Genomic DNA, 57,671 nt, shown 5'->3' on the forward strand with positions numbered 1-57,671 from the left:
ACGAAGATACAGATGGAGATGGTGTGCTTGATGGCGATGAAGTTTCAGATGATACAGATCCAAACGATCCTTGTGATTTTAATGTTAATAATCAAGATTTATCAATAGTTAGTGATGCGTGGTTGTCGTTAGATTGTGATGGAGATACAATTATTAACGGTGATGAACTTGGTGACGAAAATAGTAATGGCATTCCAGACTATCTTGAAGCTTTTGTCAATGACATAAAAGTATACGATATAATGACCCCTAATGGAGATGGTGTTAATGATGTATTTAGTATTGCCGGCATAGAAAACTTTCCAAATAATACAGTAGAAATTTATAACAGATGGGGAGTAAAAGTGTATGATACTAAAGGCTATGGAACGGCAGGGAACTTCTTTAGAGGAATTTCTAATGGACGAGTAACAGTTCAAAAAGAAGAAGAATTGCCTGTCGGAACCTATTATTACATAATCATTTATGTAGATAATAATGGTGAGACCCAAAAATTAGCAGGACCATTATACATAAACAGAAGATAAAAAAGCATATAAAAAATACCTATCAGGTGTAACACCTGATAGGTTAAACAAACTTACTTATGAAAAATTTTAACTTTCAACTGTTAACCATATTGATCTTAGGGTTGGTTGTGCAAACATCTTATTCACAACAAGACGCTCAATATACCCAATATATGTACAACACTTTAAGTATAAACCCTGCTTATGCAGGTTCAAGAGATGTATTTAGTTTTGTTGGCCTATACAGAAGCCAATGGGTAGGTCTAGATGGTGCCCCCACAACTTATACTGCATCCATGCACACACCTAGTGGAAAGCGAGTAGGACTTGGATTAAATATTGTAAGAGATGAAATATTTATTTCAGAAGAAACATATATAGATGTCGATTTTAGCTATACACTAGATGTTTCAGAAAAAGGGAAATTAGCATTAGGATTAAAAGGTGGGGCACATTTATTAGATGTAAATAGTAATAAGGCTAATACCGGTGCTGAAAATGGATCTGATTCTGAAGCTGAAATATTTATTGATAATAAGTTTTCTCCTCAAGTGGGGATAGGAGCTTATTATTATACCGATAAATTTTATCTTGGTTTAAGCGCCCCTAATATTCTTGAAACAGAACATTTTGATGAATCTAACAACAGTAATATCTCTAGCTCTACAGCAAAAGAGAAAATAAATTTCTATTTAATTACAGGCTATGCATTTGATTTAAATGATGATTTAAAATTTAAACCAGCTTTATTAACCAAACTGGTAGAAGGAGCTCCTTTGCAAGTAGATATTTCAGCAAATTTTTTAATTAAGGAAAAGGTCACATTGGGTGCTGCTTATCGATGGAGTGCAGCGTTTAGTGGTTTAATAGGGTTTCAATTAAGTGACCAGCTTATGTTAGGTTTTGCTTATGATAGAGAAACCACCGAGTTGCAGCAATACAACGATGGTTCTTTTGAGGTGTTTTTAAGGTTCGAACTGTTTAATAAAAACAATCAAATGGTATCTCCAAGATTCTTCTAATTTTATAAAAACGACTTATTATGAAACTACATATAACAATACTATTTACGCTATTTCTTTGTATTAACGTGGGTGTTAAGGCACAGAATAAAGCAATAAAAAAAGGAGATGAAAATTATAAGAATCTTTCTTATGTTAATGCAACTGAGAACTATCTCAAGGTTGCTAAAAATGAAAAAGAGCTTTCTGCGGAATCGCTTAAAAAGCTAGGTGATTCTTATTACGTCATTGCGGATTATGAAAATGCGGCAAAGTGGTATGCAAAACTATTTGAAGAATTCGAAATTTCAGAAGCGGATTATCTGTACAGATATGCTCAGTCTTTAAAAAGTACAGAACAATATGATTTGTCTAATAAAATCATGAAAAAATTAGAAGATTTAAATAAGTCCGATATTAGGGCAAACCTGTTTATCGATAATCAAAACTATGTTGAAGAAATTGAAAAAAACTCAGGAAGATTTCAAATAGAAGTTGCATCGTTTAATTCAAAAAGTTCAGATTTTGCCCCGTTTATGTATGGAGATACTTTGGTGTTTGCTTCAAACCGCTCAACAAGAGGTCCTGTAAAACGTATTAACGAATGGAATAATTCACCTTTCTTCAATTTATATTCTGTATCGTCTTCTTCAGAAAAACAAAATAAGTTTGATTCTGAAATAAATACGAAATACCACGAATCTACCGCTGTTTTTAGTCCAGACGGCAAAACAATGTATTTTACTAGAAGTAATTATACTAATAAAGAGTTTAGGAAAGATGCAACAGGGGTAAACCATTTAAAACTTTACCGCGCTCGTAAAAACAATGAAAAATGGAATGTAGAAGAATTACCTTTTAGTAGTGATGATTATTCTGTCGCACATCCGGCTTTAAGTCCTGATGGTAAAACACTTTATTTCTCTTCAGATATGCCTGGTGGAAAAGGTATGTCAGATCTTTACAAAGTAGCTATAAAAGCAGACGGTTTTGGGAATCCAGAGCTATTAAAAGGGGTTATTAATACCGAAGGAAGAGAGACTTTTCCTTTTGTAGCGAAAAACGGTAATTTATATTTTGCATCCGATGGGCACGTAGGCTTAGGAGGTCTTGATGTATTTGTAGCTTTTCCGAACGGTGAAAATGTGTTTACTGAAGTTCAAAATATTGGAGAGCCCATAAATAGTAATAAAGACGATTTTACTTTTATAATTGATGAGGAAAAGAAAACAGGCTACTTTGCTTCAAATAGAGGGAAAAATAACAATGATGATATTTATAAGGTTACCCAGATTGAACCATTATTAACACCTTGTTTTCAGTCTATCAACGGAATGGTATATGATGAAAACACAAATACAATTTTACCGAATGTAAAAGTAGTATTGTACAATGCTACTAATGAAAAAGTAGAAGAACAAACTTCAGATAGTAAAGGAGCTTTTAATTTTATTAATGTAGAATGTTCAGCTACTTATACGTTGCGCTCTGAGAAAGATGAGTATATTACTTCAGAAAATAAAGTAACCACTACAGAAGAAAGTAACAAAATAATTGCTACCAAGGTAGTATTAGTTCCTAAAGATTTAAATAAAGATAAGGTTGGAGAAGATCTTTTTAAGTTGTTAGATTTAAAACCAATAAATTTTGATCTAAATAAAAGTGATATTCGCAAAGATGCAAAAATTGAACTACAAAAGATTATTGCTTACTTAAATAAATACCCAACAGTAAAAATTGATATAAGGTCTCATACCGACAGTAGAGGTAGTGACGTTTACAATGAAAAACTTTCTGATAGAAGAGCAAAATCAACATTAAACTATCTAGTTAAAGAAGGCGGAATAGATGCAGCTCGAATAACTGGAAAAGGTTACGGGGAAACTCAATTACTCAATAAATGTAAAAATGGCGTTTCATGCACAAACGAAGAACACGAGCGCAATCGTAGATCTGAGTTTATAATAGTCGAAAAGTAAAAAAAAATAAATTCATTAAAAAAGCCCTCTTTTAAAAGAGGGCTTTTTAATTATTGAAAAAAAACGAACAAATTACATATCGTCGTTTCCTTCCATTTCGTCTTCTACTTCATCAGCAGCGTTATCCATGGCTTCGCCAGTTTCTTCGGCTGCATTTTCCATTGCGTCGCCAGTATCTTCAGCAGCGTCTTCCATGTCGTCTGCCATTTGTTCCATATTGTCTTCAGCTTTTTCTTCATTTGTTTCTCTACAAGAATAAACAGAAGCAACTAAAGCTAATGCTGCAAAGGATAAAAATACTTTTTTCATAATGTGTGTGATTAGTGATTAATAATACCTCAAAAGTACTTATTTTTTTATTTGTGTTGGGGCATAGAAAAAATTATTTCAATATAATAAAATACATTATTTTAGTCTTTAGTCCATTTTTTATTGGATTTATTCCAAAAATAGTTTATTTTCGGATTATGGAAAAAAATATACCTATCGAAGCAAAGCGTTTTAAAAAAGTAAGAGAAGAGCAAAAATATACACAACACTCCTTTGCTGAATTATTACAAATTGGGACCACAACAGCAGATATAGAAAGAGGAAAAACAAAACTTTCGGGAAAGGCTGTGATGGAGTTACTACTTCAATTTGATATTAACCCATTATGGTTGTTTGGTAATAGTTTTAACCAATATCTAAATGTAAATAATGGCGATGTTAGTCCTCAGGTGATAACGATAGATAAAGAAGAGAACGAAACCATACTTTTAGTAAACCAAAAAGCTGCAGCGGGATATCCACACAATGTTCAAGATGTTGGTTGGTACGATACCTTGCCAGCATTTAATATTCCATTGCCAGAATACCGTAATGCCACATACAGAGGTTTTCAGGTAGAAGGTGATAGCATGTTGCCTAATATACGGCCTAACGAGTGGGTACTTGGTAAAGCTGTCTCTAATATTTCAGAAGCAAGTGATAGTCGTATTTATATAGTTGTGTTACACGATTCGGTACTGGTGAAAAAGCTTCAAAAAATTCCGAACGCCCCCAATAAAGTGCGTCTTATCTCACTTAATTCTGAATACTTACCCATAAATGTAGAAGTGAAAAATATACAAGAATTATGGCAAGTAAATAGTAAACTTAGTTTTGGAGTTGATGAACCTTCTGAAACTATTCTTTTTAAACAATTACAGCAATCTATGGAAGAGTTGAAAGGACAAATTAATAACCTGAAACAATAGGATAATCTTTTAATTAGCGTAGCTATCTTTATCTTAAAATTCTCTATAATAGTATGAATAGAAAACTCCTTTATCCTTTATTGGTGCTTTTAGTTACAGTATGCCTTTATTATGCTGAAAAATATATAGATAAACAAAATGAAGCATATCCAGATATGTCTGGAGAAACCACTAAAACCTATTCTGAATTTAGTGAAGACTATTTACCACAATCTACTTATAACACTATTGTAACCCATAAATATTATATCTTGTCTTATGCTGAATCGCATGAACAGGCTGAATGGGTAGCGTATGAACTTAGTAAAAATCAGATTGTAAATAATGACTTTAAACGTCCCTATTTTGTTGAAGATCGTGAAGTGAAAACTGGCTCGGCAGATTGGCGTAATTATAAAAATTCTGGATTTGATAGAGGGCATCTTGTTCCAGCTGCTGATCGGGAGTTTTCTGAAAATGCGTATCATGAAACTTTTTTGACTAGTAATATAAGTCCGCAAAATCACAAATTTAACGCAGGTATTTGGAACCGATTAGAACAGAAAACTCGCTATTGGGCGAAAAAGTATAACGGTATTTATGTGGTAACTGGGGGCGTTTTAAAAGATGGACTGCAAACAATTGGTGACGAGAACGTTTCGGTGCCTGAGGCTTTCTATAAAATTTTAGTAGATGTTTCAAAAGGGAAACATAAAGCAATTGCTTTTTTAATCCCTAATAAGGCAACGAGTGAGTCATTTTATGAATATGTGGTTTCCATTGATAAAATAGAAAAAGAGACAGGAATTGATTTTTTTCCAAAACTACATGATTCCATAGAGAATAGGTTAGAGGCTACTTCAAGTGCTATAGATTGGGGAAAACGGTAGTTGTTTTTCAGAAAAAACTAAATTCCGTAGTACGAATTTGCTCCATCGAGTCTAATGAAAATAAATAGAAGGATAGTAAAGCCCCATAATCCAGAGCCTCCGTAACTAAAGAAGGGCAATGGAATCCCTACAGTTGGAAATAGGCCTGTAACCATCCCCACATTTACAAAAAAGTGAAAAAACAAAATAGCGGCAACGCTATATCCATACACTCGGCTAAATGGGTTCTTTTGGCGTTCGGCTAAAAACAAAACTCGAACAATTAATCCAACAAATAGTAAAATAACCACCATACTCCCCAAAAAGCCCCATTCTTCGCCAACGGTGCTAAAAATGTAGTCTGTATGTTGTTCGGGCACAAATTTACCTTTGGTCTGTGTACCTTCCGTCCAGCCTTTGCCAAGCCATCTACCACTACCAATAGCAATTTCACTTTGGTTGGTGTTGTAGCCTATTCCTTTAGAGTCAATTTCCTTTCCTAATACAATATTAAAACGGTCTCTATGGCGTTGCTCAAAAAGATTGTTGAAAATATAGCTTACAGAAAAAGAAAAGCCAATACACGCAGCGACAATTACAATATACTTAAATAGATTAGGACGTTTTTTCAATTTTCTGAAAAACAGAAATCCAGCAATTAATACAACAGTTAAAACCACCCAGAACGTCCCAAAAGCTAAGGTTGAAATAAATAAAGCGGCGGCAAAAAAGCCTAATAAAAGATATACAAAATGCAACCCCTCTCTATACAAAGGGAAAACAAAGGCTGCATAAATGAGAGCACTCCCAGGGTCGGGCTGGGGAATTATTAAAATAGCTGGTAATGCAATAATTAAAAATGCTTTAAGTTGATCTTTAAATTGATGCATGTCCGTTTGTATATCGGTCAGGTACTTAGATAGAGCTAATGCTGTAGCTGCTTTTGCAAATTCACTGGGTTGAAGACTTATACCTCCAAAAGCATACCAAGAGGTAGCTCCAGAAATTGTTTTACCAAATAGAAAGAGTCCTATTAACGATAGTAAAGAGACTAAATAAATAACGCTGGAAAAGCGTTCATAAAATTTTGCTTCTATTGCTAAAATAAAAATGATGAGGATAATACTTAAAAATATCCAAAGTAGTTGCTTGGTATAGATTTGATTAAAATCCCAAAACGCCGTTGCGCTATCATCTAGTGAAGCTGAATAAATGTTTATCCAACCAATGGCAACCAATGCGAAATAGAAAAAAATAGTGAGCCAGTCTAACTTTACGAGTCCTTTGCTTACCGCCATTATCGATTAATTTTAAAAGGTTCGTCACTATATGGTTTAGCATATTCTTCTTCCAAACTACCATTTAACACGTAATTTTCCATGTCTTTTCGAGTGATTTCACCTTTTATATATTTTTCTATCATCAAGCCAGCAATTCTACCTGCCCATCTAGAACCCCAATATCCATTTTCAACAAAAACAGCTATGGCAATTTTTGGATCGTCTTTGGGTGCAAAAGCTACAAATATAGAGTGGTCTGTCAATTGCATGCGTTTGCCATCTACCCGGATAAAGTTTTCGGCTGTACCTGTTTTTCCACATATTTCAATATCTGGAATTCGTATATAGGAAGCTGTACCACGAGTGTATACTTCATGCATTCCTTCTACGATAGGTTCAAAATTTTGCGGGTCTATCGTTGTTTTATGTTTTTGGTTATATTCTTTTGGGATAGTATCTGTATCTCCTATACTTTTTATAACGTGTGGTGTATAATACCAGCCTCGATTAGCGATAGTTGCTGTAAAATTGGCCATTTGTATGGGTGTCATCAATACTTCACCTTGACCAATTGCATTTGAGATTGTAGCAGTAGCATACCAATTGTTTTCAGGATACATACTATTATATGTATGTGCATCGGGTATTTTTCCTGGTCGCCCGCTAGGTAAGTCGTACCCTAAATAATGACCTAAACCAAAACTCTCCAGATGGTTTTCCCAAGCATCCATCCCTTTTTGTGGTGTTGAGTATTTTTCAATAGTACGTCTGTAAACCGTACAAAAATATGCATTACACGAGTTTGCAATACCACCAACCATTGATAATGGACTAGCATGGTGGTGACACCCTAATTTTTTTCCTCTTCCGTAGTGGTAGCCACCGTGACACGAAATTCTTTCCTTGGTGTCAATTACATTTTCCTGCATTCCTATTAAAGCAGTAAGTGTTTTAAAAGGTGATCCAGGCGGATATTCTCCTTGTAATCCACGATCAAAAAGAGGTTTTGCAATAGTATCATACCATAGCCTTGTAAAATTTTCAGAACGTTCCCTTCCTACTAACAGGCCTGGGTCATAATTTGGTGCTGTGACCAAACTTAGAATCTCGCCAGTCTTTGGTTCAATCGCAACAATACCCCCACGTTTGTTTACCATCAATTCCTCTCCATATTTTTGGAGTTCAGAATCTATGGTTAACTGCAAGTCTTTTCCTTTTTTTGGAAGTGTATCAAAAACACCATTATTAAAGGGGCCAATATCTCTATTAAACCTGTCTTTCTGTATGTATTTTACACCTTTTACACCACGCAATAAATCTTCATACTGAAGTTCAACACCTTGTTTGCCTATAAGCTCTCCCATTTGGTAATAAGGATTTTCTTTTATAATGCGCTTATTAACTTCGGCAATGTAGCCTAAAACGTTTGCAGAATGTTTTACTTGGTAATCCCGTAAGGATCTTTTCTGAATATAAAACCCTTCGTACTTATACATTTTTTCTGAAAGGAAAGCATATTCAGCTTTTGTTAACTGCGGAATTACTACCGAGGGTAATCTAGGGGAATAGACACGTGCTTTATTTAAAATGGTATCAAACCTACCTTCGCTAATTTTTAATAGTTTACAGAATTCTGTTGTGTCTAGTGGTTTTACCTCTCTAGGGATGACCATCACATCGTAAGAAGGTTGGTTAGAGACGAGTAGTTTCCCATCACGATCAAATACATAACCCCGTTGAGGATAATCGTACAGTACTTTTACAGCGTTGTTTTGTGATAATTGTTGAAAGGAAGTGTCGTATACTTGTAAATAGAATAACCGTCCGGCAAAAACTACTCCAGTAATCAGTACAACAACAAGTAATAAGATTTTACGCATGTAGGGGATGCTTATTTTAAGTTTAAATTTTAAAAAATCCGGCTATAGTGGTTTGTTAGTTTTTTCGACTGAATAAGATTAAAATACTCATTAATAGTATTATACTAAATATTCCTGAAAATAACGTGGATTTAAGGATTAAAAGTATGTGTGAAAGGTTAAAAATTTCAAGAGTGAATAGGATAATATGATGCAAAAAAACCATCGCTACAATATAGGTGAATTGTTGTGCTAACGAGGTTTTATATAATTTTATATTATTATGCTCATAACTAATACCAAAAGAGAATTTAAGTATCCACGGTCGTATGTATGCAATAAAAACCGAGGCAGCTGCATGAACCCCTCCAGAATCCCCAAATATATCGATTGAGAAACCTAACAGAAAACTTAAAAATATTAATAATCCTTTATTTCCGCTAAGCGGGTATAATAGAATAAAAAGGATGTAAATATAAGGGTTAATATACCCCAAAAAGTTAATGTGATTTAGAAGTAACACTTGTAAAAAAACAAGTAGTACAAACCGTAAAGCATTTATTAAAATTGCATTATTCTGCATCTTCTACTTCATTTTCCAATTGCAATATTTCTTCTTTATTTGTATTCTCAATTAGATATACATGCTTTAAGCTTGTCATATCATTAAATAACTTAATTTGGAGGTCGTAATAATTAGCATCTCCATGTAAATTAAATTCTTCAATAGTTCCTATTAAAATACCTTCTGGAAAGATGGTTGATTTTCCACCAGTGATAATAGTGTCACCAATTTTAACCGGAGCTAATCTCGGAATATCTACTAATTGAACCCTATTTGGATCTTTTGTATCCCATTTCAAAGTTCCGAAATGATTCGATTCTTTCAACCGAGCATTTATCTGACTATTGGTGTTTAAAATAGATTGTACAGTTGAAAAATTTTCTGAGGTAGCATTAATAATACCTATAATTCCTTTGGAAGAAATTACACCCATATCAATCTTGACGCTATCTTTCTTTCCTTTTCTTAACGTTAAATAGTTTTTCGATTTTGAATACGTATTGTTTATAATACGAGCATTTCTAAAAATATATCCCGATGGAAGCACAGTGCTATCCAAAGTTGATGGGTTCGCGATACTTTTTAAATTTTCCAGTTGAGTTCTCAAGTGGATGTTCTCTTCTATTAAGCGTTTGTTTTCGTTTTCAAGCCCAAAATAACCAGTAACATTGCTTTTGGCGCTAAAAACATTTCCGCTTAGAAAGTTAGCTGAACTTACATACTTCCCGTTGTGATATGAATGGGTTTGTATTGTGAGAAAAATTGAAATAAGGAACAAAAGACCAAACAACAGGAAATTTTTATTCCGTATAAAGAAAAAGATAATCTGTTGCATGACGAGTTAATTCCTATTTTATCAATACACTTTTATATTTGTTTAGGTTTTTTAAACAAATACCGGTACCTCTAACGACAGCCCTTAATGGATCTTCAGCAATATAAACAGGAAGATCTGTTTTTTGAGACAACCGCTTGTCAAGCCCTCGAAGCATAGAACCACCACCAGCTAGATAGATACCTGTGTTGTATATATCGGCAGCTAATTCTGGAGGGGTTTGCGATAATGTTTCCATTACAGCATCTTCAATACGAAGAATAGATTTATCCAGTGCTTTTGCTATTTCTCTAAAAGATGTTTGCACTTGCTTTGGTTTTCCAGTAAGAAGGTCACGTCCTTGAACTGACATTTCTTCTGGTGGCAACTCAAGATCTTCAGTAGCAGCTCCTATTTGGATTTTAATTTTTTCAGCAGTGCGTTCCCCTACGTATAAATTGTGTTGGGTTCGCATGTAATAGATAATATCGTTGGTAAAAACATCACCAGCAATTTTTATAGATTTATCGCAAACAATTCCACCTAGAGCAATTACGGCGATTTCGGTAGTACCACCTCCTATATCGACCACCATATTTCCTTTTGGTTGCATAATATCCACACCAATACCAATCGCTGCTGCCATAGGCTCGTGAATAAGATATACCTCTTTTCCATTTACCCGTTCGGCGCTTTCTTTCACCGCTCGCATTTCCACTTCTGTAATCCCACTTGGGATACAAATTACCATTCGCAGTGAAGGCGTAAGCCACTTCTTTTTTAATGCCGGAATGTCTTTAATGAACATATTGATCATTTTTTCACTGGCATCAAAATCGGCAATTACACCATCTTTAAGTGGGCGTATTGTTTTAATGTTTTCGTGCGTTTTACCTTGCATCATACTGGCTTCACGCCCAACGGCAATAATCTTTCCGGTAGAACGGTCGCGTGCAACAATGGAAGGCGCATCTACAACAACCTTGTCGTTGTGAATGATCAGGGTGTTTGCGGTCCCTAAATCGATGGCTATTTCTTCCGTTAAGAAATCAAAAAATCCCATATTTTATTTTGGTGGTATTGAAATTATACGTGATAAGCTACTGCTATTCACAAATGTAACATTTTTAGTGTTTAAAATGACGTGTGCCGGTAAATACCATGGACATTTCATTTTCATTGCAATAATCAATGCTAAGCTCGTCTTTTATAGAGCCTCCCGGTTGAATTACGCTTGTTATTCCGGCATTGTCTGCTATTTCTACACAATCTGGAAACGGGAAAAAAGCATCACTGGCCATAACAGCTCCATCTAAATTAAATTTAAAGTTGTTGGCTTTTTCAATAGCTTGGCGTAACGCATCTACACGAGACGTTTGTCCTGTTCCGCTAGCACACAACTGTTTATTTTTGGCTAAAACAATCGTGTTACTCTTGGTGTGTTTGCATATTTTTGAAGCAAACATCAAGTCTTCTAACTCACTATTGGATGGTTTATTGTTGGTTTTGTAGGTTAATTCTTCTTTAGAATCTGTTTTGTTGTCCTTATCTTGAACTAAAAAACCATTAAGACTAGTTCTCACTTGTGTTGAAGGAAGTTTTGTTTCTTTCTGAACTAATAAAATTCGATTCTTTTTTCCTTTCAGAATTTCTAACGCTTTTTCTGAAAAAGAAGGTGCGATAACTACTTCACAAAATAGTTTATGAACTTCTTCTGCAGTCGCTTCGTCAATTTCAGTATTACTGATTAAAATTCCTCCAAATGCTGAAACTGGATCACCGGCCAAGGCATCTAGATATGCTTCTTTCACAGTGTCTCGTTGTGCAATCCCGCAGGCGTTGTTGTGCTTTAATACAGCAAAGGTTGGTGCATCATTTGTAAATTCAGCCATTAAATTAACAGCAGCATCTACATCTAATAAGTTATTGTAACTTAATTCTTTTCCGTGCAATTTGTCAAAAATGGCATCAAAATCACCAAAGAAAAAGCCTTTTTGATGTGGGTTTTCGCCGTAGCGAAGTTCTTTACCTTCTGCTTCACTTATTTTTAAAGTTGGTGTTTTAGTTTCAGCATTAAAATAATTGAAGATTGCTGAATCGTAGTCCGATGAAATATTAAATGATTTGGTAGCGAACTTCTTTCGGTCTTGTAAAGAAACGGAACCTTCATTTTCTGAAATAATTTGCAATACTTCTTCGTAATCTTCCATAGAAGAAACACATAACGTATCCTTGAAGTTTTTAGCAGCTGCGCGAATTAAGGAAATGCCACCGATATCGATTTTTTCAACGATATCTTGTTCCGAAGCTCCAGAAGCGACAGTTTTTTCAAAAGGATATAAATCTACAATGACCAAATCCAACTGCGGAATGTTATATTCTTCCATTTCGGCTAGATCACTATCATTATCTTGACGGTTTAAAATACCGCCGAAAACTTTTGGGTGCAATGTTTTAACACGACCACCTAAAATTGAAGGGTAATCGGTCACTTCCTCAACAGGAATAACATCGATTCCTAAATCGTTAATAAATTTTTGTGTTCCTCCGGTAGAATAGATGGTAACTCCCAGTTTGTCAAGTTCTTTAACTATAGGTGCCAGCCCATCTTTATGAAATACCGAAATTAATGCAGAAGTGATTTTTTTTGTGTCGCCCATGGATTGAAATTTAAGGGGCAAAAGTACATAATTACATATAAAATTGTAACAATATGAACTAGAAACCGTCCTATGTTATTGAATATTTTTTTGAATTATTTTGATACCTTGTATTTTTTAAAATATTAGGGTTGTTTCTAGTACTAAATAGTGGTATTTGTTTGCCTTTTATTAATTAATTTCTGAAAAAGAATGCTGGTTTACTTACGTGTTTTAAAAGAAAGTTTTGCTTTTGCCGTCAATGCATTAAAAAATAATAAACTACGGACTTTTTTGTCATTAGTTGGTGTAACTATTGGAATATTCTCAATTATTGCAGTTTTAGCTGCAGTAGATTCTCTTAAAAAAGAAATTGAAGGTAATATCAGCTCACTAGATAAAAGCACGATAATCCTTGCCCATTTCTCTTTTGGGCCAAGTGATATTCCACGTTGGAAACGAGAACAGTTTCCTATGGTTTCTTTTGAAGAATACCAATATTTAGAAAGTAATGTACCTAACCTCGATTATGCCACGTATACCTTAAATGTACCAAATGAAAATATAAAATATGGTGATAACCAGATTAGTGATGTGCCAATTGGCGCCGTAACGGAAAGTTATTACTACATTGAAGCATTACAATTAGATTCTGGACGTTTTTTTAATGGAGCAGAATCTAATAGTGGTTCGCCGGTCTTGGTTATAGGGTATGAAATTGCAAAAAAACTCTTCAACGGAACCGACCGCGCTCTTGGTAAACAAATACGTATTTATGGTCGAAAATTTACGGTGATTGGGGTTCTGGAAAAAGAGGGAGCCGGATTGTTTGGTGGCTCAAAAGACACATCAATTTGGATGCCTGTGAATATTGTACGACGAATGTATGGTGATAATAATAAAAACACGTTTCCTCAAATTGTAATTAAACCTAAAAAAGACATAGATAACGAAGAGTTTATTGCTATTCTAGAGCAAAAATTACGCTTAAAAAGAGGACTGAGACCTGATGATGTAAGTACCTTCTTTGTAAACCAATTGCAAGGTTTTGCCGACATGATCGATAATATAACTGGACAAATGAATTTAATTGGATTAGTTATTAGTGGTTTCTCACTGTTAGTTGGTGGTTTTGGTATTGCCAATATTATGTTTGTGAGTGTTAAAGAACGAACCAATTTAATTGGGATTCAGAAATCATTGGGAGCGAAAAACCGATTTATCTTACTTCAATTCTTGTTCGAAGCTGTTATTTTAGCTGTAATAGGTGGTTTAATTGGTCTGTTCTTGGTCTTTATGGTCTCTCTCTTAGCATCACAATTTACGGGTGATTTTGAATTTGTATTGTCACCGTGGAATATGTTTGTTGGGACGGCTATTTCAGCAATAATCGGACTTATTTCAGGAATACTTCCAGCTATTTCTGCTTCAAAGTTAGACCCTGTGGAGGCAATTAGAACTGGGATGTAGTGATTTTTTAAAGCTAATTCCTTTTAATTTCTACTCTTCGGTTTAATGCTTTTCCAGTTTCGGTTTTATTACTTGCTATAGGGGCGTTTTCACCTTTTCCCAAGGCTTTGAGTCTCTTTGAGTCAATCCCTTCAGAAATTAATAGTCTAACAATAGATTTGGACCTTCTATTGGATAGATCTTGATTTGAGGATTTACTACCATCAGAATCTGTATGTCCTATAACAGATAATGATATTTCTGGGTTTTCATTTAGTAGTTTAATTAATGCATCTAAAGTAGGTTTAGATTCAGGTTTTGGTACATCTTTATTAGTATCGAAATAAATTCCATAGAGGTCCACAAATCCTTTTTTGTCAAGTTGTTCTTTCATAAAATTACCAGATTCCTTTTTCGTTTTCAGTATGATTTCAACCTTTTTTTTATCATCTTTATTTAATTCCACCATACTACTGGCCGATTCATACCCGTTTTTGCTGGCGTTGACGGCAATAAGCCCTACTGGGATATCCTGAAACTGAAAATTTCCATCCTTATCACTTAATGTTTCTGCAAATGCGTTTGTGTTTACTGATGCATTACTTATTGGGTTACGTTGTTCGTCCATGACCACACCATAGATAGTTCCAGTACATTTATAGTTGCCTTTGGGGTTGATGAGCAGGTTTACAAAGTCTATCGCAAAACCATCGCCTACGCCGGTTAAAGGATCATCAATGAGTATTTCAACTTTTCCATCGGCAAAAAGCTCTAGGTCTTCGGGTAGAATGCCGAGGTTTACCAATTTTCCGATAGGCCCCGTCTGTTTTAGGGAGTTGAGGATTTCTTCAACATAAGGAAGTCGTTTTCCGTCTACCGAAAATTGGAAAGATGATTTCCATACTGGTGCTTGAAAGTCATCTGCAAAAAGTTGGATCATCACATTTTTTATGGGAATTTCCACCTTTTTATATTCTATTTTAATTGGGGTTGGAGCATTATCTGGTCTTTTGGTTCTAGATGCATACCCATCTTTTCTGCCTGTGCCTTTGTAACTGCTTCCAAGGATTATCTTATCGGTCCCTGCCGGGTCTTTAGGGTCAATATCCCAAGGATATCGATGTCTGTTCGTGTTTTTGCCACAAAATGGGTCGAATCCCTCTGGCCAGCCAAAGCCAAGGTTATCAATGTCGCCGACTCTTATTTCAATATCAGCATTTTCACTATTAGTTGTGTAATGGTAATGTTTGCTGTAATTATTTTGAGCCAGACCGCTGAAGCCCATCAAAAGAATGCTAGTTAGTATTAAGGGGAATAGTTGTTGAGTGATTTTTAGAACTTTCATAATCCAATAAATTTAATGAGAATACAACCAGTTGATTGAGCTTTGTTATCTCTAATAAATATAAGAATAAATTATTAAAGTTCTGAAATTTAAATAGTTGTAAGTACTCTGGATAAGAAAATCACTACAAAACCTTTTTGAATAAATTGTGAAATGATTAAAATGTATGGCGTAGAAATGGAGCAAAATACTACTGAAGCCAACTTTTCACCCAAGAATAATTGGTATGAAATAAAAATAAGTGATTAAGACTTGCTAGAAAATGACTAGAAGCCAAATGTTGTAATTCTAGTTTTTGAATTTAAAGAATGTCAGCAACTTGTTGGTTTACCCATTCTAAAAACCGTTCGTCTTCTGGAGAAAAAGGGTCTGCTGTGTGTGAGTCTATGTCAATCTGGCCAATGTTTTTTCCGTCTTTAAAAAGTGGGATTACAATTTCAGCTTTTACATACATGCTACAAGCAATGTAATTGTTTTGTGCTTTTACATCGGCAACTACAAAATTCGAGTTCGATTCTGCTACTTGTCCACAAATGCCTTTTCCAAAAGGAATTACCACGTGGTCTGTAGCCTCACCGGCAAATGCTTCTAAATGCAATGTTTTTTGCTCGTGATTTGCAAAGTAGAAGCCAACCCAATCGTAATATCCTAATGAGGTTTGTAATAGTTCACAAACTTCAGTAAGGCGTTGTTTTACGAGTTCCTTGTCATTTGCTAAAATTGTGTTTACTTTGGGTTTTAAAGCATCAAAAGGCATAGTTGTTTATTTTAAGTAAAAGTATTTTAAAACGGAGACAAACGCCAAATACAAATGCTGTATTTTTGTTAAAATTTATAGATCATTTTTGAAAAATTTATTTGTAAAATATAAAGCTGTTGTACAGTTTGTACTCTTGTTTCTAGGTACATACCTACTTTTAACTTTTCTATATTCCTTATATTTAAAGTATTCTGAAGCTGGAGCCTACTATCCGGATTTTTTCACCAATTTGGTCGCAAAACAAAGTAACCAAGTAATACAAGCCTTTGGTTATAGTGGAGTAGTAAAACCAGACCCTGCAGGACCTTTTATGGGGTTGTATATCAATAATGTTTTTTTAGCTCGTGTTGTAGAAGGTTGTAATGCAATAAGTATTATTATTCTATTTGTAGCATTTATAGTTTCTTTTGCTCAAGGAATTAAAAAAACTACACTTTATATTTTTGGAGGTATAGCTCTAATTTATACTATCAATATTCTACGAATTGCTCTGTTGACCATTGCATTATACCATTACCCTGAATACACTGATTTTTTGCATCAGATTGTTTTTCCTGCCATAATCTACGGAATGGTCTTTTTATTGTGGTTGTTTTGGGTGCGAAACCTTAAGGTGAAACCTAAAAATACCAATGAATAAAACAGCAACCATACTGGTTATATTGATTGCAATATTTGCATTAGTAGGAGTGCGCTTTTTTGAGGAAAACCTTTTTTACGACCCACTGATTAGCTTTTTTAAATCAGACTATGCCGATAAAAGGCTTCCAAGTTTTGAAACCCCTGAATTAATAGCAAGTATAGGGTTTAGGTATATATTGAACACTCTTTTTTCTTTGGTAATAATTTGGTTGGTTTTTAGAAAGCGAGATATATTAAAACTGTCGGCTATTCTATACCTTATCCTATTTTGTGTTCTATTTACAGCTTATTTATTAGTATTAATTAACTATAAAGAAGGTAATTACTTAACCCTTTTTTATATACGTCGTTTTTTAATACAACCTTTGTTTTTATTGATTTTGCTCCCTGCATTCTATTTTCAGAAAAAAGCATAAAGCAATTTTGTATCTTTGAAAAAATTAATTTTTGAAGAAAACAGTTATGAAAAAATACACATTCCTTTCCATTTTATTGCTATCAATTACGCTTATCTCTTGTGCAGATAATAAGAAGAAAACCGAACCAGAAATTAAAACAGTTGACACAAAAGGTGAAAGTAAAACCTATGTAGCTGATAAAACCGATGCTGAGTTTAAAGATGAAAATACCGCCGGTGTGTTTACCCAATATGTACAATTAAAGACAGCATTAGTTAATACAGATGCTGAAAAAGCATCTCAAGAAGCATCAAATTTAATGACTGCTTTTGCTAATGCAGGAGTAGATAAAGTTGCACTACAAGCCGCACAAAATATTGTGGAAAGTGATGATATTAAAGAGCAACGAACTGCATTTGTAGCTGTTACTACCGAAGTTGAAAAAATGATGGAAGATGCTTTGTCTTCTGGAACAATATATAAACAATATTGCCCAATGGCATTTAATAATAAAGGAGCGTATTGGCTAAGTGAAAGCAAAGATATTATGAATCCTTATTTTGGTGATAAAATGCTAAAATGTGGACGTGTTGATGCTGAAATACAATAGCATCTGTATTTGCTCAATATCTTTTTGAATTCTTTAATATTTTAAAACAATAGCTTTTTCTATGAGAAAAATTAGCGCAATAATACTTATAGCAATCCTTTTAATAGCGTGTTCAGATCCCAAAAAAGAGACGAAAGAGGAATGGCAAGTTAAAAAAACAGTTAAATTAGAAGGGGTGAGCCCCATGGGAATTACAGAGATAAGCAATACATTGTGGGTAAGCGATGGGGTTGGTAACCGGATTGTATCGATTGCTGAAAATAACGATTCGATACGAATTTTAGATTCCTTTAAACGTCCTATGCACATAGCGACAGACGGTAAATATTTGTTCGTACCAGAATTTAACGCAAATCAGGTTAGGATTACTTCTGGCGTAGATCGATCTATTATACCTATGAGTGATTCGCTGGCTGGACCTTCTGGTGTCTCAGTGTTTGAAAACCAGATGGCAGTTTCCTATTTTAAAGGGGATCAAGTGCTTTTTACGAGTGACGGTAAAAACTGGGTTCATATAGGTGAAAATGCTTCTGAAAATAATGCATTAAACCAACCAACCGATGTGCAAATTACCCGAGATACTATATGGGTGGCAGATGGGTACAATAATAGAGTACAGGTTTATAATAAAAAAGGAAAGTTGCTTAACACAATAGGAGAGAAGGATAATATCAATGTAGCTATGGGGTTGTTTGTTTCAGAAAAAGAACTTTTTATAACAGATTTTGAAAACGATAGAGTTTTAATTTATAATCACGAGGGAAAATTGCTTCAAGAACTTTCAAAAGATATAAAAAGTCCCTCAGATGTATATCTCAGAAACGGGAATCTCTATATATTGAATTACTTGGCAAGTAGTTTGGTTATCTATGAAAAGGCAACTCTTTAGCAGAAAAATAATTTATTGTCTTTTTAACTAGAAAAATACTACAAGAATATTTAGTTAAATTTTAGCTAACGAAGTATCACGAATCGTTTTCTGACGTACATTTACTATGTTCTTAAATTAGAATACTATGGGACAACAAAAGTCAAACAGTAAGCCAATGCCTGCAAAGGCACAGCCTAAACAACAGGCTAAAAAGGCGCCACAGACTGCTGCTAAGAAGAAGTAATTTGTGGTAGGTTTATTTCGTATAAACCATTATATCAAAACTTAATGAGGAAAGACCACCCTTAAAAAAGGTGGTTTTATATTTTTAAGAAAAGAAAAACAGGGTAAAGAATATAGAAAAAATAAAAGGCCTTCAATTTAAAACTGAAGGCCTTTTATTATAAATGACTTTAGTCATTACATCATACCTGGCATTCCGCCACCCATTGGAGGCATTCCGCCACCACCGTCGTTATCTTCCTTGATATCGACTAAGGCACATTCGGTAGTTAGGATCATTCCGGCTACAGATGCTGCGTTTTCTAATGCGATACGCGTTACTTTCTTAGGATCAATTATCCCAGCTTTTAGCATATCTACATACGCTTCGCTTTTAGCATCGTACCCAAAGTTTTTCTTTCCTTCAAGCACTTTGTTGATTACTACAGAACCTTCGCCTCCAGCATTTTCGACAATAGTACGTAATGGAGCTTCAATAGCTTTAGCTACTATTTGAATACCCGTTGACTCGTCTAACGTTTCAGTAGTTAATTTTTCAAGTTTTTTAAGTGCGCGAACAAACGCTACACCACCACCGGCAACAATACCTTCTTCCACAGCCGCACGAGTTGCGTGAAGTGCATCATCTACACGGTCTTTCTTCTCTTTCATCTCAACCTCAGAAGCAGCACCTACATATAATACAGCTACACCGCCAGCTAATTTAGCCAAACGTTCTTGTAACTTTTCTTTGTCGTAATCGCTCGTTGTCGTTTCAATCTGAGCTTTTATTTGACCAACTCTCGCTTTTATGTCGTTTTTGTTTCCGGCACCATTTACAATTGTTGTGTTGTCCTTATCGATTGTTACGTTTTCAGCAGAACCTAACATATCAACTGTAGCGTTTTCAAGTGTGAAACCACGTTCTTCGCTAATTACAGTTCCTCCAGTTAAGATTGCGATATCTTCTAACATTGCTTTTCTGCGGTCTCCAAATCCTGGTGCTTTAACAGCAGCGATTTTAAGACTTCCGCGCAATTTGTTAACTACTAAAGTAGCTAATGCTTCGCCTTCTACATCTTCAGCAATGATTAATAAAGGCTTTCCTTGTTGTGCAACTGGTTCCAATACAGGAAGTAAATCCTTCATGTTTGTGATCTTCTTATCGAAAAGAAGAATCATTGGACTTTCCAATTCTGTTTGCATTTTTTCGCTGTCCGTCACAAAGTAAGGTGATAAGAAACCACGATCAAACTGCATTCCTTCTACAACATCAACATATGTTTCAGTTCCTTTTGCTTCTTCAACAGTGATTACACCTTCTTTACCAACTTTACCGAAAGCTTTGGCAATTAAATCACCAATTTGCTCATCGTTGTTAGCCGAAATAGATGCAACTTGCTTTATTTTATCTGAAGAATTACCAACTTTAGTGGTTTGTTTCTCAAGGTCTGCAACAATTGCTTCAACAGCTTTGTCAATTCCTTTTTTAAGTTCCATTGGGTTTGCACCGGCAGCAACGTTTTTAAGTCCTTCTTTAACGATAGCTTGTGCTAAAACAGTTGCTGTTGTTGTTCCGTCACCAGCTAAATCGTTAGTTTTTGAAGCTACTTCTTTTACCATTTGAGCTCCCATGTTTTCAAGGGCATCCTCTAGCTCAATTTCTTTCGCTACCGATACACCATCTTTAGTTACTTGTGGTGCGCCAAATGATTTACTAATTATTACGTTACGACCTTTTGGTCCTAATGTTACTTTTACTGCGTTTGCTAATGCATCTACACCACGCTTGATTGCGTCACGTGCTTCTACATCAAATTTTATATCTTTTGCCATTTCAAAATGCTTTATGCTTTATGCTTTTAGCGATATGCCGAAACATAAAGTTTGTTAAACTAATTTTTGTTTTAATGTGTAAATTTTTTTCTTAACGGTATTTACTTCAGAATTTAGCTCATTAAACTTTTCAATAGTAATATACTTTAAGTCTTTTGATAAAATGAGTAAATATTCTGTTTCACAAGCTAAAGCTATTGCAATGGTTAAAAACCGGTTGAAATCTGAATCACTACTTCTACCACATCCTTCGCTAATATTTGTTGGAATTGAAGAAGAAGCTCTTCTTATTTGAGAAGTGAGTCCATATATTTCTTCCTTCGGAAAATCATTTGAGATTTTATAGATATTAAGCGTCAATTTATGACTTAATTTCCAAATATCGTATTTTTTAAAATCTCTCATTGCTTATAGCCTATTGCCGATAGCTATTAAATAATTGCAAGAATGTCATCCTCACGCATAATGAGGTAATCTTTACCTTCAAATTTTAATTCGGTGCCAGAGTATTTTCCGTATAAAACAGTATCTCCGTTTTTAACAGTCATTTCATGGTCTTTTTTACCTTTTCCTACTGCTACCACAGTTCCTTTTTGTGGCTTTTCTTTAGCTGAGTCTGGAATGATAATTCCGCTTGCGGTTTTAGTTTCTGCTTCTTGTGGCTCTACCAAAACGCGATCTGAAAGTGGTTGAATCTTTACTGCCATTTTCAATTATATTTTATATTGTTAATATTGTGTTTTAAAGTCACTTTCTAATAGGCAGAAATTGTGCCACTGCCTTTAAACTGACACATTGAAACAAAAAATGCCAGCTTGTCACAAGCTGGCTTAATGTGAAAAAAAAATATTTGCTTGCAGCCTATGGGTTAGAAGTGTTGCTGACTCTTTCTTGTTTATTTAAAACGGCTGCTTTTAGCTCGTCAATTTGTTTTTGTTGTTCTTCCAATATATTTAAGAGAGATTTGTTTTCTTTTTTCAAACTTTCTACTTGAGAATTGAGTTCTACCAAGTAAAGAAAATGTTCTTCTATTTTTTCTAAGTTGGTTACAGAGGTTTCAGTTAAATTTACTTTAAATCCATTTTGTTTTATCTTTTCATAAGAAGCTACATTGGGTAAGTGTCCGTGTTTTTTTACATACGCTTCAGTTTCTTTCAAGGTTTTAAAGGTGTAATCTGGATTTATATTTGAATTATCTTCAAAGTAATTTTCAAAAACATAATCGGGATATGTAGCGGTACTAGATATAAAACTAAAAGCAGTGACATTGGCAGGTGTTGAAATTTTTCCTGTGGTAGTTATGTTTGTAGCATTTATAAGGTTGGCTCCATTTAAGTCAACTTCGTTTATATTGTCTATTCTTAATTGATTGTTTTTAGTGGTTTGGGCGTTATTTCCTAATGCAATTGAATTTGTATTTAGTGCTTGGGCGGTATCGCCTAGTGCGATAGAGCGATTTCCTGTTGCATTTGCTTTATCACCAATAGCAATAGAACCTTCATTGATTGAAGAAGTATTGGTGCCTATTGCAATGGCATTATCCTGAATAGAGCTGCTATTTTGACCAATAGCAATAGACGCATAACCTGAGGTCTCTGCTAGTTCCCCTATTGCAATACTACTTTCTCCTGAAGCATTAGAGTCATATCCAGCTGCAAAACTATATTTATTTTGTGCTAGCGTATTATTTCCTATAGCTATAGCACCTATGTCTGTTGCTTCCGCTGTGTTTCCAAGAGCTATAGAGTTTGTTTCGAGGGCATTAGCCATATTTCCTATAGCAATAGCTTGATTTGCTTCTGCCATAGTTTGGTCTCCAATAGCTATAGCATTTCCACCAGAGGAAATAGCTTGTAACCCAACAGCCAATGCATCCTTTGCCGATGCAGTGCTTCGGTCGCCTAAAGCGAGACTGCTTTCGCCTGATGCTTTAGCAATATGGCCATTTGCTGTGGCAAATCTTCCTGTTGCTTCTGACCTACGACCATAAGCAGAAGCCCCAAAATTAGTTGCACTTGCTTCAGTGCCTATGGCAGTAGAATTAAGTTCAGTGGCTTTGGTGATATCTCCTATAGCTATTGCTTTAGACCTCAGGGCTTCGGCATCTCTACCAATTGCAATAGAGCCAAGTTCTCCGGCTTTAGTAGTTTGTAATACAGAATTAGAACCAATAGCTATAGCGCTGTTGTCTGCCGTAACACTGCCAGTACCGATTTCAATACCCTCATTAAACGCTAATTGTCCACTTGTGGTAAAACTAAATAGCTGGGTGTTATTGGTGTAAATTTTTATTGATTTATTATTAGTAGTTCCGAAAAAATCACTGTCCTCTGTTTTATTCCCGGCTAATTTCCAATTCTCAGCCGTACCAGCATTTATAGAAACCCAATTTGTAGTTGTTGCATCCCAATACAAAAAGCCAGGTTGGAAACTGCTCGTGGCTGTGGTGAGAAATATTAACATACCGTTTTGGTCAACAGTGGGATTGGGTGTGGGTAAAATGTCTAATCGTGGAATAAGTAAACCGTCAGTGCTTGAAGGGTTTGCTGAATTTTCTACAGTGATATCTAAAGTGGCTTTTGGTTCGGTGCTGTTAATCCCAACTTGAGCGTTTAAAGAAAGACAAAAAAAGAAAATAGATAAAATATATAAATGCTTCATAAAAGGGGGCTTTATTTGAAGCGACAATATAATATTTCTATATATTTTGACAAAACATTGCTTTTATGATAATTGCAGCTAAATAAAGAGAAGTTAGTTGATATGTGTTTGAAAAACAAAATATTAAATTATTATCAACTTAATCTTGAAAAAAAATAAAAAAAATATTAGTTGTGTGAGAACAGATGTATGTTTTTAGTCTAAAAGAGTAAATAGCCTATAGAGTAAATAGCCTATTTTTTATAGAATATTTTTAAAAAGAAGATAAAAAAAAGCCAACTTAAAACAAGTTGGCTTTTTCAATAATAGTTATATATAAGAAACGTTCTTAGTTTCCTTGTCCTGTAGTATCTGTGTTACTGTCTGTATCTGTTGGATCTAGCATTGGAGTTTCAATAGTTTCGTCACCAAACGTGTCGGTTGGTACGGCGCCACTTCCACCCATAATTGGGATATTGCTCAAAAGGATTAAAGCTAATAATACAATGGCCAATGTCCAAGTACTTTTATCTAAAAAGTCGGTTGTTTTTTTAACACCACCCATTTGCTGGCCACCGCCACCGCCAAAGGTAGAAGATAAACCGCCTCCTTTAGGATTTTGTACCATTACTACTACCACCAATAAAAAGGCGACAAAAATTATTAAAACTAAAAATATTGTAAACGTACTCATATTATTGTGTATCTATTATTTTTTCGATTGCACGAATTTGGTCTGCAAAGAAACCACTTTTTTCGGGATTTTTCAAAATTAATATTTTATATGCTTGTATGGCCTTTTTATAATTTTTTTGTTGCAAATACACTTTTGCTAATGTCTCCGTCATTAAAGCGTCTGGCGTCTGAGTGTAGGGCTTTGCTAGGTTTGCTTTGGTGGTTTGTTGTTCGGCAGGTTTAATTTTTGGCTTGTCTTGAATAAACTTTTCAATCATTTTAAATTTACGTTCTTGATCTGAAGAACGATTTTCTTGATCGATTTCTTCTGAAAAAGCTTCTTTATCTTCTGTTGAAGGCGCAGGTTTTTCTTCAGATTTAGAGCGGTCAATTGGGTTTGCTTTTGTTAATTTTAACCATTCACTAAAAGAATGTGTGTCCTTTTTAGTAAAATCTAGAGGTTTGTCTATTTCTAGGGTTTCTTCTGCTTCGGTTTTATCAATTTTAGAGTCTATTTCCCCTCCTTCTGAAGTAGAACTAGCTAATTTTTCTACAGATTCTTGTTTCCGTTCAAAAAGGTTTGGATTTAAAATAGCTTCGGCCTTTTTCATTTCGGCTTTCATCTGGTTGTCCAGTTCAATAGCTGTTTGTTCTGAAACGTCTTCTGAAATTACTTCAATTTCATTTGCAGAAGAATCATGTTGTTGAATTAACTGTGAAATTTCATTTTGAGCAAATGTTTCCGAAGTAATAAATTCAAACAATATATCACGATCTGTGGTATAAGCAGCCGTAACCTTTAAAGCATCGTTGTATAAAAAACTATTCTGACTTTTAAGTGCTTTTAGTTGTAATGCCCGAGCGCTTTGAAAATAGGGGTATTTTTTAATTACCATATCTAATTGTTCCATAGCCTCTTTATCTAAATGTTGAGGTTTTGAAAGTAAGTCGGTATAGTTTTTTGTGTTCAAAATATTACCAGTTTGCGAGCGATTTATTAAAAACATCTTGTGTAATACGTTCAAAAATAACGTTTAGTGCATCATCTAAGGCGGCTCCCGTTAATTGAGCGGCACCGTCATAGTCAAAGTAAAAAGAGAATCGTTGCTCAAAGTCTTTTTCTTCATCATCCGAATTATAAAAACGTACATTGACGGCAACTGTTAATCGGTTCTGCGCTGCGGTACTTTGCGATGTTGCCGTAATAGGAGCGATGTAGTACTCCACAATTTCACCTTCGTACACTAAATCGCCATTGTTATTAACCAAGTCTAAACTTGTTTGGTTTAATAATAAATCTTGTAATTGAATTGTGAAATCGCGAGCAATACCTGGTTCAACAATTGGAGCGTTGTTTTGAAATAAGTTTACTTGAAAGGTCTTGGTTTGTGAATAATCAATATCGGCGCCAGTAAACGAATACGCACCGCAACCTTGTAGCAAGGCTGCAACCACACTAATTAATAAAAGTTGTTTCAATTTTTTCATGGTAAAAATGGCTGCTTAGATTATAAATTGTACTGCTTAATTTTCCGGTAGAGCGTACGTTCTGAAATTCCTAATTCTTCGGCAGCATCTTTTCGTTTACCACCATATTTATCTAAAGATTTTTTGATGAGTTCTAATTCTTTATCTTGAAGAGAAAGGCTTTCTTCTTCCTGTATTTCTTCAGCAAAATCATATTTATCACTTCGTTTGTTTTCTTCGGAATCATTTTCTGAAGCTTTTGAGGGAATTCCTAAAACTTCTACATCTGAAGCGTTTTCTTCTTCTTCATCCTCAACAATGGAGGCCAAATGTTCTTCGTGGTTGTTGTCTTCGTCATAAATTTTATTGATTAATGAAGAATTCTCTTCCTTAACTTTACTGGCATTTCCACTTTTCATCAATTCCAACGTTAACTTTTTTAAATCGTTGACGTCACGTTGCATATCGAACAAAACTTTATACAGTATTTCGCGTTCGTTGCTAAAGCTACTTTCCTGTTTTTTATTATTAATGACGGCAGGTAAATTACTGCCCACATCTGGTAAGTAGTTTTTTAATGTTTCATGCGAAATAGAACGTTCTTGTTCTAAAACTGAAATTTGCTCGGCGATATTTCGAAGTTGCCTAATATTACCACCCCATCTGTATTTTAATAATAATTGTACCGCATCATCATCTAAACGAACCGTTGGCATTTTGTATTTTTGAGCAAAATCTGAAGCAAATTTTCTGAATAATAAATGAATATCTTCTTTACGCTCGCGCAGTGGTGGAATATTGATTTCTACCGTACTTAAACGATAGTAAAGATCTTCCCTAAATTTTTCTTTTTGAATGGCTTCGACCATTTTCACATTGGTGGCCGCTACAATGCGCACATCCGTTTTTTGTATTTTGGAAGAACCAACTTTTAAAAACTCACCATTTTCCAATACTCTTAATAAGCGCACTTGCGTGGGTAGAGGTAGTTCACCTACTTCATCTAAAAAAATAGTCCCGCCATCGGCAACTTCAAAATAACCACTACGGGTTGCTGTTGCGCCGGTAAAGGCTCCTTTTTCGTGTCCAAATAATTCGCTGTCTATCGTTCCTTCGGGGATAGCCCCACAGTTTACGGCAATGTATTTTCCGTGCTTTCTATGCGAAAGCGCGTGGATTATTTTTGGGATACTCTCTTTACCCACACCACTTTCACCGGTTACCAAGACTGAAATATCAGTCGGGGCTACTTGTATGGCTTTTTCTATGGCGCGGTTTAGTTTTGGGTCATCCCCAATAATCCCGAACCGTTGTTTTGTTGCTTGTATACTTTCCATCTCTCTTTCCCATAAAAACGGGAATCTATTTTAATTTAGTAATATTCGTAGCTTCCTTGGGTTTGCAAAACACCGTTTAATTTTTTTTCGGAGCTCACGGGATAATTAGAACTGTCATACTCATAAGAGCTAGTAATTGTATAGTTCTCTAAGGGGTCGTTGCTTATAAATGTTGTTTTTGTAACGTTACTAGGTGAAAAGAATAATGAGTGACTTGACAATAATCCACCATCCCTCCTAACTATATTAAAGTAAAAGTCGTGAAACTCGTTATAAAAGGGATTGTTTTTTCCATCATATTCATACTCGTGGTTTGTTTCACTGTTAAAATATGCTGTGGTTACCTTTATTTGGCTAATATTGGAAGAAGCGTCGTGTACAATAAGCTCATCACTAATAATTCCTAGGTCAGCTATTTGTTTTGTTGAGTTTAATGTTCCATCATTATTGTAATAAAACTCTTTCCGTTCTTGTCCCGTACTATGCCATTGTGCAATAGTTTGATTTTCTTGATACGTAAATTTCAATGAATCTTCAACCACTCCGTTATTATCATTGTCAATGAATATTTTTTGAAGTTTGTTTTCAGAATTATACATGTAATTTTCAACAATGTCAACTGGATAATTTAAATATTTGCGGGATTTTTTGGTGACCTGTCCACTCTCATTATAAGCGTATTCCCAAGTATAATCACCAAAAACATCTATTATGTGGTCTTTAGTTTTTTTTCCGTTTTCGTTAAAAAAATATTCAACCATATGTCCATTTGGCGAGCCGTTTTCGTCAAATGATATACTTGTGTATTTTTTAATCTTTAATGCTACATTTTGCTCTTCAGGTTCTGGGTTTTCATCGTCACTGGAGCATGCCAATAACAACAAACTTGCTGTAATTAGAAATATAAAATGTTTCATAACTTAATTATTTTCTGAATACCCAACAGCTTTACCAATCAAAGTGGCTGTTGTGCAGTCGCTAATCTTTACGTTTACAAAATCACCTACTTTATAATGTTCTTTGGGAAAAACGGCAACCGTATTATGTTGGGTGCGGCCGCTCCATTCTTTATCACTTTTTTTAGACTCTTTTTCAATTAATATTTCTACCGTTTTGTCTAAAAACTGTTTGGTGCGGTATGCGCTGTGCTGTTGTTGTAGGGCTACAATTTCAGTTAACCTACGTTTTTTTACTGCTTCTGGAACGTCGTCTTCAAATTTACGGGCGGCCATTGTTCCTGGGCGTTCGGAATACTTATACATATACCCAAAACCATATTTTACTTGTTCCATTAACGTTAATGTGTCTTGATGGTCTTGTTCTGTTTCTGTAGGGAAACCAATTATCATATCTTGCGAAATGTAACAATCTGGAATAACGTTACGAATGGTATCTATTAACTTAAAATACTCTTCGCGTGTGTGCAGGCGGTTCATTTCTTTTAAAATACGGTTGCTTCCACTTTGTACAGGAAGGTGAATGTGGTTGCAGATATTTTTATGTTTTACCATGCTGTGTAAAACATCTTCGGTCATATCTTGCGGATTGCTTGTTGAAAATCGCACGCGCATCTTGGGTTGTGCTGTAGCAACTAATTCTAATAATTGTGCAAAGTTGGTTGCCGTGGCTTTCTGCATTTCCGAAGCATCCTTAAAATCTTTTTTAAGTCCGCCGCCATACCATAAGTAGCTATCTACATTTTGTCCTAAAAGCGTAATTTCTTTGTACCCTTTTTCAGCTAAATCGTTTACTTCATTCACAATACTTTGTGGATCACGGCTACGTTCGCGCCCTCTGGTAAATGGAACTACGCAAAACGTACACATATTGTCACAACCTCTGGTAATACTCACTAAAGCAGTAACGCCATTACTGCCTAAGCGCACGGGAGCAACATCGCCATAGGTTTCTTCTTTGCTTAATATTACGTTTACAGCATCGCGACCGGCTTCTACTTCTTCAATTAAATTGGGAAGATCCTTGTAGGCATCTGGCCCCACTACCATATCCACGATTTTTTCTTCTTCGAGAAATTTACTTTTTAAGCGTTCGGCCATACAACCCAATACGCCAACCTTCATTTTCGGATTCTCGAGTTTTACAGCATTGTATTTTTCAAGACGCTTTCTAACGGTTTGTTCCGCTTTATCACGAATCGAGCAGGTGTTTACCAATACCAAGTCGGCTTCTTCCAGCTTTTGTGTGGTGTTGAATCCTTCTTTGGCAAGAATAGAAGCTACAATCTCACTATCGCTAAAGTTCATTTGGCAGCCATAGCTTTCAATATAAAGTTTACGAGCGTTTTCTTTTTTAGGTTCTAGTACTAACGCGTCGCCTTGTATGTTTTCGTCAATGATTTTCTCTTCCATAGTTCAATCTAAATAATATGAATTGTTGTAAGAAACAATTGGATTGCAAAGATACAATTAAAAACCTGTTCGTGCCAAAATGGCAGATTTCTTTTTTATAAATTTACAGTCTAAACTACTAAACTAACTAACAAATGGAACACCCTATCTTTCAAAAAATTGTACTAGCTCCTAAACTAGATTTTGGCGATATATTATCTAATAGTCTTGCTCTATTTAAAAAAGTATGGGTCGAAGGTATGGTGCATGTTTTAATTTCACTTGGTATATCCATAGTAGTGCTAATTTTGGCTTATTTGCCGATAGTGCCTGTAATGATAAACGAGAGCCAGATGCCGTATGGAGAAGAATTCAATCCTTTTGTTGAATATTCTGTGCCCGTTATTATAGGTTATTTTCTTTTGTTGTTTGTGTTGATTTTTATTGTACAAGTGGTCAACTATGGGATTTCTGCTCACTTTTATAAAGTTATTCAAAAAGCCGATACGGGTAAGCCAATAGATACAGGTGGTTATTTTGTTTTTCTGAAAGGTAATTTTAGTAAATTATTTGTCTTGTCTTTGGCAGCTATGGGGATTGCTTTTTTAGCTGCATTATTATGTTATCTGCCTCTTTTTTATGTGATGGTCCCTTTGCAGTTGCTAATTGTTATTTTTGCTTTTAACCCTGAGATGTCCGTTTCTCAATTAATTAAGGCAAGCTTTAAATTAGGTAATAAATTCTGGATTATCATTTTTGGATTGATAATCGTTTCAGGTCTTGTTGCGCAATTAGGAATTTTATTATGTTTTATAGGGATATTTGCAACCGCTTCGTTTGTGCATTTGCCTATGTATTATGTTTATAAAGATGCGATAGGGTTTGATGAAGATCCATTACCTTCGGAAACAACGACTATATAGGTGTTAGTTTGAAACCCTCTTAATTTCCGTAAGCGCTTCTTGCTCGTCACCCCAACCTTCTATGTTGACCGTGTCCACTGTATCGTAGTTTGAAAACCAAAGCTCGATTATTTTGAGTGCGTCGGGATATTTATCTGAAAACTCCGTAAAAGTAGTAACTGAAACTGTTTGCAGCCTTTTTTCTGAAGGAATACAGATTACCTTATAATCTTGCTCTCCATTATCTAGAATTTTCAGTACACCAATCGGAATAGTTTCCACTACTGAACCTGAAAGTAAACTTGAGGAAATAACCAGCGCGTCTAGTGGGTCTCCGTCGCCACCTTTTGAAGGGTCTGAATACGTAGAGGGAATAAAGCCGTAATTACCGGGATAGGGTAGGTATTCGATTATTCGGTCTTTCCCGTCTCTTTGGTCGACTTTTAATTTTTTTAGATCTTTATTGTATTCAACTTTAGCGTTGGTTCCGGCGGGTATTTCAATCACGACATGAATTGTATTGTTGTTTGAAAAGGTAGGAACGTCTGCTAGCGATTGGCAGTTTTGAAATAAAAATAAAACCATCCCTATTAATATAAGCCTTATAACTAGGTACTTTCGGTACGCGTAAAATTGAATCATGTAACAGGTTTTAGTAAATTTTAGAACTGTAATCTCTTGATTTTTTGACTTATACCGTGTTAACGGAAACCTAAATTTTACAAGGTAAACAATGTTATAAAAAAATTCACATACTTTTGTAACCCAAACAAAAATCAATATGGCAAAGAATTTAGTGATAGTAGAGTCGCCCGCGAAGGCTAAAACCATTGAAAAATTTTTAGGAAATGATTTCAAGGTTACTTCCAGTTTTGGGCACATTGCAGATCTGCCGTCCAAAGAAATAGGTGTAGATACCGAAGGAGACTTTACTCCTAAATATATAGTCCCGAGTGATAAAAAAAGCTTGGTAAAAGAATTAAAAAAACTATCAGGGAAAGCAGAGACTGTCTGGCTTGCGAGTGATGAGGACCGGGAAGGAGAAGCCATCGCATGGCACTTAGCAGAGGAGCTAGACCTGCAAGATGAAAAAACGAAACGGATTGTCTTTCATGAGATTACCAAAACCGCAATCTTAAAAGCGATTGAAAATCCTCGAAAAATAGATTACAACCTTGTAAACGCTCAGCAAGCACGTCGAATTTTAGATCGATTAGTGGGATATGAACTTTCACCAGTTTTATGGCGAAAAGTAAAAGGAGGGCTTTCTGCAGGGCGCGTACAAAGTGTCGCAGTACGATTAATTGTAGAACGCGAACGTGATATTGAAGTGTTCAGTCCAGTGGCTTCATATCGAGTGGATGCTGAATTTAAAACGGAAGATGGTAGTTCATTTAAAGCAAAAATTCCGAAGAACTTTGAAACAGAAAAAGAAGCGAGAGAATTTCTTCAGAAAAACGTAGGGGCAAACTATAAAATAGCTGATCTTACTAAAAAACCAGCTAAAAAATCACCTGCACCACCGTTTACAACATCCACGCTTCAACAAGAAGCAGCTAGAAAGTTATATTTTTCAGTAGGGAAGACGATGACGATTGCGCAACGTTTGTACGAAGCCGGTTTAATAACCTATATGCGTACCGATAGCGTCAACCTTTCTAACGATGCTAAAAAAGCAGCCGAAAAGGAAATTAGTTCCGCTTATGGCGATAAATATAGCCAACCAAGAAATTATAAAGGAAAGTCTAAAGGCGCACAAGAAGCGCACGAGGCCATTCGTCCTACCGAAATGGCAAAACATACTATTCAAGGCGATCGTGATCAAGAACGTTTGTACAATTTAATTTGGAAACGTACCATCGCCTCACAAATGAGCGATGCACAATTAGAACGCACCAATGTGAAAATTGATGTGTTAGGAAAAGAAAAGGTTTCAGAGCAATTTACTGCGAATGGTGAAATGATAAAATTTGACGGTTTCCTTCATGTGTATTTAGAAGGTACCGATGCCGAAGATGAAGAAAAAGATGGAATGCTGCCTAACCTAACAAAAGGCGATACATTGGGTAATAAATTTATCACAGCCACCGAACGTTTTACAAGGCCACCGTATCGATTTACAGAAGCTTCTTTGGTAAAACGATTGGAAGAATTAGGGATTGGACGTCCGTCAACTTATGCGCCAACAATTTCTACTATTATCAGTCGAAATTATGTAGAGAAAGGAACTATAGAAGGTGTGGAGCGAAAATACATTCAATTAACGCTTGCAAAAGGCGCTGTAAAAGATAAAACACTGACAGAAACTGTTGGGAGTGATAAAGGAAAATTAGTGCCAACTGATATTGGAATGATTGTAAATGATTTCTTAGTAGAGCACTTCGGAAATATTCTCGATTATAACTTTACGGCAAAGGTAGAAGAAGATTTTGATGACATTGCCGAAGGAAAAGAGCAGTGGAAAGAAATGCTTCAGGATTTTTATAAAAAATTTCACCCTCATGTAAAAGACGTTCAGGAAAATGCTGAACGTGAAAGTGGAGAACGTATTTTAGGAGAGCATCCTGAAACTGGAAGAACTATTTTAGTTCGATTAGGAAAATACGGGCCGATGGCTCAGATTGGAGCGCCAGACGATGAAGAAAAGCAATTTGCTAGTCTGCGTACCGATCAACAACTACACTTAGTAACTCTTGAGGAAGTGTTAGACTTATTTAAGCTTCCAAAAGATTTAGGAGAGTACGATGGCGAAGAGGTACAGGCTAACAACGGTCGTTATGGACCGTATGTGCGATGGGGGAAGAAATTTATTTCACTGCCAAAAGGCTTGGATCCGTTGGATGTAGATATGGAAAAGGCTAAGGAGTTAATTGAAGAAAAGAAAAAAGCCGATGCTCCCATTTATGAATATGAAAATTTACCTGTTCAAAAAGGAGTAGGTCGTTTTGGTCCGTTTATAAAATGGAACAATATGTTTATTAACGTAAACAAAAAGTATGATTTTGATAATCTTTCAGAAGAAGATATCATTGAATTGATTGAAACCAAAAAGCAGAAAGAAATAGATAAGCTTATAAACGAGTGGCCAGATGAAGGTATTCGTTTAGAAAAAGCGCGTTGGGGACGTTTCAATTTAATAAAAGGGAAAACTAAAGTAGAATTACCAAAAACTACAGAGGCAGATAAGATAACCCTTGATGAGGCTAAAGGTATTTTAGAGAAGAAAGCTCCAAAAAAGAAAACCAAGAAAAAGGCGACCAAGAAAAAATCAACTAAGAAAAAAACCACAGCTAAGAAAAAATAATGATAGAATTTCTCTCGCCGGTTTCAAAAAAAGTAATCGCCCATAAAGAAGTTTTACCAGAAGGTGTTTTAGGTAAAAAAATTGAAACACATACTAATTTAGGTGAACTTCCCGATTTAAAAAATGTAAAATTCGCTATTTTAGGAATTCTTGAAAACAGGAACGATGTAGATTATATTGGAGAAACAATTTCTTTAGACGCCTTTAGAAAAGCTTTATACTCCTTATACCCAGGAAATTGGTCGCAAACTATCATCGATATAGGTAATATCAATAAGGGTGAGACGGTTCAAGATACCTTTTTTGCAGTAAAAACTGTAGTAGAGGCATTGCTTAAAAGAGATATTATCCCGCTTATTCTTGGAGGTAGTCAGGATTTGCTATACGCTCATTATAGAGCCTACGATTCACACGGAAGTATGATCAACTTAGCTAACGTAGATACTAGGTTTGATTTAGGTGATGCGGAAAAACCAATAAACAACAAGTCTTTTGTAGGGAAAATCATTATTGATAAGCCGTATAATCTTTTTAATTATAGCTTGTTAGGATATCAATCATATTTTAACGCTCCAGAAGAGATTGCTTTAATGGAAAAATTGTATTTTGACGCCTATAGACTCGGTGAAGTTACTCAAGATATTTCGGTTGTAGAACCAATATTACGTGATGCCGATATCGTTGCCTTAGATATTTCGGCAATAAAAAATGCAGAAATGAGTTATAACAATATAACTAGTCCAAACGGATTTGATGGTCGCGAAATTTGTGCTATATCAAGGTATGCTGGGATAAGTAACCGAGTGAGTTCTTTTGGTGTTTATGAATTGAAAGATTTTAAAAATGCTAAAATTGGAGCTATGTTAGTAGCTCAAATTCTATGGTATTTTATTGAAGGAGTCAATTTTAGAGTGCAAGAAGGGGAGTTTGATGATGAGAAAAAGTACACTACTTATAAAGTGCCAATAGATGATGATGAGGTGTTAACTTTTAAAAAAAGTAATAAAACTGGACGATGGTGGATAGAATTACCATTTATTTCAGGTGTTAATAATAAATTAAAAACACCAACGTTATTACCTTGCACTTATGGCGATTATTTGAGTGCAACGAATCAAGAGATTCCAGAAAGGTGGTTTAAAGCCCGCCGTAAGAATGAAGTATAATCTAACAAACTAAGAATAAAGAGAGTTTAAGGTTTTTTTAAGAAATATGTTGCTTTTTAAAAATTTTATAAATAGGTTTACGCCCTTAAATCTCGAAAATTTAACCTGATACCTATGAAGAAGTTTATTGCATTAGCTGCGATTGTTGCCTTTCTATACAGTTGTAATTCCGGAGACCGGGGTGAATTGATAGGGGCAGAAGGTAAGAAATGGCACCCCGAAAAACCATACGGGATGACTCTTGTCCCAGGTGGATCTTTCATCATGGGTAAAGCTGACGACGATTTTGTTGCCGTTAATGATGCGCCAACAAAAACGGTTACCGTCCGCTCTTTTTATATGGATGAAACTGAAGTAACAAACGCTGAATATCGACAATTTGTTGAGTGGGTGCGCGACTCTACCGTACGACTTAAACTTGCTATTTTAGCTGATGAAATGGGTGAAACACCTGGAAACGGCGGAATTGGTGAATTTGCTTTTGTAGACCAAGAAGATGAAGAAATGACGCCGTGGGAACAATATAATTATGATAACTATTACGGTATGGGAGAAGATTTCTATGCTGGAAGAAAGATAAATAATGATATTGATTTAATTTGGGACACTTCAGAATTTCCTGATGAGTTTTATTCCGAAGTAATGGATACCATGTACATCCCTGCTGAAGAAGCATACAATGGGCAGCGTACCATAGATGTTGATAAATTAAAGTTTCAATATACCTATATGGATATTGGTGCTGCTGCAAAAGCGACAGGAAAAAGCAGAAAAGATTTTATTCAAAAAGAAGAAATACGAATTTACCCAGACACAACAGTTTGGATTAAAGATTTCAATTACTCGTATAATGAGCCGATGCATAATGATTACTTCTGGCACGAGGCATATGGAGACTATCCTGTAGTAGGAGTAAGTTGGAAACAAGCTAAAGCTTTTTGTGCATGGAGAACCTTGTACAAAAATGCTTATCAAAAATCAAGAGATCGCCAGCAAGTAAACTCCTTCCGTCTTCCAGGCGAAGCAGAATGGGAGTATGCGGCTAGAGGTGGCTTAGAATCTGCAACGTACCCGTGGGGTGGTCCTTATGCTAAAAACGATAGAGGTTGTTTTATGGCAAACTTTAAGCCTTTACGTGGGGATTATGCGGCAGATCAAGCACTTTATACTGTAGAGGCAGATGCTTATGAGCCAAATGATTATAATCTGTATAATATGTCAGGTAATGTAAGCGAATGGGTAGCATCTTCTTATGACCCTGCTTCTTATGAATACTCGTCTACTATGAACCCAAATGTAAACGATTCAGATAATATGCGTAAAGTGGTTCGAGGCGGTTCTTGGAAAGATGTTGCATACTTCTTACAAGTAAGTACTCGTGATTACGAATATGCTGATTCTGCCCGTAGCTATATCGGTTTCAGAACTGTTCAAGATTACATGGGTACAGATGTAACACTTAACGAAAATTTTGGTGACGGACGATAGGCCCCTATCTTACAACCTAACTAAAACATTAAATCATACTAACTAAACTAAACTAAAACTTTTTATTATGGCACAGTCAAAATCATCCAAAAAACTCTTTAACATGGCCTATGGCCTTGGGGCTTCTATTGTAATTATGGGAGCATTATTTAAAATTCTTCACTGGGAGCTAGGACCTTTAACTGGAGGTTTGCTTTTAGCTGTAGGTCTTATTACTGAAGCAATCATTTTTGCCATTTCGGCTTTTGAGCCTGTTGATGATGATTTAGATTGGTCTTTAGTATATCCTGAATTAGCTGGAGGCCAGACTAGAGGTAAAAAAATTGAACAACCTCAAGACGCTGATGGCTTATTGTCTAAGAAATTAGATGAAATGTTAAAAGACGCTCGTATTGATTCAGAATTGATGAATAGCCTAAGTACAAGTATTCGTTCTTTTGAAGGTGCCGCCAAAGGAATGGCTCCAACTGCTGAAGCAATGAGTTCAACAAAAAAATATAGTGAGGAAATGGCGTTGGCAGCAGCGCAAATGGAATCGTTAAATAGCTTGTATAAAGTACAAGTAGAATCTACTAGCCGTCAAGCTGAAGTAAACGATCAAGTAGCAGAAAACGCTACCCAATTGAAACAACAAATGGAGCATTTAGCAACCAACCTTTCTTCTCTTAACGGAGTATATGGTGGAATGCTTTCAGCAATGAATAAAAACTAATCTAGTTTTCAACTAAAATTATTAATCTTTAAAAAAGACTACAAATGGCAAGTGGAAAACTAGGACCAAGACAAAAGATGATTAATCTAATGTATTTGATTTTCATCGCAATGTTGGCTTTAAATATGTCCAAAGAAGTATTATCGGCTTTCGGACTTTTAAATGAAAAAATTGAATCTGCGAATGTTGATGCATCGCAAAGAAACCAGGCCTTTATGGAAGGTTTGGCAACAAAGGCTGCCGATGAACCAGCGCAGTATGCTGCTGTGGAAGAAAAAGCGAAACAAATTTCTACAATCACAACAGAATTTGATACATATATCCAAAATTTAAAAGCGGGAGCTGTTGAGAAAATTGAAGACCCTACTGAGTACGAAGTAATGGATAAAGAAGATTACTTTAATAACTTATTTTTTGTAGGAGATAAATTAAAGCCTGAGGGACAAGAGTTTGTTGATAAAATGAACAACTATCGTACTTCAATGATTGAAATACTTTCTGATACAGCTGTTGCAAAAAAAGTTGCTGGAGTTGAAGAGTTAAAAGAAAATATAAACGAAAACTTTAGTACAGAGCCTATTAAAAGAGAAGGTGGTACCCAAGATTGGTTAAATTATCACTATGAAGGATTTCCTTTGATTGCTTCACTAACTAAGATGACATCTATCCAGAATGATGTGAAGACTAACCAAAGTGAGATACTTCAGAAAATGTTATCGGGGCAACAAGCAGCTGCACTTTCATATAGTAACTATACTACTATTATGGATGTTTCAAAATCTGCTTATTATTCTGGTGAAGAATTTGACGGTGGTATTATGTTAGGTCGTACAGATGCTAATACAAAACCTAGTCGTGTAGAATTAACGCTAGATGGAAGCCCGTTAAGTGAAAATCAATATTCACTAGAAGGTGGTAAAGTAAACTTAAAAATTAATGCTGGAAGTCCAGGAGATCATAAAATTGAAGGTTTTCTGTATTATGGTGAAGGGGGCGAAGAAATTGAAGTTCCTGTGAATACTGGGTTTTCAACCATTTCAAAACCTAATTCAGCTGTGATTTCAGCAGATAAAATGAACGTGGTGTACCGTGGTGTAGATAACCCTATGACGGTTTCTATTCCTGGTATTCCAGATAATAAAGTAAGTGCTTCTGCTTCAGGATTAAGTAAAGTTTCAGGAAGTAAATATGTAATGCGACCTACTACAGGATCATCGGTTACTATTACTGCTAGTGGAACTTTGCCTGATGGACAAAGAATTAGCACTCCTAAAGAATTCCGTATTAAGGGAATTCCTGCGCCAATTGGAGCGGTAAGAGGAGAAACTGGAATTGTAAGAATGCAGCGCCAAGGCCTAGAAATAGCTAGTATAAGCGCTATTCTCGAAGATTTTGACTTCGATCTTAACCTTCGTGTTACCGGTTTTAGCTTTAAAGTGTCTGGACAACCAACTGTAGTAGTAAGTGGTCAAAAACTAAACGGACCAGCTAAGGCTGCATTGCGTAGAGCAAAGCGTGGTGAGGCAGTACAGATTTATGATATTAATACTAGTATTTCAGGTAGCAGTGTTAAGTTAAAGAAAACAGCTCCTGTATTTATTGAGTTGACGAACTAGAATACAAAAACAAAGACTATGAACAATAAAAATGTTATTACGGCGATTTTTGGCCTTCTATTATGTTTTGGTGCAACAGCACAGGTAAACATATTGAATGCTGATACCCCGGATGATATAGGTAAGAAGACGGAGGCTCAAATTGCCTATGACAATGATGAACCTTTACCTTATGGTTATGTGGATGAGCGCGATGTGTTATGGTCCAAAGCTGTATGGGAAATAATTGACCTTGACGAACGGGTAAACTTTCCATTATATTACCCAATTGATACCAATAACATTGGTTCAGACCGTAGGTCTTTGTACGACGTATTAGTTACTGCCATTAAAAATGGTGAAATAGAAGATGTATATGCTGACTCTTATTTTACTGAAAAGAGAACACTTGATGATTTAGGAGCATCTTTGGTATATAGTGATACTACAGATCTTGGTATTGAGCAATTTAACTCTGAAGGAGTAGTAGATGAGCAATACATACGTAAATTTACACTAGACGCAGGTGATTTAGAAGAGTGGCGTATTCGTGGACTTTGGTATATTGACAAACGTCAAGGTGAATTAAAATACCGTATGTTAGGTATATGTCCAGTTGCAAACGAAGCGCGTTCTAAAGCTTTTCCAGATGACAATATTGATAGTAAGGTTGAGTTGTTTTGGGTGTGGTTTCCTGGTGCGAGAGAGGCATTACATAATGCTAAGGCTTTTAACCGCAAAAACACGTCTCAGCCAATTTCTTACGATCACTTGTTAAACTCAAGACGTTTTGAAAGTGTGATTTATAAAGAAGACAATGTGCAAGGAGACCGTGGTGTTCGTGATTACATAAATGATAATGCTTTAATGCAATTATTAGAGTCTGATAGAATTGAAGAGAAAGTCCGTAATATGGAAATTGATCTTTGGAACTATTAAAATACAGTTTGCAAAATATTAGTTATATAAAAAACCCTCCAATTTGGAGGGTTTTTACTTTGTTTATTTTATATAAATGCTAAGCTGTTATTTGACAGTCTTCACAGTCTTTTACTTTACCGTAATACGTTTCCCGGTATTTGTGTATGGTTTTAAAAGGTATATTTAAAAACCTTTTCTTTACATACACCACTTTAGCGGTGAACATACCCATCTTTTCGGTAAATCGTTTTTCACTCTTTGTTTTTCGTTTCACTGAAACTAATTTCATCACTTTGTTTTAAAGTTAGAGTACAAAGAAACAAAGACTTAGCGTTTTATGCAAAAATTCTTCGTTAAACCTTGGTTAATCCTTGTATATAATGCCTTCTTTCATAATAAAGACAGTGTTTTCCATCGTTTCTATGTTTTCGACTGGATTTTCGTTTACAGCTATAATATCGGCTATATAACCTATTTGTAATTGTCCTATACTGTTTTCTTGGCCCAATAACTTTGCATTAGTAAGCGTGGCAGACTGCAGCGCTTTCATAGGTGACATTCCTGCCTCGACCATATAACCAAACTCTTTGCCGTTTTCTCCATGAGGAAACACCCCAGCATCGGTGCCAAAGGCAATATTAACTCCTTTTTTAAGTGCTCTACCAAACATATCTTGAATTTGAGATCCAATTTCTAAAGCTTTTGGAACAATAATAGCCGGGTAATAGCCTTTTACTTTTGCTTTTTCTGCTACATATTTACCTGCAGATATTGTAGGTACTAAATAGGCATTATTCTGTTTCATCAATTCCATGGTTTCACTGCTCATTAAGGTTCCATGTTCGATGGTTTTCACTCCGGCCCGAATGGCACGTTGCATCCCTTCATCACCATGTGCATGAGCGGCCACTTGCATGTCATAATCTTTTGCAGTGGTTACAATGGCTTTAATCTCCTCTTCTGTAAACTGAGGGTTTTTACTATTCTTGGCAACACTTAAAACTCCCCCAGTAGCTGTGATTTTTATCCAATCAGCTCCATTTTTATAGCGTTGTCGCACTGCTTTTTTAGCATCTTCAACACTGTTAACAACACCTTCTTTAGGGCCTGGGTTACCCATTAAATCTCGCTTACGACCATTTGTTGGGTCGGCATGACCACCTGTTGTAGCCAGTGATTTTTCTGCTGTAAATATTCTTGGTCCTACAGTTTTACCATTGTTTATAGCATTGCGAAGAGCAACATTTACTCCGCTACCCCCTAGATCGCGTACGGTTGTAAATCCGGCCATTAATGTTTTTTTTGCATATCCTGCTGCATTGAATGCTACATCAGCTTCGTTTAATGTAAAGGGTTTTAAGTAGTTGTTTGGGCTAGTTTCGCCCTCTAGATGAACATGCATATCGATTAAACCGGGTAATACCGTCTTATTTTTTAAATCGATAATTTTATCGTTTTTGTTTTTAGGGCTTATAAAACCATTTTTAATAGCTTCAATTTTGCTACCTGAAACGATGATGGTCTTGTCATTCAGTACTTCTCCTTTTTTAACATCAACTAATTTTCCACAGTGCAAATAAGTTTTTTGCGCAAGGCCTCCGAAGGAAATAAAAAGAATTGCAAGTACTACGTAGAAGTTTTTCATAAGGTGTATTTTTTATATGTCTATTTAAAACGGTATTTAAGTCACTTTTTGCTGCGAACTTTCTGTTCCCACTTCCAGGCTGAAGCCAAAGCATTTTCCAGTGATTTTTCGGCTTCCCAGCCCAATACTTCATTAGCTTTTTTGGTATCGGCATAGACAGCTGTAACATCTCCTGGGCGTCTATCTACTACTTTATAGTTAAGTTTTTCTCCTGATACCTTCTCAAAAGTTTTTATTACTTTAAAAACGGAACTTCCTTCTCCAGTTCCAATATTGAAAACTTCAAAATCGCTAGTATTTTTTTCTGAAAGTAATCGTTGCATAGCAATTAGATGCGCTTTGGCTAAATCGACCACATGGATATAGTCCCTTATACAGCTTCCGTCAGAAGTATCGTAATCATCCCCAAAAACGGATAATTGTTCTCTTATTCCAGCTGCAGTTTGGGTAATAAAGGGCACTAAGTTTTGAGGTACTCCAATGGGTAGTTCGCCTATTTCGGCACTTTCGTGAGCACCTATAGGATTAAAATAGCGCAAGGCAATTGATTTCATTTCAGAAATGTAACACGTATCAAACAAAATTTCTTCACTTATTTGTTTGGTATTTCCGTAGGGAGACATTGCTTTTTTTATTGATGCCGTTTCAGTAATAGGTAACGAATCGGGTTCACCATAAACAGTGCAAGAAGAGCTGAAAATAATGTTATTAATACTGTGAGCTTTACACTCCTGTAATAAATAAACAAGTGTGTTCAAATTGTTTTCATAATATAATAACGGGTTTTCCACGCTTTCGCCTACAGCTTTGCTAGCAGCAAAATGGATAACGCCATCTAAATCGTTATGCGTTTTAAAAAAATCGATTACATCGGCTTTGTCCCGAAGGTCCAATCGTTCAAAAATAGGTGCTTGATCTGTAATAGTTGTTATGCCGCCTAAAACATCTAAAGAGGAATTTGCTAAGTTGTCTATAACAACCACTTTAAATCCGGCCTGCTGCAATTCAACAACGGTATGAGAACCTATATAGCCTAAGCCGCCTGTAACAAGTATTTTTTTCATGAGTTTGTTACAAAGTTGATAATCGTTTTAGTGATAAATTCTATTTGCTCGTCATCTAGCTCAGTATGCATTGGTAAAGAAATAACTTCTTTTATCAATTGATTAGTAACAGGGAAATCTGCCTCCTTGTAGCGCTCGTCTTTATAGGCTTTTTGAAGGTGAAGCGGAATAGGGTAATAAACCCCACACGGAATTCCATGTTCATTTAAATGGCTCACTAGAGCATCTCTATCGGTGTTTAAAATGCGAAGGGTGTATTGGTGGAAAACATGACAATCACATACATCGCAAACAGAGTTTTCAGCTTCGCAATATCCAGTAGGAATAATTATATTTTGAATGCCTTTTAAGGCTTTTGAGTATTTTCTGGCCGCATTTCGTCGTGCTGCATTGTAGGTGTCAAGTTTGGGTAGTTTAGCTCTTAAAATAGCAGCTTGTATAGAGTCTAAGCGCGAATTAACTCCAACTACATCGTGATGATAGCGAACATACATACCGTGATTTACAATCCCACGAATGGTATGTGCTAAATCATCATCATTGGTAAAAATAGCACCGCCATCACCATAACATCCTAGGTTTTTAGAAGGGAAAAAAGATGTAGAACCTACGTGTCCAATTGCTCCCGTTTTTGTTTTTGTTCCGTCTTTTGAAGTATACGTACCTCCTATAGCTTGAGCATTATCTTCAATTACATACAGGTTGTTATCTTCGGCAAGCTCCATAATTTCGTCCATATTGGCCGCAAGACCAAATAAATGAACAGGAACAATGGCCTTAGTTTTTGGGGTAATAGCTTTTTTTATGGCTTCGACATCAATATTAAAACTAACAGGGTCCACATCTACCAAAACAGGAGTTAAACCTAATAAAGCGATAACCTCTACGGTGGCCGCAAAGGTGAAATCGGCAGTGATCACTTCGTCGCCGGGCTGTAAACCAAGTCCCATCATTGCAATTTGAAGCGCATCGGTGCCATTGGCACAAGGAATTACATGCTTCACATCTAGATATTCCTCTAGTTCTTTCTGAAATTGATGAACTTCTGGGCCATTGATAAAAGCAGTGGATTCAATTACATCTAAAACAGATTGGTTTACTTGATTTTTAATTTCTTGGTATTGGCCTTTAAGATCGACCATTTGTATTTTTCGCATGCTATTTTTTGAAAAGGGATTGTTTTATCAAAATTACGAAAATTGCATTCGGGTTGCAATGTTATTATACATTCAATTGGTTTTGTAGGTTCTTCTGAAATATGAAGCCTAGTGCTTTTTCATAAAAATGAAATGGTTTCTTAAAGTAAACCCAACAGTAAAATTGTATTTTTACGTTCAGAAAAAAAATTATGACAAAGAAGAAACCACTTATTTTAGTTACAAACGATGATGGTATAACAGCTCCCGGAATACGGGCGCTTATTGAAGTTATGAATACAATAGGCGATGTTTGTGTAGTTGCCCCAGATTCACCACAAAGTGGAATGGGACATGCTATTACAATAAACGATACCTTGTATTGTGATACTGTAAAAGTGAACGAAAAGGAGCCTCAAAAAGAATACAGTAGTAGTGGTACGCCTGTAGATTGTGTAAAGTTAGCTGTCAACGAAATTTTAAAACGAAAACCAGACTTATGCGTTAGTGGTGTAAACCATGGAAGTAACTCATCAATTAACGTAATTTATAGCGGAACGATGAGTGCTGCGGTTGAAGCCGGTACCTTAGGAATCCCCTCAGTAGGCTTTTCGTTGTTGGATTATTCTTTGGAAGCCGATTTTGAACCTACTAAAAAGTTTATCAAAAAAATTGCCAAGCAAACTTTAAAAAATGGATTGCCAAAAGGTGTGGTTTTGAACGTAAATTTTCCAAAATTAACCGAAAAAGAAATCAAAGGGATAAAGGTGTGCAGGCAGGCCAATGCGCATTGGGAAGAACAGTTTGATAAACGTGTAAACCCGTTGGGGCGCGAGTATTATTGGCTTACAGGTGAATTTGTAAATGAAGATAAAGGCGAAGATACCGATGAATGGGCATTGGCAAACGGCTATGTTTCCGTCGTTCCCGTTCAATTTGATCTTACAGCACATCACGCAATTAAAGATTTAAACACCTGGAAACTGTCATGAACAAAATGACCAAAGAAATATTAATAGGCTTTCTCATTGGGTTAGTGGCAAATGCAGCGGGAAGCTATTTGTACATTTACTTCTTTTCAAAAGAAACATTGGAGAAAACCATCCAATATGCCATTGAGCAAGATGTGTTAGGCAATATTATTGCATTGGGCGCTATTTTAAACTTATGTGCCTTTTTTATTTTTCTGAAGAAAAACAAAGTATATCGGGCAAGGGGAGTGGTTTTAGCGACTGTTTTAGCAGCTTTGATTATTTTGATTTCAAAATTCCTTTAACAGCAATAAATGTAGCTGAACTATCCGTTCTGAAATCAAAATATAATACCTATTCCCAAAAGTTGCATTTAAAGCCCTATTTTTGTTTTGAAGATATTTTTCTGAAGTATTAAAAACCATGAAATATTACCTCATAGCAGGCGAAGCATCCGGAGATTTACACGGGGCTAACTTAATGAAAGCGCTTAAGGCACAAGACCCGCAAGCTGACTTTCGGTTTTGGGGTGGTGATTTAATGGAAGAAGTTGGCGGAAAACAGGTAAAACATTACCGTGATCTCGCTTTCATGGGGTTTATAGAGGTTGTTTTTAATCTTCGTACCATCTTAAAAAATATTTCTTTTTGTAAAAAAGACATTGAAGCCTATCAACCCGATGCCATTATATTTATTGATTATCCAGGGTTTAATCTTCGTATTGCAAAATGGGCGAAACAAAAAGGTATACCAACACATTATTATATTTCTCCCCAAATATGGGCTTGGAAAGAAAACCGCATAAAGAGTATTAAGCGTGATGTAGATTTTATGTACGTAATTCTTCCTTTTGAAAAAGAGTTTTACGAAAAAAAGCACGGGTTTCCAGTTCACTTTGTCGGTCACCCATTAATAGATGCAATAGCTCAGCTCGAACAAGTAGAGCCCAGTATTTTTAAGAAAGAGCATGGGTTAGATAATAGGCCAATAATAGCTTTATTGCCCGGGAGTAGAAAGCAGGAAATATCAAAGATGCTAAAGATTATGCTTAGTGTGGTTGAAGATTTTACCGAATTTCAATTTGTAATTGCTGGTGCGCCCAGTCAAGAAGCTTCCTTTTATGAGCCGTTCTTAAAAAAACAAAACGTACACTTATTGCTAAACAAAACGTACGACTTGTTAAGTATTTCACACGCTGCTTTAGTAACTTCAGGTACGGCTACACTCGAGACTGCTTTGTTTAAAGTGCCACAAGTGGTTTGTTATAAAGGAAGTAGGATTTCTTATGAAATTGCAAAACGAGTTATTAATTTGAATTACATATCCTTGGTGAATTTAATTTTGGATAAGCCAGCAGTAACCGAGTTGATACAAACAGATTTCACCACTAAAGGTTTAAAAGAGGAATTGACACAAATTTTAGATGAATACAATCGTGCTGTCCTATTTTTAGAGTATTATGATCTTGAAAAAAAACTAGGAGGTAAGGGGGCCAGTGAAAAAACCGCCCAATTAATAGTTGCTGAAACAAAAAATAAAACTTCAAAAAATTAGTTATATTTATTCAAACCAACTCATTTATGAAAAGATTTCTTTTACTTTCATTCTTTGCCGTTCTGTTGGTATCCTGCGGAAGTTCCCGAAATGTAACAAAACAAAAAAAGATAACTCGTCCTACTACCACTAGGGTAACTAGTACTAATAGTACAGCTAAAACTGCTCCTGACCATGTTAAAAAATCTGTTGCCCCTAAAAAGGTAAATAAAATTATTGCCTATGCTAAAACATTTCAAGGCACGCGGTATAAATTTGGCGGAACGACAAAAAAAGGAATGGATTGTTCAGGGTTGGTCTATACTTCTTTTAAAAATGAAAACATTGGTTTGCCTAGAGTGTCTAGGGACATGGCCAAACAAGGAAAACGAATTTCACTCCGTAATGCAGAAGAGGGAGATTTGTTGTTTTTTCAAACCAATAAAACTCGTAAGGTTATTAACCATGTGGGGCTCGTCGTAGAATCAAAAAGAGGGGTGGTAAAATTTATACACTCAACAACTTCCAGAGGTGTAATAGTTTCTTCACTCGATGAAAACTATTGGAATAATGCGTTTGTAGAGGTACGACGGGTTATTTAAATAAAGAGGATAATTAAGGTTTTTTAAACCTGAACCCCTCGTATTTAGTGATATATGCTTAATCTTGCCATTGGGAAGTTTACTTTTAGCGTTTATTTCTAAAGCATTTTTTTATAATTCTAGTGCTTTTCATTAAGAAGAAAATAAAGCTAGTCATAGATATAACTAGTAGCAACTTGTAATTTTATGGTTCTTTACTAAAAGAACTATAAAAGATACTATATTTGCAAAAGCACTATGGAAAAGATTCAATTAACAGAAAAGCAAAAAGAATTATTGGAGGCCTATGGGGTTATTCAAGAACAATTTGGACTATCTCCTGCATCTGCTAGGGTAAATGCACTGTTAACAGTAATTGATCAAGAAGAGCTTACCTTCGATGAAATTAGAAAAATTCTTTCTTTAAGTAAAAGTGCCACTAGTAATGCGATTAATAATTTATTGACTATAAACTATATTGGTTACCGAACAAAGTTGGGAGAACGTAAACGTTATTTTTTCTCTCGAATGGATCAATGGCAGGATTCTTTCAGAAAAAATCTAGATGGATTTAGGGAATACAATAAAGTTATGAAAGCAATCCTAGCAGAGAGAACACCTAAAACAAAGGATTATAATACTAAAGTAAAAGAGTTGACTCAGTTTATAGACTATTATAGTGAGGAGGCAAAAAAAATTATTGATAACTGGGAAAAAAAGTAACTCTTTTTTTATTCACAATAGTTCTTTTATTTCAGAACTAAACATTTTTATTTTAACTAAAAGAATAATATGTTCTATTATATTGCAAGTAATAAACCAAAACTCGAAGTGAGTATTGTTAAAAATTGCTCTGAATCAGATTTAGAAAGATTGTTACTTTTTATTGATGCTCTATCAGAGACTCCAGATATGGAAATTGTCTTTAAAGTGCTTCCTTCCATAAAAAAACAATTTACAAAAACATTACTGTCATATAACTGGAATGCGGTTTATGCTTATAATATTGAAGAAAATATCCTCCAATGATAGAGTTTTTGACCACCTATAAAGTAGCAATTCTTTACGCAATTGCTGTTGTAGTTGTTGTATTACTTTTACGGTTTTTAACCAAATTATTTCACAATTGGTTAGAAAAACGTTTCCGAAAAAAACACCACGGAGAAGAACCCACTACAATACACTTAATTCAAAAAATCCTGAATGCGCTTTGGATAGTTTTAGGTATAATGGCACTGGCTTTTATATTTATAGATGAAGAACAACACAAAATTGCTAGAAAAAACTTTATTCTAGTTTTGTATCTAGGTATTGTCGCTGTTATCACTTTGGTGGCAGCATCGGTGGTGCAAACTTGGTTTTTAAGAAAAATTAAGGAGAAAACAGTTGCTAACCAAGATACGACTAGTTATAAATTTTTACAATACATAGCCGTATTTGGGGTATATTTTATTGGGGGTTTATTAATTCTAATTGCGTTTGAGTCTATGCGCAGCTTTGCCGCTACCGCATTAGGTGGTGCTGGAGTGCTTGCTGTAGTTGCGGGAGTTGCTTCGCAAGAAGCTTTGTCAAATCTCGTCGGAGGATTGTTTATCATTTCGTTCAAACCATTTAAAATAGGCGATATCATTAAACTTGATGAAACGATGGTAGGAACGGTAACCGATATTACCTTGCGCCACACCATTATCAGAAATTACGAAAACAAGATGATTGTCATCCCCAATTCGGTAATCAATAAAGAGAAACTGATTAATTATGATTTAGGCGACCGTATGTGCTGCCAGTGGATAGAAATTGGAATCTCCTACGATAGCGATATCGATTTGGCAAAGCACATTATGCGAGAGGAATGTGAAGATCACACTAATTTAATAGATAACCGAAGCGAACTAGACAAATACAATAATGAAAAAAAAGTAGCTGTGCGAGTTATATCACTTGGTGATTCGGCTGTTACATTACATGCCTGGGCCTGGGCAAGTAATTTTACCGATGCTTTTCAAATGAAGTGTGACTTGTACGAAAGCATTAAAAAACGATTTGATAGAGAAGGGATTTCCATTCCATTTCCGCACAGGACGATGGTTTTTAAAGAAAACCAATTAAACGAACTTAAAGACCAACTTCAACAATCCAAAAAAGAAGATTAAACCATTAAAGTTAACATTGAAATTACAAAAATATAGCAGACATACTTAGCGTTAAGCTAACTACAGCTGTATATATTTCAAGAAACCTTATCAGACTAAAATAGAAATTTTTAAAAACACTAAATGAACAAACCAACACTACTTATCGTAGCTTTTTTGATCACTGCTTTTGCACCTGTTTTTAGCCAAGATAGAGAAGGCACACAACAGCAGTCTACAGATTCGCTTCAACAAAAAGCAACGCAGGGAATTAAAGAAAAGTTTCCGCGTACCCGAATACTAAATTTTGAATACGGCCAGAGTCTAAGCCGTGATTTTACATCAGAGCTTTTTGAAGAAGGTTTTCAAGACGGAGAAATAAAAACACAGCGCAACTTTAATGCTTCGGCAAACATTCCTATCTATAAAACTAGAAAATGGGGAGTAATGGGTTCGTTAAACTATCAATTTAGTGAATTTGAGTTTGATGATATTGAAACGACAGGTATTAGTGTATTTGAACAAAATGGGATTGTTAATTTTCATAATTTTTCCGTCGCAGTTAGTTCCACTTATTTTTCAACCCTCTTTAAAAAACCGGTTATTTACAATGCTTCCTTAATCGTGGATGGTAATGACGAAGGTGTAGAACGATTAAAAGGATTGGCAGGTCTTTCTTTTATTTTAAAAAGAACAGAGCGTACCACGATAACTTTGGGGGCTATTGTTTTTATAGATCCGACGTCACAAATTCCATTTTTCCCAACATTTACGTACAACCACAGGTTTAAAAACTCTAAATGGGAAGTAGATTTTATACTTCCGCAGCGTTTGTTGTTAAGAAGACCAATAGGTGAAAATGGTCGGTTTTCTATAGGAAGTACCTTTGGATCTACTGGTTTTTATGTAAATGTGGATAGTCCAGGCTTTGCCGATGTATTTGAGTACAGTCAATTGGAAATAAAATCTGGTATAATCTACGAACACCGTTTCAGTAATTATTTGATAGGTACTTTTCAAGGAGGGTTACAAAACTTTATTAGTAACCGTTTAACTGAAAAGGGCGAGCCAACAAGCGATTTTATCTATAAAAATGAACAAGAAGCAACAGGGTGTTTTCAAGTAGGATTTTCTATTGACCCTTTTGCTGGTAAAAAGAAATAAATTGTACCTTTTTATTACTTTATTAACTACTATGTTTAAAGGGGTGTTTTAATTTTATTAATCTAATAATTAAATTTCTAAAATATAAACTATGTTAAAACTTGAAAAAATAGAAGGCACAGTTATTTTTGAATTCTCTATAGATGGAGATATTGATAAAGAAAGTGTTGAGGAGTTTTATAAGCTTTTAGAGTTAAAAGCAGAACAGCATCAAAAAATGAAATTGCTCGGTACTATTAATGAGTTTCCTGGGTTTAAAGATTTTAAAGCATTCAGTTCTACTTTAAAGATGAAAGTGAAAGCTGTTCGTAATATAGGGAAGTATGCAATCTTATCAGGTAAGGAATGGGTAGAGACTTTATTGCCGACAGGAAATTTTCTAACACCAGGAATACCGATGAAACAATTTGACCTTGATGAACGTAAAAAGGCCATTGCTTGGTTAGAAAAGGACGATGTAAAAACCTATAAAGAGGACGAGTATCTTTCAAAATTGGATATAAAAAATATTAAGGGGACTAATATCTATTCCTTCACGATAGATGGAAAAATAGATGAAGGCGGAATGACCGCACTATATAATATACTTAAAAATAAAAAGCATGAAGGTAAAATAAACCTTCTAGCAACCTATAAAGATTTTGATGGCTTTGATAGCTTTAAAGCCTTTACCGAAGGTTTAAAAGTAGATTTTGGTGCCTTAGGAAACGTAGAGAAATATGCCATTGTCACAGATAGAAAATGGGTGCATAAGCTTGCCGAAATAGAAAGTAAAATTCTTCCTGGGATTAGTATGAAAGGATTTGCTTTAGACGAAGCAGATAAAGCTTTAGAATGGTTGAAAAAGTAATTAAGGAGATGCTTTAGCTTAATAAAAAAAGCCTTTCAGAAATGAAAGGCTTTTTCTTAGTAGCGGGAACTGGACTCGAACCAGTGACCTTCGGGTTATGAGCTTAGAGGTAAGATGTGTAGATATTCCACAAAACATTATAAAATGTATGATTATCAATGATTTAATTTTTTTTGTTATTGAACAAAACTATTTATAATCAAATTATTCTGTACCTATTCTGTACCCCTTTTTATTTTTTAACTATCTTTATACACTACAAGTAAAGAGAATGTTATGGCTAGTATTAAGATTGTTCGTCGTAAAAATAAAGAAAGGAAAGATGGTACTGCTCCACTCGCTTTAAGAATTAGTGAAAATTATAAAACAAACTATAAATTTACTGGACACTATGTGCTTGAAAAGGATTGGGATAAAGTTGTGGGGAGAGTAAAAAGAACCCATTCTAACTTCAAAAAATTAAATAATTTTTTGATGAAAAAACTTACCGAGGCTAATGATATTTACTTTGACACCAAAGTTGAAAATATAACTCCAAAACAGGTAAAACAAAAGTTAAAAGGACCAGGCGGATCTAAATCTTTTTTTACAGTTGCGGCCGAACGCATACAAAGTAAATACGACCGCGGTACTTTTTCTGTCGCAAAACCAGAGTTATCCATACTTTACAATTTGGAAGAGTTCTTAAACCTTAAAATGTCCCTTTCCAAAAATGCAAACATAAAAGCGATTAAAGAACGAAGAAAAGAGCGAATAAGTAAAGCGAGAAAAGCTGAATATTCATTTGAAGATGGCATTGATCATTTCAAAAAAAACAAGAAATTAAAATTCCGAGATATTAACGAAGCTTTTTTGGGGAGGTTTAAAACTTTTTGTTCAGTTTATTTGAATCAAAAAACCCGAACAATCACCAACCAACTTATATTTATTAGAACTCTTTTTAATATCGCGATTAAAGATGGAATTGTATCATCCAAATTTTATCCTTTTGCAGGTAAAAAAGAGAAAATACACATAGGTTCTGGAAACAAAATAGGTTTGACCATTCAAGAAGTCGAAAAAATTGAAGCTCTGAAACTTAAAAAAAATACTTCTATTTGGAACACGCATAATGTTTGGTTAATTTCTTTTTACTTTGCCGGAATACGTATTTCTGATGTAGTCAAATTAAGATGGACAGATTTTAAAGACAACCGGCTTTATTATATAATGAATAAAAATGAAAAGCCGCTCAGTCTTAAAGTTCCTGAAAAGGCTGCTGCTATTCTAAAATTTTACAAAAACAACCAGTCAGAAAATAATGGCTATGTGTTTCCATTCTTGAAGGAGGTGAATTCTAAAGATAAAGAGGATGTTTTTGTTAAGACCAGAAATGCTACTAGGCTATTTAATAAGTATCTTAAAAAAATAGCCAAGCAATGTGATATTGATAAAAATTTATCAAATCACATTGCTCGCCACAGTTTCGGGAATATTGCCGGAGATAGAATTCATCCTTTGATGCTACAAAAACTCTATCGTCATAGTGATTTAAAAACCACGTTGAATTATCAGGCAAACTTCATCAATAGGGATGCAGACGATGCGCTAGATAGTGTTGTGAATTTTAAAAGTTAACCTTCTTTTCAGATTCCAGAATAATTTCTAATCAGCTTTAGCGAAGAACGTTGAATATTAATGCAAATACTACGGTAAAAGAAGCAATTGACTGTGGACATCCGTGTTGGATACCAATGATGGTATATATTCCTAATTAATTTATTGAACTTTTGACTAATAAAATGTTATTTTTATTTAAAAGATAAAATATGAATATTAAGTACGCATCTCTCAATCATATAAACCATAGCAATTCTTCAATTAAAAAAGTGAAAATTGATCATAGTGAGTCGCTTAAAGAATATACTGATAAATTATTTACAGAAATTACAGAAAGCCCTAAAAGAAGACAATATTTATTTACTAGCTCGAAATCTGAAATAAGAAACGTTTTAGAAGATATTATTTCTAATAATGATCGTGACAATTCTATAATGCTGGCTGCTAAACGGTTAATGAATAAAGAAAAAGAGGCTCAAGAGCATTTAAAAAATAAAAAGCTCAAAGTAGAAATACTCAAAGGAAGTTTATTTCAGGCGTATATTGAGATTGATGGTAATGAAAGTATAATTATCTGTAAAGCAGATCATACAGAATTTTTAGACGAAAACTCTCTAACTGTTCGAAGTGGTTTACCATGGAATAAGAAAATTTTCAAAGCGGCGCTTATTCGACTTGACCATGGACAGATTGATGAAGAAGTAGATGTACTTGATGCCAATCTATCAAAATATTGGTGGAGAGAATTTTTAGAACTTGAGGCAAAGCATACAGATGCTCATAACACGGAAAAATCAATGGAACATTTTGACAATCGTGTTTTCAATAATATTAGAAAAAAACATCCCGCAGATTATCAGATTTTGAGAAATAGTTTTGTTGGATATTTCCGAAACAATAAAATTTTTGAAGTTGAAGACTTTATTAAATCTCTTTTTTCAAATTATGAACCAGAAGACAATAGTCTTAAAATAGAAACTTTAGTTGCTAAAATAAGATCATTGCCTAATAAGCTGGATTTTGATCAAACATTTAATATTTCTAAAAGACATATAAAAAAAAGGATGAGGGAAAAAGTAAAGGTGTCGGAATCAATTGACCTCCTTTTAAAAACTGAAATTCCTAATTTCAGAAAAACATTAAGGTCAGGAAAGACGGAAAGCGGCCAAATGTATTTACAGATTTTAACCGATAGCGAAAAAGTTTATAGAGAGTTTCTTCGAAAAGATAATGAATAATTTAAACAAAATATTAGAGTCCGTCGTAAAGCTTGAAGGTTCCAAATGTATAGTTGTTGATGATTTTAATAAGGCTACATTTTCTTTAAATATTGTAAATAAATCCCCCATTAGTGATTTTAATAAATTAGAAGAATTTCTAAATTCTTATAAAGATGATTGGACTTTTTTTCTTTTATTAAATGGTGAAACAATCTCAAGTTGTAACTCAAAATTTACTACTGACTTTATAAAAGAATTTAATCAAATTCAGCTTCTTGAGGACGATTTGTTGGGATTGAAATTAGAAATATATAAAAGTAGTAACACAGCAACTGTAAATGTCTATAATAATGATTCCTTTGAAAATTGGCTTAACTCTCGGACTACAATAGAATTATTAAATACTTTATCAAATCGCATTATAGATTTTGGATTTATTAATTTCAACTATATTGACAAATCATCTGCACATATTTTTTCTAAAAGAATTAGAGTTAATGACTCCAATGCAGTGACCGATTTACCTAAGACTCATTTGGAACATTTTAATTTCAATCAGAACACAAAATATCCTTTTATTGGAACAGATTTCAAAATTCTAAATGCTTCAAATTATGGTGAAATTCTTATTATCCATTTAAGAAAACTACAAAACTTATTTTCATTCACCGCTCTTTTTGACACCTCTTATCTTGACAAAAACATCTTAAATTTTCAATTGAAAGGATATAAGTTTTTAAAAAGTCAAATAGACGTTTCTAATTTAAATAAAGATTACGACACTTATGCAGATATTACTGCGTGGGTCTATAGTGAAAATGCAAATATCGCAGATAAACTGGGTATTACCAGAAATATATTGTCCCTAGAAATTGACAACGAAAACTTAGTTATTTCAGACAAAGTTTTTCAATCTATTCTTTCTGCGCATAAAATATACCTAAAGGAAAATGTCGCTAAATATCTTGAAGTTAGAGCAAAGGTAAATAATGACCTAACAGATATACTTCAAGAAATTAGGAGTAGTCTTCAAGAGTTAAGTCAAAACTATCAAAAAAGTAATTTTCTATACCTGTCATTTTTCATATCTGTTTTTGTTCTTAGAACTTTGATGAAAAGCGAATTTGAAAATATTTTTACAACTGATGCTACTATAATATTCTTTGCTTTATTAGGTATATCATTTATCTATTTAGCATATACAGTATGGGTGGTGGTTTCTTTAAAAAATAGAGTAGAAAAAAGATACGAAAATGTAAAAGCAAAAAATTTGGATGTTTTGAATAAAAATGATATTGAAAGAATTTTAAACAATGATTCTGAATTCGATGATGAAATTGCTAATTTTAATTTGAAAGTCAAAATTTACATTATACTTTGGGTTCTGACTATGGGAACCCTGGCCATAGCCGTATCTTATTTATCAGAAGTATATTAATTGTATTCACATTTTTACTACTTAATTATTTTCAATACTCCCTCATTACTTTCTTTAAAAGCATTACTTTTTTGTAATGCAGCTTCCACCTCTTGCATTTCTGCAGCATCAAGGGTGTGGCTAAAGGCCTGGGCACGATCAAGCATTCGTATATATACTTTTGGGTCGTTATTCCTGGTCAGCCTACGTAGTGCACCCAAATAATCTTCTCTATAGACGGTGGGTATAATTATTTTTGTGTGACCAGCACTGGATAGTTCTGCATTCATCATCACTCGTGCCATACGGCCATTCCCGTCCAAGAAGGGGTGTGCCTCACTTACCACAAACATTATATAAGCCGCTTTTGCAAAAGGATGCACAAGTGCCTTGTAAAAATCAAAACTTTGCAGTAGCGTTCCTCGTACCAGTTCCATTGCCACGAAAGAGGTATTACCAGCTTGATTGTTTTTGTTTTTAAATTTACCCGGATTTTTATCTGTTCTCGCACTCAATAATATCTCGTGACGATACTGTAAGATGTCGAGCAGGTTCTCGCCCGAATATGGAACTATTTTCATTTCCTGTCTATTGGAAACCAACTGATAGGTGCCCAAAACATCGTGGGAATCTTCATTGCGGGCTGGCAGTGGTTGCTGAGTAGCAATGATTTGTTTTGCAGTGTCAATTTCAAATACAGTTCCCTCTATGTAATTGGAAAAATAACTTTCGTAAAAAGCAAAATTGCGATATGCTTGGGTCGTGGTATTTTGTTCTTCCCTGTTCTTAAACTCCTGTTGCCTCAGTTCCCTAAAAAGGAGTTCAAACAATTTTACTCGTGCAGGGTCATAAGGCAATCCTACTGCTCTGGCAGCAGCTACAGGCGATTTAAGTTCCTTTGCTGACCTTGTGGCTAATAGTGCACTAATAATCTTATTGAGTCTTTCAAACTCTTTGTGCATCCCCAGCTCTTCAGCTATTTCACGCGCACGGTCACGCACGGCGTTTAGTTCATCCTCGCCATTGACACGGATAATCTGTTCAAGTTTTTCTTCTATTTGCGGGTAAGCAAGTGTTTTGGAATCGGCACCTGTTTGTCGGGAAACCTGCAGGTTTTCAAGCAATGCCCGTTCCTGTTGTGACACCATTAAATCACCCGAAAATGAAGTATCGCCCTCAATAGCTCCTGCTCCTTTCATAAAGCGAATTGTAATGCCAGGAAGTTTTATTTTTTTGGTGTATTTGTAGGTTACAAAAACTTGACCGCTTGCTGTGGGAGCAAATTCAAATGCAGAGCGATGACTTAGTACGGCTCCTGAATATAGGTTGCCGAGAATGGGAAATATATTCCGTTGGATGATGTCTTCTGGGGTGTCTTCAAAATTTGACGTATAGATTCTTGAAGCGATTTTACGCACATTACCGTCATCCTCCCACTTCGATATTCTGCGGGAGGTTACAGAATCTGGCGAACCATAAATAATTTCTTGTAGATGTATTGGGCTATTATTTTCCATCATAAATTAATTTAATTACAAAAATGCAAAATATTTTCCAATATAAAGTGTTTAATGCAAAATATTTTCCATTATAGGTAGATTAATACTTTCCGTTAAAAGTCTTAAACTGATAATCTTGTCAAATATTTTCCAGTATAAGGGCTTTAAAGCAAAATATTTTCCATTGAGCAGGAATTCTAATGGAATACTGATATTTTTGTATAAAAATAGCTGTGTATGAAAATTTCCCAATCCTTACCCCCTCCTGACAACTGGAAAGACTTTGAAAGACTCTGTAAAAAACTTTGGGGCGAAATATGGGATTGTCCGGAAATCACAATGAATGGCCGCAATGGACAAAATCAATCTGGCATTGATATTTCTGGTATACCTAAAGGGGAAGATTCATACTAAGACACTCAATACAAAAGAAAAGACTGCAATTCACAAAAGCAACTGACCAAAAAAGAAATCCTTGAAGAAATTGAGAAAACCAAAACCTTCAAGCCTGCCTTAATGAAAATGTACTTTACTACAACTGCGGTCAAGGATGCAAAGATTGAAACCTTTGTAAGAAAGAAAAATCTTTAACTATTACCCCTGGTTTCGCAAATACAAAAAGTGTTTTGACAATAGGTGCTTCAGAAACAATTTCATTATCAATAAAATTATCAAGACCTATTTCTGCATAATTTACAATTATATCAAGTAAAGGCTTCAAAAGTTCATCTTCTACAGCTTTCGAAAGCGATTTTTCTTCTTTTCCCATTTTCTTTTTCATAGGATACATTGTTAGCACACGTATTTATCCACGTTGCATTTCAATCAGTTGTTTAATTTCGTCAGCACCATTTAAGTTTGGCTTTAAATTTTTCGCATTGTCGATGTCCTTAATCATCTCGCCAAAAACATAACCTGGATTTGGTTGTTTTTTAATTAATGTAATTGCCTCGATATAAGTTTCCATCGCTTCACTTTCTTTATCTGTCATAAGTTGAGCTAAACCTTTATTGGCAAGTACCCAGCCTAACTCATATTCTGAATTTGCTTTATCGCAAAATTCAATGCATTTTTCATAATTGCCATTCTCAAAATTCGTCCATCCCAAACCGCCATAAAGTTCGGCTTTTTGTTGACTGTCAGACTTTACAATTGGCACTCGTTTTTCTGTTATAGCAACAACCTCGATACTTATGTTTACTCCATTATTTGTACTCGGATTTTTTAAACCTAAATAAACGGTTCCTGTTCTGATGTCGTCGATTTCCACTACAGCTTGTTTTGTGCTTTGAGCAGAACCTTCCATATTGTAGGAATAACTTCCTCCATACAAGTCTTTTTTAGATAAAAATTTATCGATGTTCGGTCGGTCACATAAATAAATGTTGGCAGAAGCCACACCATCCGGCACTTTTATAGCGGATAAAGTACTCGATGTTA

Annotated in this window: 55 protein-coding genes (1 of these 55 running past the window's edge); 29 read left to right on the top strand and 26 right to left on the bottom strand. The window is 35.0% G+C overall.

The window, feature by feature from the left end; all coding sequences use genetic code 11:
• The 3 genes from AACZ92_RS07365 to AACZ92_RS07375 form a co-directional block, all read left to right on the top strand.
• Positions 1 to 527, top strand: a 527-nt coding sequence (locus AACZ92_RS07365; RefSeq protein WP_339699117.1) for a gliding motility-associated C-terminal domain-containing protein, incomplete at its 5' end; no start/stop codon positions are given.
• A 59-nt stretch (positions 528 to 586) separates the two neighbouring features.
• The gene (locus AACZ92_RS07370; protein ID WP_339699120.1) at positions 587 to 1,531 is read left to right on the top strand and encodes a type IX secretion system membrane protein PorP/SprF; all 945 of its coding nucleotides are present in this window, start codon (positions 587 to 589) and stop codon (positions 1,529 to 1,531) included.
• Positions 1,532 to 1,551: 20 nt separating this feature from the next.
• Positions 1,552 to 3,489, top strand: coding sequence for an OmpA family protein (locus AACZ92_RS07375; RefSeq protein WP_339699123.1), 1,938 nt, complete (start codon positions 1,552 to 1,554; stop codon positions 3,487 to 3,489).
• A 72-nt stretch (positions 3,490 to 3,561) separates the two neighbouring features.
• Here AACZ92_RS07375 and AACZ92_RS07380 read toward each other — a convergent pair whose 3' ends face one another.
• Entirely contained in the window at positions 3,562 to 3,798 is a 237-nt protein-coding gene (locus tag AACZ92_RS07380) for a hypothetical protein (protein ID WP_339699126.1), read from the bottom strand.
• Between the two features lie 158 nt (positions 3,799 to 3,956).
• Here AACZ92_RS07380 and AACZ92_RS07385 point away from each other — a divergent pair, with 158 nt between their 5' ends.
• Positions 3,957 to 4,727 (top strand): LexA family transcriptional regulator, encoded by a 771-nt coding sequence (locus AACZ92_RS07385; protein ID WP_339699129.1) that lies wholly within the window; start codon positions 3,957 to 3,959, stop codon positions 4,725 to 4,727.
• A 53-nt stretch (positions 4,728 to 4,780) separates the two neighbouring features.
• On the top strand, positions 4,781 to 5,596 hold the full coding sequence (locus AACZ92_RS07390; protein ID WP_339699132.1) for a DNA/RNA non-specific endonuclease: 816 nt from the start codon (positions 4,781 to 4,783) through the stop codon (positions 5,594 to 5,596).
• 17 nt (positions 5,597 to 5,613) lie between these two features.
• Here AACZ92_RS07390 and rodA read toward each other — a convergent pair whose 3' ends face one another.
• From rodA to purH, 5 genes are all read right to left on the bottom strand, one after another.
• The gene (rodA, locus tag AACZ92_RS07395) at positions 5,614 to 6,873 is read right to left on the bottom strand and encodes a rod shape-determining protein RodA (RefSeq protein ID WP_339699135.1); all 1,260 of its coding nucleotides are present in this window, start codon (positions 6,871 to 6,873) and stop codon (positions 5,614 to 5,616) included.
• On the bottom strand, positions 6,873 to 8,735 hold the full coding sequence (mrdA, locus tag AACZ92_RS07400) for a penicillin-binding protein 2 (protein ID WP_339699138.1): 1,863 nt from the start codon (positions 8,733 to 8,735) through the stop codon (positions 6,873 to 6,875). The genes rodA and mrdA overlap by 1 nt, the downstream gene beginning before the upstream one ends.
• 551 nt (positions 8,736 to 9,286) lie before the next feature.
• Positions 9,287 to 10,114: a rod shape-determining protein MreC gene (mreC, locus tag AACZ92_RS07405; RefSeq protein ID WP_339699141.1), complete on the bottom strand. Its 828-nt coding sequence runs from the start codon at positions 10,112 to 10,114 to the stop codon at positions 9,287 to 9,289.
• Between the two features lie 13 nt (positions 10,115 to 10,127).
• Positions 10,128 to 11,156 (bottom strand): rod shape-determining protein, encoded by a 1,029-nt coding sequence (locus tag AACZ92_RS07410; protein WP_117158721.1) that lies wholly within the window; start codon positions 11,154 to 11,156, stop codon positions 10,128 to 10,130.
• A gap of 64 nt (positions 11,157 to 11,220) precedes the next feature.
• Complete coding sequence (gene purH / locus AACZ92_RS07415; protein WP_339699147.1) at positions 11,221 to 12,753, bottom strand: bifunctional phosphoribosylaminoimidazolecarboxamide formyltransferase/IMP cyclohydrolase; 1,533 nt, start codon at positions 12,751 to 12,753, stop codon at positions 11,221 to 11,223.
• Between the two features lie 192 nt (positions 12,754 to 12,945).
• Between purH and AACZ92_RS07420 the strand changes: the two genes are divergently transcribed.
• Positions 12,946 to 14,202 carry an ABC transporter permease gene (locus AACZ92_RS07420; protein ID WP_339699150.1) on the top strand — a complete coding sequence of 419 codons (1,257 nt, stop codon included), beginning with the start codon at positions 12,946 to 12,948 and terminating at the stop codon, positions 14,200 to 14,202.
• A gap of 13 nt (positions 14,203 to 14,215) precedes the next feature.
• On the opposite strand, the gene AACZ92_RS07425 is transcribed toward AACZ92_RS07420, so the two are convergent.
• Entirely contained in the window at positions 14,216 to 15,526 is a 1,311-nt protein-coding gene (locus AACZ92_RS07425) for an OmpA family protein (RefSeq protein ID WP_339699153.1), read from the bottom strand.
• Positions 15,527 to 15,827: 301 nt separating this feature from the next.
• Positions 15,828 to 16,283: a GAF domain-containing protein gene (locus tag AACZ92_RS07430; RefSeq protein ID WP_339699156.1), complete on the bottom strand. Its 456-nt coding sequence runs from the start codon at positions 16,281 to 16,283 to the stop codon at positions 15,828 to 15,830.
• Positions 16,284 to 16,371: 88 nt separating this feature from the next.
• Here AACZ92_RS07430 and xrtF point away from each other — a divergent pair, with 88 nt between their 5' ends.
• The 4 genes from xrtF to AACZ92_RS07450 all read left to right on the top strand — a co-directional run bounded on the left by xrtF (position 16,372) and on the right by AACZ92_RS07450 (position 18,825).
• Positions 16,372 to 16,926, top strand: a complete 555-nt coding sequence (gene xrtF, locus AACZ92_RS07435) for an exosortase family protein XrtF (protein WP_339699159.1) — start codon at positions 16,372 to 16,374, stop codon at positions 16,924 to 16,926.
• Positions 16,919 to 17,344, top strand: a complete 426-nt coding sequence (locus tag AACZ92_RS07440) for an exosortase F system-associated protein (protein WP_339699162.1) — start codon at positions 16,919 to 16,921, stop codon at positions 17,342 to 17,344. Before xrtF ends, AACZ92_RS07440 begins: the two co-directional genes overlap by 8 nt.
• Before the next feature lie 46 nt (positions 17,345 to 17,390).
• Positions 17,391 to 17,936 (top strand): DUF3347 domain-containing protein, encoded by a 546-nt coding sequence (locus tag AACZ92_RS07445; RefSeq protein WP_339699165.1) that lies wholly within the window; start codon positions 17,391 to 17,393, stop codon positions 17,934 to 17,936.
• A gap of 61 nt (positions 17,937 to 17,997) precedes the next feature.
• Positions 17,998 to 18,825: a hypothetical protein gene (locus tag AACZ92_RS07450; protein ID WP_339699168.1), complete on the top strand. Its 828-nt coding sequence runs from the start codon at positions 17,998 to 18,000 to the stop codon at positions 18,823 to 18,825.
• Between the two features lie 402 nt (positions 18,826 to 19,227).
• On the opposite strand, the gene groL is transcribed toward AACZ92_RS07450, so the two are convergent.
• From groL to miaB, 10 genes are all read right to left on the bottom strand, one after another.
• Entirely contained in the window at positions 19,228 to 20,865 is a 1,638-nt protein-coding gene (gene groL, locus AACZ92_RS07455) for a chaperonin GroEL (RefSeq protein ID WP_339699170.1), read from the bottom strand.
• Between the two features lie 54 nt (positions 20,866 to 20,919).
• Entirely contained in the window at positions 20,920 to 21,270 is a 351-nt protein-coding gene (locus AACZ92_RS07460; RefSeq protein WP_339699172.1) for a four helix bundle protein, read from the bottom strand.
• A 26-nt stretch (positions 21,271 to 21,296) separates the two neighbouring features.
• The gene (locus AACZ92_RS07465; protein ID WP_339699174.1) at positions 21,297 to 21,572 is read right to left on the bottom strand and encodes a co-chaperone GroES; all 276 of its coding nucleotides are present in this window, start codon (positions 21,570 to 21,572) and stop codon (positions 21,297 to 21,299) included.
• 154 nt (positions 21,573 to 21,726) lie between these two features.
• Positions 21,727 to 23,526 (bottom strand): hypothetical protein, encoded by a 1,800-nt coding sequence (locus AACZ92_RS07470; RefSeq protein WP_339699176.1) that lies wholly within the window; start codon positions 23,524 to 23,526, stop codon positions 21,727 to 21,729.
• A gap of 328 nt (positions 23,527 to 23,854) precedes the next feature.
• Complete coding sequence (secG, locus tag AACZ92_RS07475; RefSeq protein WP_339699179.1) at positions 23,855 to 24,199, bottom strand: preprotein translocase subunit SecG; 345 nt, start codon at positions 24,197 to 24,199, stop codon at positions 23,855 to 23,857.
• Between the two features lies 1 nt (position 24,200).
• The gene (locus AACZ92_RS07480) at positions 24,201 to 25,151 is read right to left on the bottom strand and encodes a hypothetical protein (protein ID WP_339699182.1); all 951 of its coding nucleotides are present in this window, start codon (positions 25,149 to 25,151) and stop codon (positions 24,201 to 24,203) included.
• 4 nt (positions 25,152 to 25,155) lie between these two features.
• On the bottom strand, positions 25,156 to 25,668 hold the full coding sequence (locus AACZ92_RS07485; protein ID WP_339699185.1) for an LptE family protein: 513 nt from the start codon (positions 25,666 to 25,668) through the stop codon (positions 25,156 to 25,158).
• 20 nt (positions 25,669 to 25,688) lie between these two features.
• Complete coding sequence (locus tag AACZ92_RS07490) at positions 25,689 to 26,984, bottom strand: sigma-54 dependent transcriptional regulator (RefSeq protein WP_339699188.1); 1,296 nt, start codon at positions 26,982 to 26,984, stop codon at positions 25,689 to 25,691.
• A gap of 35 nt (positions 26,985 to 27,019) precedes the next feature.
• Positions 27,020 to 27,901: a hypothetical protein gene (locus AACZ92_RS07495; protein WP_339699191.1), complete on the bottom strand. Its 882-nt coding sequence runs from the start codon at positions 27,899 to 27,901 to the stop codon at positions 27,020 to 27,022.
• A gap of 3 nt (positions 27,902 to 27,904) precedes the next feature.
• Entirely contained in the window at positions 27,905 to 29,353 is a 1,449-nt protein-coding gene (gene miaB, locus AACZ92_RS07500; RefSeq protein ID WP_339699194.1) for a tRNA (N6-isopentenyl adenosine(37)-C2)-methylthiotransferase MiaB, read from the bottom strand.
• 134 nt (positions 29,354 to 29,487) lie between these two features.
• Between miaB and AACZ92_RS07505 the strand changes: the two genes are divergently transcribed.
• A complete protein-coding gene (locus AACZ92_RS07505; RefSeq protein ID WP_339699197.1) occupies positions 29,488 to 30,255 on the top strand; it encodes a hypothetical protein in 768 nt (255 codons plus the stop codon).
• 3 nt (positions 30,256 to 30,258) lie between these two features.
• Here the strand turns inward: AACZ92_RS07505 and AACZ92_RS07510 are convergent, their stop codons facing one another.
• Entirely contained in the window at positions 30,259 to 30,876 is a 618-nt protein-coding gene (locus AACZ92_RS07510; RefSeq protein WP_339699200.1) for an inorganic diphosphatase, read from the bottom strand.
• Positions 30,877 to 31,015: 139 nt separating this feature from the next.
• Here AACZ92_RS07510 and topA point away from each other — a divergent pair, with 139 nt between their 5' ends.
• The 6 genes from topA to gldN all read left to right on the top strand — a co-directional run bounded on the left by topA (position 31,016) and on the right by gldN (position 39,438).
• Positions 31,016 to 33,538, top strand: coding sequence for a type I DNA topoisomerase (gene topA / locus AACZ92_RS07515; protein WP_339699203.1), 2,523 nt, complete (start codon positions 31,016 to 31,018; stop codon positions 33,536 to 33,538).
• Positions 33,538 to 34,704, top strand: coding sequence for a formimidoylglutamase (locus AACZ92_RS07520; protein WP_339699206.1), 1,167 nt, complete (start codon positions 33,538 to 33,540; stop codon positions 34,702 to 34,704). Before topA ends, AACZ92_RS07520 begins: the two co-directional genes overlap by 1 nt.
• 114 nt (positions 34,705 to 34,818) lie before the next feature.
• Positions 34,819 to 36,192 (top strand): gliding motility lipoprotein GldK, encoded by a 1,374-nt coding sequence (gene gldK, locus AACZ92_RS07525; RefSeq protein WP_339699209.1) that lies wholly within the window; start codon positions 34,819 to 34,821, stop codon positions 36,190 to 36,192.
• A 67-nt stretch (positions 36,193 to 36,259) separates the two neighbouring features.
• On the top strand, positions 36,260 to 36,904 hold the full coding sequence (gene gldL, locus AACZ92_RS07530) for a gliding motility protein GldL (protein ID WP_339699212.1): 645 nt from the start codon (positions 36,260 to 36,262) through the stop codon (positions 36,902 to 36,904).
• A 44-nt stretch (positions 36,905 to 36,948) separates the two neighbouring features.
• Positions 36,949 to 38,520, top strand: coding sequence for a gliding motility protein GldM (gene gldM, locus AACZ92_RS07535; RefSeq protein ID WP_339699215.1), 1,572 nt, complete (start codon positions 36,949 to 36,951; stop codon positions 38,518 to 38,520).
• A gap of 18 nt (positions 38,521 to 38,538) precedes the next feature.
• Entirely contained in the window at positions 38,539 to 39,438 is a 900-nt protein-coding gene (gldN, locus tag AACZ92_RS07540; protein ID WP_339699218.1) for a gliding motility protein GldN, read from the top strand.
• A gap of 79 nt (positions 39,439 to 39,517) precedes the next feature.
• On the opposite strand, the gene AACZ92_RS07545 is transcribed toward gldN, so the two are convergent.
• From AACZ92_RS07545 to AACZ92_RS07560, 4 genes are all read right to left on the bottom strand, one after another.
• Positions 39,518 to 39,709: a hypothetical protein gene (locus AACZ92_RS07545; protein WP_117158745.1), complete on the bottom strand. Its 192-nt coding sequence runs from the start codon at positions 39,707 to 39,709 to the stop codon at positions 39,518 to 39,520.
• Between the two features lie 75 nt (positions 39,710 to 39,784).
• A complete protein-coding gene (locus AACZ92_RS07550; RefSeq protein WP_339699223.1) occupies positions 39,785 to 41,065 on the bottom strand; it encodes an amidohydrolase family protein in 1,281 nt (426 codons plus the stop codon).
• Positions 41,066 to 41,106: 41 nt separating this feature from the next.
• Positions 41,107 to 42,129 (bottom strand): UDP-glucose 4-epimerase GalE, encoded by a 1,023-nt coding sequence (gene galE, locus AACZ92_RS07555; protein ID WP_339699226.1) that lies wholly within the window; start codon positions 42,127 to 42,129, stop codon positions 41,107 to 41,109.
• The gene (locus AACZ92_RS07560) at positions 42,126 to 43,286 is read right to left on the bottom strand and encodes a DegT/DnrJ/EryC1/StrS family aminotransferase (protein WP_339699229.1); all 1,161 of its coding nucleotides are present in this window, start codon (positions 43,284 to 43,286) and stop codon (positions 42,126 to 42,128) included. Before AACZ92_RS07560 ends, galE begins: the two co-directional genes overlap by 4 nt.
• Before the next feature lie 191 nt (positions 43,287 to 43,477).
• Between AACZ92_RS07560 and surE the strand changes: the two genes are divergently transcribed.
• From surE to AACZ92_RS07615, 11 genes are all read left to right on the top strand, one after another.
• The gene (surE, locus tag AACZ92_RS07565; protein WP_339699231.1) at positions 43,478 to 44,257 is read left to right on the top strand and encodes a 5'/3'-nucleotidase SurE; all 780 of its coding nucleotides are present in this window, start codon (positions 43,478 to 43,480) and stop codon (positions 44,255 to 44,257) included.
• Complete coding sequence (locus AACZ92_RS07570; protein WP_339699234.1) at positions 44,254 to 44,541, top strand: hypothetical protein; 288 nt, start codon at positions 44,254 to 44,256, stop codon at positions 44,539 to 44,541. Before surE ends, AACZ92_RS07570 begins: the two co-directional genes overlap by 4 nt.
• Before the next feature lie 118 nt (positions 44,542 to 44,659).
• Positions 44,660 to 45,790, top strand: coding sequence for a lipid-A-disaccharide synthase (gene lpxB / locus AACZ92_RS07575; RefSeq protein WP_339699237.1), 1,131 nt, complete (start codon positions 44,660 to 44,662; stop codon positions 45,788 to 45,790).
• Between the two features lie 26 nt (positions 45,791 to 45,816).
• Entirely contained in the window at positions 45,817 to 46,371 is a 555-nt protein-coding gene (locus AACZ92_RS07580; protein WP_339699240.1) for a C40 family peptidase, read from the top strand.
• A 237-nt stretch (positions 46,372 to 46,608) separates the two neighbouring features.
• A complete protein-coding gene (locus tag AACZ92_RS07585; protein ID WP_339699243.1) occupies positions 46,609 to 47,073 on the top strand; it encodes a MarR family transcriptional regulator in 465 nt (154 codons plus the stop codon).
• A gap of 302 nt (positions 47,074 to 47,375) precedes the next feature.
• A complete protein-coding gene (locus AACZ92_RS07590; RefSeq protein WP_339699246.1) occupies positions 47,376 to 48,503 on the top strand; it encodes a mechanosensitive ion channel family protein in 1,128 nt (375 codons plus the stop codon).
• Positions 48,504 to 48,626: 123 nt separating this feature from the next.
• On the top strand, positions 48,627 to 49,646 hold the full coding sequence (locus tag AACZ92_RS07595) for a hypothetical protein (protein WP_339699249.1): 1,020 nt from the start codon (positions 48,627 to 48,629) through the stop codon (positions 49,644 to 49,646).
• A gap of 91 nt (positions 49,647 to 49,737) precedes the next feature.
• A complete protein-coding gene (locus AACZ92_RS07600; protein ID WP_339699252.1) occupies positions 49,738 to 50,496 on the top strand; it encodes an STAS/SEC14 domain-containing protein in 759 nt (252 codons plus the stop codon).
• A gap of 276 nt (positions 50,497 to 50,772) precedes the next feature.
• A complete protein-coding gene (locus AACZ92_RS07605; RefSeq protein ID WP_339699255.1) occupies positions 50,773 to 52,113 on the top strand; it encodes a tyrosine-type recombinase/integrase in 1,341 nt (446 codons plus the stop codon).
• Between the two features lie 191 nt (positions 52,114 to 52,304).
• Positions 52,305 to 53,333, top strand: coding sequence for a hypothetical protein (locus tag AACZ92_RS07610; protein WP_339699259.1), 1,029 nt, complete (start codon positions 52,305 to 52,307; stop codon positions 53,331 to 53,333).
• Positions 53,326 to 54,753: a hypothetical protein gene (locus AACZ92_RS07615; protein WP_339699262.1), complete on the top strand. Its 1,428-nt coding sequence runs from the start codon at positions 53,326 to 53,328 to the stop codon at positions 54,751 to 54,753. The genes AACZ92_RS07610 and AACZ92_RS07615 overlap by 8 nt, the downstream gene beginning before the upstream one ends.
• 17 nt (positions 54,754 to 54,770) lie before the next feature.
• Here AACZ92_RS07615 and AACZ92_RS07620 read toward each other — a convergent pair whose 3' ends face one another.
• Positions 54,771 to 56,150 carry a Fic family protein gene (locus tag AACZ92_RS07620; protein ID WP_339699265.1) on the bottom strand — a complete coding sequence of 460 codons (1,380 nt, stop codon included), beginning with the start codon at positions 56,148 to 56,150 and terminating at the stop codon, positions 54,771 to 54,773.
• Positions 56,151 to 56,468: 318 nt separating this feature from the next.
• Here AACZ92_RS07620 and AACZ92_RS07625 point away from each other — a divergent pair, with 318 nt between their 5' ends.
• Positions 56,469 to 56,645: a hypothetical protein gene (locus AACZ92_RS07625; RefSeq protein WP_339699267.1), complete on the top strand. Its 177-nt coding sequence runs from the start codon at positions 56,469 to 56,471 to the stop codon at positions 56,643 to 56,645.
• Between the two features lie 130 nt (positions 56,646 to 56,775).
• Here AACZ92_RS07625 and AACZ92_RS07630 read toward each other — a convergent pair whose 3' ends face one another.
• Entirely contained in the window at positions 56,776 to 57,012 is a 237-nt protein-coding gene (locus AACZ92_RS07630) for a hypothetical protein (RefSeq protein WP_339699269.1), read from the bottom strand.
• Between the two features lie 24 nt (positions 57,013 to 57,036).
• Positions 57,037 to 57,671, bottom strand: partial view of a hypothetical protein gene (locus AACZ92_RS07635; RefSeq protein ID WP_339699271.1) — the 3' portion only. It continues 295 nt past the right edge of the window; only the last 635 of its 930 coding nucleotides appear in the window; its start codon lies off the right edge, out of view — the gene reads right to left on this strand; the stop codon is at positions 57,037 to 57,039.

The sequence above is a fragment of the uncultured Marixanthomonas sp. genome (assembly GCF_963974425.1).
In the GTDB taxonomy this organism is placed as follows: Bacteria; Bacteroidota; Bacteroidia; order Flavobacteriales; family Flavobacteriaceae; genus Marixanthomonas.

Excerpts from the sequence above, each read along its gene's own strand:
- AACZ92_RS07460 (WP_339699172.1), bottom strand. The coding sequence starts at position 21,270 with ATGAGAGATTTTAAAAAATACGATATTTGGAAATTAAGTCATAAATTG.
- AACZ92_RS07445 (WP_339699165.1), top strand. The coding sequence starts at position 17,391 with ATGAAAAAATACACATTCCTTTCCATTTTATTGCTATCAATTACGCTT.
- purH (WP_339699147.1), bottom strand. The coding sequence starts at position 12,753 with ATGGGCGACACAAAAAAAATCACTTCTGCATTAATTTCGGTATTTCAT.
- AACZ92_RS07625 (WP_339699267.1), top strand. The coding sequence starts at position 56,469 with ATGAAAATTTCCCAATCCTTACCCCCTCCTGACAACTGGAAAGACTTT.
- topA (WP_339699203.1), top strand. The coding sequence starts at position 31,016 with ATGGCAAAGAATTTAGTGATAGTAGAGTCGCCCGCGAAGGCTAAAACC.
- AACZ92_RS07450 (WP_339699168.1), top strand. The coding sequence starts at position 17,998 with ATGAGAAAAATTAGCGCAATAATACTTATAGCAATCCTTTTAATAGCG.
- AACZ92_RS07560 (WP_339699229.1), bottom strand. The coding sequence starts at position 43,286 with ATGCGAAAAATACAAATGGTCGATCTTAAAGGCCAATACCAAGAAATT.
- surE (WP_339699231.1), top strand. The coding sequence starts at position 43,478 with ATGACAAAGAAGAAACCACTTATTTTAGTTACAAACGATGATGGTATA.
- AACZ92_RS07550 (WP_339699223.1), bottom strand. The coding sequence starts at position 41,065 with ATGAAAAACTTCTACGTAGTACTTGCAATTCTTTTTATTTCCTTCGGA.
- mrdA (WP_339699138.1), bottom strand. The coding sequence starts at position 8,735 with ATGCGTAAAATCTTATTACTTGTTGTTGTACTGATTACTGGAGTAGTT.
- AACZ92_RS07600 (WP_339699252.1), top strand. The coding sequence starts at position 49,738 with ATGTTAAAACTTGAAAAAATAGAAGGCACAGTTATTTTTGAATTCTCT.
- AACZ92_RS07370 (WP_339699120.1), top strand. The coding sequence starts at position 587 with ATGAAAAATTTTAACTTTCAACTGTTAACCATATTGATCTTAGGGTTG.
- gldK (WP_339699209.1), top strand. The coding sequence starts at position 34,819 with ATGAAGAAGTTTATTGCATTAGCTGCGATTGTTGCCTTTCTATACAGT.
- AACZ92_RS07585 (WP_339699243.1), top strand. The coding sequence starts at position 46,609 with ATGGAAAAGATTCAATTAACAGAAAAGCAAAAAGAATTATTGGAGGCC.
- AACZ92_RS07630 (WP_339699269.1), bottom strand. The coding sequence starts at position 57,012 with ATGAAAAAGAAAATGGGAAAAGAAGAAAAATCGCTTTCGAAAGCTGTA.
- galE (WP_339699226.1), bottom strand. The coding sequence starts at position 42,129 with ATGAAAAAAATACTTGTTACAGGCGGCTTAGGCTATATAGGTTCTCAT.
- AACZ92_RS07615 (WP_339699262.1), top strand. The coding sequence starts at position 53,326 with ATGAATAATTTAAACAAAATATTAGAGTCCGTCGTAAAGCTTGAAGGT.
- AACZ92_RS07410 (WP_117158721.1), bottom strand. The coding sequence starts at position 11,156 with ATGGGATTTTTTGATTTCTTAACGGAAGAAATAGCCATCGATTTAGGG.
- AACZ92_RS07470 (WP_339699176.1), bottom strand. The coding sequence starts at position 23,526 with ATGAAGCATTTATATATTTTATCTATTTTCTTTTTTTGTCTTTCTTTA.
- rodA (WP_339699135.1), bottom strand. The coding sequence starts at position 6,873 with ATGGCGGTAAGCAAAGGACTCGTAAAGTTAGACTGGCTCACTATTTTT.
- AACZ92_RS07520 (WP_339699206.1), top strand. The coding sequence starts at position 33,538 with ATGATAGAATTTCTCTCGCCGGTTTCAAAAAAAGTAATCGCCCATAAA.
- AACZ92_RS07380 (WP_339699126.1), bottom strand. The coding sequence starts at position 3,798 with ATGAAAAAAGTATTTTTATCCTTTGCAGCATTAGCTTTAGTTGCTTCT.
- AACZ92_RS07440 (WP_339699162.1), top strand. The coding sequence starts at position 16,919 with ATGAATAAAACAGCAACCATACTGGTTATATTGATTGCAATATTTGCA.
- AACZ92_RS07420 (WP_339699150.1), top strand. The coding sequence starts at position 12,946 with ATGCTGGTTTACTTACGTGTTTTAAAAGAAAGTTTTGCTTTTGCCGTC.
- secG (WP_339699179.1), bottom strand. The coding sequence starts at position 24,199 with ATGAGTACGTTTACAATATTTTTAGTTTTAATAATTTTTGTCGCCTTT.
- AACZ92_RS07590 (WP_339699246.1), top strand. The coding sequence starts at position 47,376 with ATGATAGAGTTTTTGACCACCTATAAAGTAGCAATTCTTTACGCAATT.
- AACZ92_RS07385 (WP_339699129.1), top strand. The coding sequence starts at position 3,957 with ATGGAAAAAAATATACCTATCGAAGCAAAGCGTTTTAAAAAAGTAAGA.
- gldN (WP_339699218.1), top strand. The coding sequence starts at position 38,539 with ATGAACAATAAAAATGTTATTACGGCGATTTTTGGCCTTCTATTATGT.
- AACZ92_RS07570 (WP_339699234.1), top strand. The coding sequence starts at position 44,254 with ATGAACAAAATGACCAAAGAAATATTAATAGGCTTTCTCATTGGGTTA.
- AACZ92_RS07490 (WP_339699188.1), bottom strand. The coding sequence starts at position 26,984 with ATGGAAAGTATACAAGCAACAAAACAACGGTTCGGGATTATTGGGGAT.
- groL (WP_339699170.1), bottom strand. The coding sequence starts at position 20,865 with ATGGCAAAAGATATAAAATTTGATGTAGAAGCACGTGACGCAATCAAG.
- AACZ92_RS07485 (WP_339699185.1), bottom strand. The coding sequence starts at position 25,668 with ATGAAAAAATTGAAACAACTTTTATTAATTAGTGTGGTTGCAGCCTTG.
- lpxB (WP_339699237.1), top strand. The coding sequence starts at position 44,660 with ATGAAATATTACCTCATAGCAGGCGAAGCATCCGGAGATTTACACGGG.
- AACZ92_RS07390 (WP_339699132.1), top strand. The coding sequence starts at position 4,781 with ATGAATAGAAAACTCCTTTATCCTTTATTGGTGCTTTTAGTTACAGTA.
- AACZ92_RS07425 (WP_339699153.1), bottom strand. The coding sequence starts at position 15,526 with ATGAAAGTTCTAAAAATCACTCAACAACTATTCCCCTTAATACTAACT.
- AACZ92_RS07605 (WP_339699255.1), top strand. The coding sequence starts at position 50,773 with ATGGCTAGTATTAAGATTGTTCGTCGTAAAAATAAAGAAAGGAAAGAT.
- AACZ92_RS07580 (WP_339699240.1), top strand. The coding sequence starts at position 45,817 with ATGAAAAGATTTCTTTTACTTTCATTCTTTGCCGTTCTGTTGGTATCC.
- mreC (WP_339699141.1), bottom strand. The coding sequence starts at position 10,114 with ATGCAACAGATTATCTTTTTCTTTATACGGAATAAAAATTTCCTGTTG.
- gldM (WP_339699215.1), top strand. The coding sequence starts at position 36,949 with ATGGCAAGTGGAAAACTAGGACCAAGACAAAAGATGATTAATCTAATG.
- AACZ92_RS07375 (WP_339699123.1), top strand. The coding sequence starts at position 1,552 with ATGAAACTACATATAACAATACTATTTACGCTATTTCTTTGTATTAAC.
- gldL (WP_339699212.1), top strand. The coding sequence starts at position 36,260 with ATGGCACAGTCAAAATCATCCAAAAAACTCTTTAACATGGCCTATGGC.
- AACZ92_RS07510 (WP_339699200.1), bottom strand. The coding sequence starts at position 30,876 with ATGATTCAATTTTACGCGTACCGAAAGTACCTAGTTATAAGGCTTATA.
- AACZ92_RS07430 (WP_339699156.1), bottom strand. The coding sequence starts at position 16,283 with ATGCCTTTTGATGCTTTAAAACCCAAAGTAAACACAATTTTAGCAAAT.
- AACZ92_RS07595 (WP_339699249.1), top strand. The coding sequence starts at position 48,627 with ATGAACAAACCAACACTACTTATCGTAGCTTTTTTGATCACTGCTTTT.
- AACZ92_RS07505 (WP_339699197.1), top strand. The coding sequence starts at position 29,488 with ATGGAACACCCTATCTTTCAAAAAATTGTACTAGCTCCTAAACTAGAT.
- miaB (WP_339699194.1), bottom strand. The coding sequence starts at position 29,353 with ATGGAAGAGAAAATCATTGACGAAAACATACAAGGCGACGCGTTAGTA.
- AACZ92_RS07465 (WP_339699174.1), bottom strand. The coding sequence starts at position 21,572 with ATGGCAGTAAAGATTCAACCACTTTCAGATCGCGTTTTGGTAGAGCCA.
- AACZ92_RS07610 (WP_339699259.1), top strand. The coding sequence starts at position 52,305 with ATGAATATTAAGTACGCATCTCTCAATCATATAAACCATAGCAATTCT.
- AACZ92_RS07545 (WP_117158745.1), bottom strand. The coding sequence starts at position 39,709 with ATGAAATTAGTTTCAGTGAAACGAAAAACAAAGAGTGAAAAACGATTT.
- AACZ92_RS07495 (WP_339699191.1), bottom strand. The coding sequence starts at position 27,901 with ATGAAACATTTTATATTTCTAATTACAGCAAGTTTGTTGTTATTGGCA.